Consider the following 57,671-nt stretch of genomic DNA (forward strand, 5'->3'; position numbering starts at 1 on the left):
TGCATAGCTTTAATTAAATTCAACCCTAATGAGTGTATTAGTAAACAAAGATTCAAAAATAATAGTACAAGGATTCACAGGTAGCGAAGGAACATTTCACGCTGAACAAATGATCGAATACGGAACCCAAGTTGTTGGTGGAGTTACACCAGGAAAAGGGGGGCAAGAACATCTAGGTAAGCCTGTTTTTAACACTGTAAAAGACGCTGTCGAAAAAACTGGTGCTGATGTTTCTATTATTTTTGTTCCACCAGCATTTGCTGCAGATGCGATTATGGAAGCTGCCGATGCAGGAATCAAAGTAATTATAACGATCACCGAAGGAATTCCAGTGGCAGATATGATCAAAGCATCAAGCTATATTAAAAATAGAGATTGTCGCTTAATCGGTCCTAACTGTCCAGGGGTTATCACTCCAGGAGAAGCGAAAGTTGGTATTATGCCAGGTTTTGTATTCAAGAAAGGAAAAGTTGGTATCGTCTCAAAATCTGGTACCCTTACCTACGAGGCTGCTGATCAGGTTGTAAAACAAGGACTGGGAATTACTACTGCTATTGGCATAGGTGGGGATCCTATCATAGGAACCACTACAAAGGAAGCGGTAGAATTGTTGATGAACGATCCAGAGACAGAATGCATCGTTATGATTGGTGAAATCGGTGGACAATTAGAGGCTGATGCTGCAAGATGGGTAAAAGAAAATGGAAACAAAAAACCAGTTGTTGGATTTATCGCTGGTGAAACTGCTCCTAAAGGAAGAACCATGGGTCACGCTGGTGCCATTGTAGGTGGTGCTGATGATACAGCTGAGGCTAAAAAACGCATTATGCAAGAGTGTGGTATCCATGTCGTAAATTCTCCTGCTGAAATTGGAAAAAAAGTTGCTGAAGTAGTCGGCGCATAAGGCCACGGCCCAACAATATAAGATCTTATCCATCTTCTTTTATAAAGAGGATGGATTTTTTATGTTTACTAAAAGAATTTATTTCAAATGAATTTTGTAACATGAAAATTCGAATTGCTATATTTGGATAATTAAAAACAAACGATGTAAAGATCATTAATGAAATTTACAAATCGTTATTGAAATGTAATACAAGACATGAAATTATTAGACGGTAAAACAGCCATTGTAACTGGAGCCAGTAGAGGTATCGGTAGAGGCATTGCTAAGGAATTTGCGAAACAAGGTGCGAACGTTGCCTTTACATATAGTTCCTCTGAAGGCCCTGCAAATGCATTAGAAAAAGAATTAATTGCCTTAGGCGTTAAAGCTAAAGCGTATAAAAGTGATGCTGCAGATTTTTCTGCTGCTCAAGAATTAGCGGATCAAGTTCTAAAAGAATTTGGAAGTATCGACATCTTGGTTAACAATGCTGGAATTACCAAAGATAACTTGCTTATGAGAATGAGCGAGCAAGATTTCGACAAGGTTATTGAAGTAAACCTTAAATCAATCTTTAACATGATAAAAGCAGTTCAACGAACCATGTTAAAGCAGCGCAGCGGATCTATAATAAACATGAGTTCGGTTGTAGGTGTTAAAGGAAATGCTGGCCAAACAAACTATGCCGCATCAAAAGCTGGAATAATTGGTTTTTCAAAATCAGTAGCCTTAGAGCTAGGCTCTAGAAATATTCGCAGCAATGTCGTCGCTCCTGGTTTTATTGAAACCGAAATGACTGGAGCTCTGGATGAGAAAGTTGTACAAGCATGGCGGGATGCTATTCCTTTAAAAAGAGGTGGAACTCCTGAGGATATAGCCAATGCTTGTGTGTTCTTAGCTTCCGATATGTCTTCTTATGTAACTGGGCAAGTATTACAGGTAGACGGTGGAATGCTTACCTAAGAGAATTTTATAATAATCACAAAAGTTATAGTAAGAGCCGGTAGTTAATGTATTAATTTCCGGCTTTTGCAAACTAGCCATTTTGTTCTTTCAATGTAGATGATTTATTATGCTTGAAATCAGCCTTTCGGTTTCCATTATAACTTCTTTAGTGATAGCTTTTGGCATCACTGTTTTTCAATACTTAAAATTTAAAGGCAAAGCTGTAATTTATCTATGGATGGCGCTTTTTCGATTTTTGGGTCTTTTCTGTGTAATTATGCTTGTTATTAGTCCTGAAATTAAGCGCAATGAAACTTTTATTGATAAGCCTAGATTAACCATATTAGTAGATAATTCTAGTTCTATTTCCCATTTAGGCTATGATTCTATTTCCAGAATGGTGCTCGAGGAACTTGCTCAGGATAAATCCATTCAAGAACAGTTTGATGTAGAAACCCTTATTTTTGACAAGCAAATTATTGCTCATGATAGCCTGAGGTATAATGGTAAACAGACCAATATATACAAGGCCTTACAACTCTCCCTAGAACCCAATTACCACAATCCCAATGCCATCGTTTTGCTCAGTGATGGGAACCAAACCATTGGTAGGGATTTTATCTATGCGCTCGACAAAGACTCTTTAACAGCGGTCTATCCAGTGGTCATGGGAGATTCCACCACTGCTTTGGATCTTAGTATTGGGCGCTTGAACACTAACAAATACGTTTATCGAAACAACAAATTTCCAATAGAAGTGTTTGTGAATTATCAAGCTGATGAGCCGCTGCAATCCAGTGTATCGATTTATCAAAATAATCGACTCCTAGAAAGCCAAGCTGTGAAATTTATTAAGGGGGAATCAGTACAATTATTGAATTTTGAAATTCAGGCTATTACCCCTGGACTAAATAGCTATAGCGTAACAGTACAGTCTGATCCAAGAGAACGAAACACCCTGAATAATTCAAAATCATTTGCTGTAGAGGTCATTGACCAAAAATCAACTATTGCCATTATTAGCACGGTAGTGCATCCAGATTTAGGGGCCCTTAAAAAGAGCATTGAGTCTAATGAATATAGAACCGTCAAACTACTAAACCCCATAAAAGATCCTATAAATTTGGAGGAGTTTGAAATGTTCATACTCTATCAGCCAAATGAAAAATTTCAATCGCTCATTAAGCAATTAAAACAAGATAGACGGAATTATTGGTTAATCACAGGAGAAGATACTCAATGGCCATTTTTAAACCAACAAGAACTTGGCTTCCTTAAACACTCACAGGGTCAAACAGAGGAAATAATGCCACTTGACAACCCTGCTTTCAATCTGTTCGGGACAAGAGAGTTGACCTTTGATCATATGCCACCCCTTACCAAGCAAATGGGAACCTTGAATCTAATTGACCCTGCCGAGGTTCTATTGCATCAAAAGGTTGCTGGGGTAGAAACACTAGAACCGATGCTAATGGTTTTTGATAATTCAAACTATAAACGCGCCATATTAGTTGGAGAAGGTATATGGCGGTGGCGGTCCTCATCCTTCGTTGATACCGGAAGCTACACCCTCTTTGACAATTTTATTGGGAATTTAGTGCAATACCTCTCCAATACAAAGGCTCGAAAACGTCTAGAACTTACCCACCAACCATACTATTACCAACATTCAAAGAGTACCATAAGGGCGTACTATTACGATAAGAATTATCGCCCACAATCAACTGAGTCATTAAACATTGTCTTAAAAGACAGGAATTCTGACCAAAGCATTGAAATTCCATTTTTAAATAAAGGTGGATTTTATGAAGTTAGCTTGGTTGACTTAGAACCTTCTATTTATGATTATACGGTAAGGGTCTCTTCAGTGGGTCTCTCCGAGAGTGGCCACATTCAAATCCTCCCATTTGAGGTTGAAAAACATTTTGTAAACCCAGATATTAAAAAGCTTACACAACTGGCAGAAAAATACAGTGGAACACTTTATTTTCCTGATCAAATCCAGGAGCTAAAATCCGACTTATCCTCTTCGAAATTGTTTTTACCTATACAAAAAATAACACAAAATATTGTACCTTTGATCCATTGGAAATGGCTGCTAGCCCTGGCTGTTTTGTTCTTGTCTGGGGAGTGGTTTCTTCGCAAGTATAACGGGCTTATCTAATTTAAATCACATTAATTTTTATGGAAAAATTACCTAAATTCGGAATACCTATTGTAATTATTGGAATAGCTTTAATTATTTTTATCGCAAAATCTACCGTAACTATTGCCTCAGGTGAAGCAGGCGTGTTATTTGAAACTTTAGGAGACGGTGTGGTGACCGATGAGCCCCCTTTATCAGAAGGCTTTCATTTAGTTGCACCTTGGAATAAAATATTCATTTATGAGGTTCGCCAACAAGAGATTTCTGAAAAAATGCAGGTACTATCTGAAAATGGTCTAGAAATACGACTTGATGCTTCGGTTTGGTTTCAACCAGATTATGAAAATCTAGGACTTTTACACCAACAAAAAGGCATTAATTACGTTTCTAGAATCTTACAGCCAGCCATTCGTTCGGCAACAAGAAGTGTCGTTGGTCGTTACACTCCAGAGCAATTGTATTCTTCTAAGAGGGACGTTATTCAAGAAGAGATCTTTGAGGAGACCAAAGAGATTCTAGACAAGCAATATGTCAAATTAAACGAAGTATTAGTCAGAGATATCACACTTCCACCTACCATAAAAGATGCTATTGAGCGTAAACTAGGTCAGGAACAAGAATCTCTTGAATACAAATTTAGACTTGAAAAAGCACAGAAAGAGGCAGAGCGTCAAAGAATTGAAGCCCAAGGTAAGGCAGATGCTAACAAGATTCTAAGCGCTTCCTTAACAGATAAAATATTAAGAGATAAAGGGATTGAGGCTACCATTAAATTATCTGAATCCCCTAATTCCAAAATAATTATCATCGGTAGTGGAGAAGACGGTTTACCAGTAATTTTAGGGAATCAGTAGATAATTAGTTTTCTTTAGACTTCTTGGCCTCTTGGGAAAGAAGTTTCTCCGCCTTTTGTTTCCACTGATCGCGTTCGATTCTCCCGGGAAAAAATTCAATAAGCTCTGTGATTGCCTTTATATCGCTTTCACGGAGCTTACTTAATTGTGAAAGGGAATAAATTCCTATACTGTTTAATTTCTTTTCAATAAAAGGGCCAATGCCTTCAATCTTCTTTAAATCATCTTTGGTATTTTGGTCACCGTAACCTAAGTGATCGAAATCTAAGTGCACTGGAGCCTGTACCACAGTTTTACTCTTTATAGTAGAGGCTGCATTGTCTTTTAAAGAGATACCACTTCTACCACGCGTTTGAATTGCTTTAATGGTATTGTCTTCCTTAAATGAGATAGGGTTATTATTAATATGACTAGAGAGTCGTAGCTTTTCAAGTTGGCAGCGGTCTAGTTCTGCTTTGTACTTGTTATTTTTTAAATTGCGCCCAAGGGCGATTCCAAGAATAAAACCTACCATGGTTAGCACAATGATCAATAGGAATAGATCATTTGGATTTGAGGGTAAAATAGATTCTATCATTACAGCGTAAATGAATTTGGTTTAGGGGTTTACAAGTAATTAGTTTAGTTTGACACGAAGTTATAAAATTTAAAACCTAGTTTCAACCTTTTAGAATTAAAAAACGGAATCCCTTCTATGATTATCGATAACTATCATATAAAAAGGCTGCAGGAAAGGGATAGTTGATATTAAAAAATCCCGATGGTAACCTATATTAGAGTACACATCGGGATTTCAATTATAAAGCTGTTAGGCGATATTGTTTAGAAAAGTTTATTTGTTTGTTAACTAGCGCTCTTTAAATCGTCTTTCATATCCAAATAGAAATCATTGTAATCTGGGTGTAATTGCACGCGTATTACGCTGCTAAACCCAGTGGTTATAATGGATCTTAAACGATTTGGAGCTACCTCAAAATCATTCTCAAACGCGGCGGTGACAGCGATCACCCTAGGCCCTCCAATTTCAGGTTCTAATCCAGCGTCACCAACCACTGATAATGAAAGTTGATTGTATTTATTGGCTACAATGGCAATTTTATTTAAAAAGTCTTTTGCAGTTTCTTGGAGCGTTAAGTTCTTGTCTTTATCCCCGTACAAAAAACTTTGTTCCATTTGTATCGTAATCGCTCCCTTTGACATACCAATTTGAGCATTTTCTCCTAAGGTGCGTTTAAGATCCGTAATAACTAAAATGGCAATAGAATCCTGAGCGCTAAATACATCGCGAATACCTTTGATCTGTGCCTCTCGTTGTTGCAAAGCCTCCAAAGTTTTACCGATTGTACTTGATTGTTGATTGGAGGCTTCTAAGAACTTATTCATATTGGCCATCAAACCATCATTGGTGGTTTGAAGTTGTTCAAGTTGGGTCTCTAGGCTACTTACCTTTCGTTGAGCCTGCCCTAAATCCGCCTGCGTCTGTTCTAATACCTTTAGTTTATTGTTCAAAGCACTAATTTGTTCTCTTAATTCCTTTTTGCTCTGAGCAAATGTTGTAGAGATCGAAAATGCGAGTACTAAAAGTAAGGATGTGGTTAAAGTTCTCATTTTAATAAATTCAATTCGTTCATTTTAATTTGAAGGCACAAGATATTATTTTTTCAGTATATGGCATCTATGAATCTAAAAGATTCCGTTAATTTTTTAATAACTAACACAATGGAGAGTAGAAGTATTCCAGCCTGCGCAATTTCCTTAAGTAATCCTTTATCAGATCACCGTATCCTAGGAAAGAAAGGTCCTAATCGCTGTCGGTACTTTCTTTGAAAATATAAAAAGTAGTTGTATAACTTGTAATTTACCTGGTAGCCGTAATCGATAGATGGATCATAATTTATACGCATTTCATAAAGAGAAGGATCATACACCAGTGGATTTGCAACGCGCTGATTCCAATTGTTTACATAGACGCGATTACGAGACTCCATAAATTGTTGGCTGTAGTACCCCTCTGGCATCGCAATACTGTGTAACCAACTATAATATCCAGGGTCTATTATGATAATCTCATATGCTGTTTCGTGATCACCTATAACCACAGTGTCACTCTCCGCACTGCGACCGGAAAATGCCCTTTCTTCCATAGCGGAAATATTTAGCTCATCCGCCGTGAAATCAGTTCCTTTCCCAGAGTTCGATTTTATCGAGGAGCAGGACCAAATAAATAATAACACTATATATATGGTCAAAAAAGATCTCATCATTTCACATTTCATACTTGAATGCTTGACATTTGGCTCCCTTAAAATACAAAAAGTCGGATTAATAATCCAACTTTATGCTATAACAAGTATTATTTGAGACTGCTTTTTATTTAAACAGCCCTCCTAGGAGTCCACCGATACCACCTTTTTTCTTATTAGCACCAATGACCATTCCTGCGACATCGTCCAAAACACTTCCATCGCCATCCGAATCAATTAAAGATGCAATCAGACTTTGGTTTTCCTTAGGTTGACCACCTAACATACTTCCTAAAAGGCTGTTGAGTCCACCTTGGTCATTCACACTATTTTGTCTAGTTTCCTTTCCTAAGTAACCCAATATGAGTGGTGCTGCAATTTTTAAAATTTGACTCACCGTTCCCGCATCTAACCCTGATTTGCTACTGAGTGTATTCTCCACACTGCTTTGTTTTCCACCAAGAAGGTGACCAAGGATCCCAGCGCCATCACTTAAAGCATCTTGATCAACACCACCTCCAAAAAATCCACCAAGGTTATCTAGTATGCTCCCATCGTGTTTGCTATTAATTGCGTTTAAAAGACCTTGTGCTCCCTGTGGAGAAGAAGCATTTTTTTTCATTGCACCTGTTAAAAGTGGTAGTGCCATTCCTAATACGTTTGCCGTACTACTTTCAGATGCCCCTGTTTGATTGCTTATCCCGCCGATAATTTGACGACCTAAATCACTGTTCAATAATGATGCTAATCCTGCCATGTCTTTATTAATTTAAATTAGTACCCAACAAGGTACAAAAAAAGTCCCTCTGTTAGGAGAGACTTTAAAAAAAGTGAATTTTTATTTTATTTTAATAAGGCTTCAATTTGATCAGCCAGCTCAACTCCAATTCTATCCTGTGCCTCTGCTGTAGCTGCTCCAATATGTGGAGTCAACGAAACTTTGGAATGCATCAACACCTTAATAGCCGGCGTAGGTTCATTTTCGAATACATCAATACCAGCAAAGGATAATTTTCCGCTATCAAGTGCCTCTATTAATGCAGCCTCATCAATTACACCTCCACGAGCTGCATTCACAACTGCAACACCATCTTTCATTAGTTCAAACTCCTTTTTACCCAACACATATTCCTTTTGAGCCGGAACGTGAAGTGAAATAAAGTCAGCTTGCTTTAGAACTTCTTCTTTAGAAATTGTTTCAATCTGAAAATCCACACTTTGACCATCAAAGAAAGAAAGCTTAATAGCAACCTTCTCAATAAATGGGTCATAAGCGATCACCTTCATTCCAACTGCAAGACCAATCTTAGCAGTCTCTTGTCCGATTCGGCCAATTCCGATAATACCTAATGTTTTACCTCTTAACTCAACACCACCTGCATAGGCTTTTTTAAGTTTAGCAAAATTAGTCTCACCCTCTAAAGGCATATTGCGATTTGCATCATAAAGAAAACGAACACCACCATAGAGGTGAGCGAAAACCAATTCAGCAACCGAAGCTGAAGAAGCCGCTGGGGTGTTAATCACATGCAGTCCTTTTTCTTTAGCATAATCAACATCGATGTTATCCATTCCAACACCACCACGTCCTATAAGTTTAAGGGAAGGGCAGGCATCGATAAGATCTTTACGTACCTTGGTTGCACTTCTAACTAAAAGTCCAACGATATGGTTTTCATTGATGTAACTCTCTAATTGTTCTTGGGCAACCTTAGTTGTAATGACTTCAAATCCCTTACTTTCCAGTGCATCTACTCCGCTTTGAGATATACCGTCATTTGCTAATATTTTCATTTCTAATTTTATTTTGATTTTAATTCCTGTGTTCTTTTAAACTTTTAGGCCTTTCTTTCCAGTTCTTGCATAACATCTACCAATGCTTGCACACTTTCCAGTGGTAATGCATTATACATGGAAGCTCTGTAACCACCAACACTTCTATGACCATTAATTCCGTTAAGTCCAGCTTCTTTAGCAAGTGCGTCAAAGGAGTCCTTATGTGCTTGATCTACTAAATTAAAAGTAGCATTCATAGCTGATCTATCTTCCTTAGCTGCAAAACCTTTGAAAAGTGGGTTGCGATCAATCTCATTATAAAGAAGTTCTGCCTTAGCTAGGTTTTTCTTTTCGATCGCGGCAACACCTCCCAGATCTTTAAGCCATTGAAGCGTTAGCATGGAAACATACACCGCAAATACTGGTGGGGTATTAAACATACTATCTTTTTCAGCATGAACACGATAGTCCATCATAGATGGAATTGCACGGTCTGTTTTGCCTAGTACAGATTCCTTTACAGCAACTAGGGTAGTCCCCGCTGGCCCCATATTCTTTTGAGCTCCCGCATAAATGATATCAAATTTTGAAAAATCCATTTGACGTGAGAATATATCGGAGCTCATATCACAAACTAAAGGACAATTTGCTTCTGGAAACTCCTTTACTTGAGTTCCAAAAATGGTATTGTTAGTAGTAAAGTGGATGTAATCCAAATCTGAAGGAACATCATACCCTTTAGGGATGTAATTAAAATTACCGTCCTTGGAAGAGGCTAATTCTACAACCTCTCCTAACAATTTTGCTTCCTTGATGGCCTTTGATGCCCATGTTCCTGTATTTAGATATCCAGCCTTATTTTTCATTAGGTTGAAAGGAACATTGATAAATTGCATGCTTGCACCACCTTGGAGGAACAAAATCTTATATCCTTTTCCTTCTAGTCCTAGGTGTTCCAAGGCCAATTGCTGGGCTTGCTCCATTACGGCAATAAAGTCTTTGCTACGGTGAGAAATCTCTATTAAGGAAAGGTCTAAATTATTAAAGTTTAAAATGGCCTCAGAAGCTTTTTGAAATACCTCTTGAGGCAGAATGCATGGTCCTGCGCTAAAATTATGCTTTTTCATAAAAATAGTTAGTTGTGATTTTTAAGGATACAAAGTTGCTAATTTCTCCCTTAAAAACTGTTATCAAAAGCATAATAATTTTGTTAGAATGCTAACAGATATTGTGGAGTTGTTATAATGTGGCAAATTCTGATGAACTAAAGTGATTTTTTAGTTATAACGCCAATAAAAAGTTTAAGGTATCCACATGATCTGCATAATCCCACAGTTCAGGTTCTTGGGTTTTTCCAAAAGGAATTTCGTTGTCAAACCATCCTTTTGAAACAACACATTGTAATTGATCGCCGTCGGCGATTAATTTCTGTTTCAATGAATCCTGATCCGTATAACGCTCATAAAACAATGTAGCAATCGGAGATCCATACCCTGTGTCTTCTTTGAGCATTAAAAATCCATTCTCCAACATTTCATATAAGCTCATCAAATAAACTGCCTTATTATAATCGTAATTATTGGCATATTTATTTTCATTGATTATTTCCCGGTAAGGATAAATGGCCTTAAAGAAAGCCTCAAAATCATACTCTTGAGGTACAAATAATTTAGAAACACTCCTACAGCCAAGACCGTAATATGTAAAGATATCTTTTCCGAGTAAATAAAGTTCTTCAAGGGATTCTTTACCCGTTAAAATAGCTACCGAATTTCTGTTTTTTCGTATAATGTTTGGTTTATTTTTAAAGTAGTATTCAAAATAACGAGCCGTATTGGTGCTTCCAGTGGCAATTACAGCATCATAGGGCGGTAACTTTTCTTTATAAAAACTTATCTTTCCTTTAAAACACGGCTCAAGATGTTCCAAGTAATTGGCAACAAAGGGGAGTAGGTGCATATCATTAGAGGATTGTCTAACCGCAATTTTATGTCCACTAATCAGTACGCATAAAAAGTCATGAAACCCAACTAAAGGAATATTCCCTGCCATTATAACGGCGACCAATTTTGGTTGTATTTTATCAAAATTATAATTGGACAACCATTTTTCTATATTGGGTAAGGTCAGTGCATCTGCCCAATTGGATAACGCTAAAAAAAGATTTTCTCGGGTAAACCACGCATTGTGCTGCTCGGCTAAATTCAACTTATCCATTAAGGCGTTTATGTAAACTTGTTCATTACTATTGACTGCATTATTTTCTTGTACGGTTTGTCTAAACAAGTTGCCGAGTTTAACAAAAGCAGCTATTCTATTGTGAATCTCACCCATTATATTTGTTTAAGATATAGTTTGTCTTTATTTTTGACTTGCAAATTTACACATAAGCTACTGATTGCATATTTATAATCATTATAATTTTGGTTTTAGAAAGAAAGTTTTCTGTGGTTCACTTTAATTTTTGAAACAACTATGTGTATTTTTGCGCAAAAAATTATATTAATACTAGAAAAAGAAAAACATGGCTATTATCATTACAGATGAGTGTATAAATTGCGGGGCCTGTGAACCGGAATGCCCAAATAATGCAATTTACGAAGGCGCCGATGACTGGCGTTATAGTGATGGCACTTCACTTACAGGAGATGTGGTTTTGCCTAATGGAAAGCAAGTAGACGCCGATGAGTCTCAAGAACCAGTGAGCGATGAATATTACTTTATTGTTGCTGATAAATGTACAGAGTGCATGGGATTCCATGAAGAGCCTCAGTGTGCGGCAGTTTGTCCAGTGGATTGCTGTGTTCCTGACGAAAACAATGTGGAAACAGAAGAAGAGTTGTTAGGGAAACAACGCTTTATGCACCCAGAATAGAAAACAAATCTTAAGGATTAGAAGACTCCTTACTAATTGTATAATTTTAAAGGGAAGCCACAAGCTTCCCTTTAATTTTTCATGTGATCATATTTTTAATAATATGTATCCTATCAGGATCTACTTTTTAGCGCTGTAGACTCTTTTGATAAGTTCATTGGTGCTTTTGTCATAATATTCAACAACAAAATCTCCCTTCTCATCAAAATATCCAATACCGTTACCGTTTTCAGTCTCTACAATGAAATTTTTATTGGAAGAAACATAGGTAGTGGCGTTTAGACCTGCATCCTCCTTAGAGGCAATGGTAAAGCCATCTGATTGTGGTGTAAAGTCACATTCTGACCCATTACATACAAAGGTTGCCTTTTTGTCGAGCATTACTTTAGAATCGCCTTCAACTACCATTTGATGTGTGGTCACTTTTGTTGGAGAATCAACCCTGCTCTGGTTAATTTTATTTTGATCCTCCTGGCTAAGTTCAACTTTTTGTTCTTTTCTTACAAGCATGCTTTCACTAACCTTCTCCGCACCCTTGTTATCTACTGTTGTTTTTGTTTTAGTAATTGTTTCTTCCAAAACATCTTTATTTTGAGCAAACATAAAAGTCATACTCAAAACCAATACGGATGATAAAACTAATTTTTTCATAAATTCCCATTTTTGGTTATCTATAATACATACGAAAATAATTTTCATTTTGATGTTAATGGTCTCATAAGGTGCATTAACGGACTGTTAAAATACCCAAGAGCCAAATCCCTTTAAATCCCTATTGCTATATGCAATACCATCGAATCATTTGATTATATTTGCACTCAAAAAAAAATAATCAATATCGAATGAAAGCAGGAATTGTAGGGTTACCAAATGTAGGGAAGTCAACATTGTTCAATTGTTTGTCTAATGCCAAGGCACAGAGCGCTAATTTCCCTTTTTGTACTATTGAACCAAACCTAGGGGTGGTGAATGTTCCAGATGAACGTTTAGAAAAATTAGAGTCCCTTGTGAATCCCGAACGGGTGCTACCAGCTACTGTTGAAATCGTCGATATTGCTGGGCTGGTCAAAGGGGCAAGTAAAGGGGAAGGTCTAGGAAATCAGTTTTTAGGTAATATTAGAGAGTGTAATGCGATTATCCATGTTTTGAGATGTTTCGACAATGACAATATTGTTCACGTGGACGGTAGTGTTGACCCAATTAGGGATAAAGAAACCATCGATATTGAGTTGCAGTTGAAGGATCTTGAGACCGTGGACAAACGTCTAGAAAAGGTCAATCGTGCAGCTAAAACAGGGGACAAAGACGCTCAAAAGGAACAAAGTTTATTGCAGCGTTTTAAAACTTCTTTGGAGAGTGGAATTTCCGCCAGAGCGGTAGCGGTAGATGAAGAGGAGGCTGAATTCATGAAAGGATATCAATTGTTGACTGCCAAACCAATTTTATATGTTTGTAATGTAGATGAAGCTTCTGCCAAGGCTGGGAATGCTTATGTTGATAAGGTCATTGAATTTACCAAAGACGAAAATGCAGAGGTCATAGTACTAGCCGTAGCAACGGAGGCTGATATTGCAGAATTAGAGGATTATGAGGAACGTCAATTGTTTTTGGAAGATATTGGCCTTAAAGAGCCAGGAGTTTCTATTTTAATTCGTGCAGCGTATAAACTTCTCAACCTTCAGACCTATTTTACCGCTGGAGTTAAAGAAGTTCGTGCATGGACCATTGATGTAGGTGCTACAGCGCCTCAAGCAGCAGGTGTGATCCACTCTGATTTCGAAAAAGGATTTATACGAGCAGAAGTTATTGGATACGATGATTATGTTCACTATGGTAGCGAAGCCAAAGTAAAGGAAGCGGGAAAAATGAGGGTAGAAGGTAAAGAATACATTGTTAAAGATGGTGATATTATGCATTTTAGATTTAATGTGTAGGTAAATCCACCATTCACCAATAATAATTAAATGGTATCTTGACCAAAGGTTTAGGATACCATTTTTTAAATCTATAGCTAAGAAGGAGGGACTTATTGAATTTTCACCCCTTGGGATATATTAATCTACAAAAAATCAGGTTCTTAACAATTTGGGATTTTAGTATGTTAATTACTTTAGTTTAAAGGGGTTTCATTTTAGCGGTTGAAGCCTTATATTAGCGTCAAATCCCATCTCTAAATAAATATGTTAGAAACTACTAAGTATACAGAAGATAATATTAGGTCCTTAGATTGGAAGGAACACATCCGTATGCGTCCTGGTATGTATATCGGGAAATTAGGTGATGGTTCCTCTGCCGATGATGGTATTTATATCCTAATAAAAGAGGTGCTCGACAACTGTATTGATGAGTTTGTAATGGGAGCTGGAAAGACCATTGAAGTATCTGTACAGGGGAGCAAAGTCATTGTAAGGGATTACGGACGTGGAATACCCTTAGGAAAAGTAGTGGACGTGGTCTCCAAAATGAATACTGGCGGAAAATACGACACTAGAGCATTTAAAAAATCGGTTGGATTAAACGGGGTAGGTACAAAGGCCGTTAACGCATTATCTTCCTACTTTAGAGTTGAATCAAACCGTGATAACCAGTCCAAATCTGCTGAATTCGAACAAGGGAATTTAGTTCAGGAAGAAACAATAGAGCAGAGTAGTAGAAGAAGAGGGACCAAGGTTACCTTTATTCCTGATGAGGGAATTTTTAAAAACTTCAAATTCCGAAACGAGTACATTGAGAAGATGATACGTAATTACGTATATCTCAATCCGGGTTTGGCAATTATATTCAATGGAGAGAAATTCTATTCAGAGAATGGATTAAAGGATTTACTGGAAGATAGCACGAATAAGGAAGACATGCTATATCCGATTATTCACCTAAAAGGAGAGGATATTGAAATTGCCATAACACATAGCAAAACTCAATATAGTGAGGAGTATCATTCCTTTGTCAATGGTCAGAACACCACTCAAGGTGGAACGCATTTGGCTGCCTTTAGAGAAGCAATTGTAAAAACCGTAAGGGATTTCTATGGTAAAAACTATGAGGCCTCCGATGTAAGGAAATCAATTATTGGGGCCATTTCAATCAAAGTCATGGAACCCGTTTTTGAGAGTCAGACCAAAACAAAACTTGGATCAACCGATATGGGAGGCGAATTACCTACGGTAAGAACTTATATCAATGACTTCTTAGGCACCCAACTCGATAACTTCTTACACAAAAATCCTGAGGTTGCCGAACTTATGCAACGTAAAATTTTACAGGCAGAGCGCGAGCGTAAGGAGCTATCAGGAATTCGTAAACTTGCAAAAGAAAGGGCTAAAAAAGCGAGCCTTCATAATAAAAAACTACGGGATTGTAGAGTGCATCTTGGAGACATGAAAAATGATCGAAGATTAGAAACCACTTTATTTATAACCGAGGGAGATTCTGCATCGGGTTCCATTACCAAATCTAGAGATGTCAATACTCAAGCTGTATTTAGTTTAAGAGGAAAACCTCTAAACTCCTATGGGATGACAAAAAAGATTGTGTATGAAAATGAAGAATTCAACTTATTGCAGTCCGCTTTAAATATTGAAGAATCATTAAGCGATTTGCGCTATAATAATATTGTCATCGCAACTGATGCCGATGTTGATGGTATGCACATACGCTTATTACTAATTACATTTTTTCTGCAGTTTTTTCCAGAGCTCATCAAAGAAGGTCACTTGTATATTTTACAAACTCCACTCTTTAGAGTTCGTAATAAAAAGCAAACCTTCTATTGTTATAGTGAAGAAGAAAAAATAGACGCAATAAGGAAATTAAACGGAAAACCCGAAATAACGCGATTCAAAGGATTGGGTGAGATTTCTCCTGATGAATTCTCCAATTTCATTGGAGAGGATATCCGGTTAGATCCCGTGATGCTTGATAAGGCTATTTCCATCGAAAGTCTATTGGAGTTTTACATGGGAAAAAACACACCAGATCGTCAAAAATTCATCATTAACAACCTTAGAGTTGAACTTGATGTTGTAGAAGAAAAATAATTTAAAATCAATGGTTTAACTATAAATTTTTCTATCCGAACTGTAGTTAAATCACATTTATATTAATTTGCTAACCTGACATCGCCATTTATGGAAGAAATTACAGATATGAATCCAGAAGATAACAGCCAACAAGAAACCATCACCAGGGTTGGAGGCATGTATAAAGATTGGTTTTTGGATTATGCTTCATATGTGATTTTAGAAAGAGCTGTACCTGCTATCGAGGATGGTTTTAAACCAGTACAACGTCGAATCATGCATTCTTTAAAGGAATTAGACGATGGGCGTTACAATAAAGTAGCTAATATCGTGGGACACACCATGCAGTATCACCCACATGGAGATGCAAGTATTGGGGACGCGATGGTGCAAATTGGTCAGAAGGATTTATTGATTGACACCCAAGGTAACTGGGGGAACATTCTCACAGGGGATAGTGCAGCGGCACCTCGTTACATCGAGGCACGTTTATCTAAATTTGCTTTGGATGTTGTTTTTAGTCCAAAAATAACGGATTGGCAACTCAGCTATGATGGACGAAAGAAAGAGCCCATCAATTTACCCGTAAAATTCCCATTATTACTTGCTCAAGGTGCTGAGGGTATTGCTGTTGGACTTTCCACAAAAATATTGCCACATAATTTCATTGAACTCATTGAGGCCTCTATAAAACACCTAAGAGGGAAAAGTTTTACCATTTATCCCGATTTTCCTACAGCGGGAATTATGGATGTTAGCAATTATAATGATGGCAAAAGAGGAGGAAGAATTCGGGTTCGAGCTAAAATTTCTCAATACGATAAGAACACTTTAATTATTAGCGAAATTCCATTTGGAACCAATACATCTAGTTTGATTGATTCCATTTTAAAGGCCAATGAAAAAGGGAAAATAAAAATTAAAAAGATTGAGGACAACACCGCTGCAAATGTGGAAATATTAGTGCATCTACCCTCAGGACTATCTCCAGATAAGACCATAGATGCCCTCTATGCATTTACCTCTTGTGAATCATCCATCTCACCACTGGCTTGTATTATCGAGGATAACAAACCACTATTTATAGGGGTTAATGAAATGCTCAAACGCTCCACCGATAATACGGTAGATCTTCTCAAACAAGAATTGGAAATTCAGCTTAATGAACTAGAGGAACAGTGGCATTTTGCATCCCTTGAGCGGATATTTATTGAGAATAGAATTTATCGTGATATCGAAGAGGAAGAAACCTGGGAAGGAGTTATTAATGCCATTGACCAGGGATTAAAACCATATATCAAACACTTAAAAAGAGCTGTCACTGAAGAAGATATTACCCGACTAACTGAAATCAGGATTAAGAGGATATCTAAATTTGATATTGATAAGGCGCAGGAGAAAATTGAAGCTTTAGAAGATGAGATAGCTCAAGTAAAACATCATCTAGAACACCTTATTGATTATGCAATAGACTACTTCAACACACTTAAGAAAAAGTATGGAGAGGGTAGAGAACGAAAAACGGAAATAAGGATCTTTGACGATATTGAAGCCGCTAAGGTAGTCATTAGAAATACCAAATTATATGTCAATCGCAAAGAAGGATTTATCGGAACTTCCCTTAAGAAGGACACCTATGTATGTGACTGTAGCGATATAGATGATATTATTGTCTTTACTGCCACTGGTAAAATGATGGTCACTAAGGTAGATACCAAAACCTTTATCGGTAAAGACATCATCCATGTAGCTGTATTTAAAAAGAAAGACAAGAGGACTATTTACAATCTCATATATAAAGATGGTACAGGAGGATCCACCTATATTAAACGATTCTATGTCTCTAGCGTGACTCGGGATAAGGAATATGACCTTACCAACGGTAAACCTGGCTCTGTTGTTCACTATTTTTCTGCCAATCCAAATGGTGAAGCGGAAATCGTAACCATATTCTTAAGACAGGTAGGAAGCGTTAAGAAACTCAAGTGGGATATTGATTTCGCTGATATTCTTATCAAAGGCAGAAACTCAAAAGGAAATATTGTAACCAAATACGCTGTTAAAAGAATTGAGCTTAAAGAAAAAGGAGTCTCTACCCTTAAACCGCGCAAGATTTGGTTCGACGACACGGTTCGTAGATTAAATGTTGATGAGAGAGGAACCCTACTAGGCGCATTTAAAGGAGAAGACAAACTCCTTGTGATTACCCAAGATGGGATCGTTCGAACAATCACCCCAGAGTTAACTACTCATTTTGAAGACAATATGATTGTTCTTGAGAAGTGGAATCCCAAAAAACCTATTTCTGCCATTTATTACAATGGGGAGAAGAAACTCTATTATGTCAAAAGATTTATCATAGAACAGCCAGATAAAGAAGAGTCATTTATCTCAGACCATCAAGACTCCTTCCTCGAGTTGGTAACTACGCATTGGTTACCCAGAGTTGAAATTGAATTTGTAAAAGAAAGAGGAAAGGATCGCAAACCAAGCCAAGAATTGGCCTTAGAAGAATTCATTGCCGTGAAAGGAATCAATGCGATAGGTAATCAGTTAACTAAGGGGAAGGTAAAACAAGTTAATCTACTAGAACCTTATCCTTATGAGGAACCCGAAGAAGTAAAACCGGAGGACATGGAAGTTAATGACGAGCAGGAGATCTCACACCCTTCTGATATGAAATCGGATCCTACATTATTTGACTAAAATCATCTTTTGATAAAATCAACCGTAGGCCTGTTAGATGTGCTTTTGCAACAAGCCTACCTATCTATTTATTAAAAAATCGAACATCTACCCATCCAAATATTAGATTAATAGCCACAATAACAACGGTGGTGAAGGCAAGTTCACCATATAGCTCATAAGCGGCTAAACAGCCAGCGGCAGCACTGCACCAAATGGTAGCAGCAGTAGTAAGTCCTTTAATTTTATCTTTACGTTGCACGATAACACCAGCGCCTAAAAAGCCGACACCAACGACTATTTGACCCAATACCCGACTAATATCAACGCCAACTCTATTTTCAAACTCTAAGGAAAGCATGATAAAGACGGAAGCACCAATGGCTACGATGGTATTGGTCTTTAAACCTGCGCTTTTTCCTTTGTATTGTCGCTCCAAACCAATTAATAAGCCCGCCAAGCATGCTGCCAAAATTTTATACATAAAATCTTGGATGTGCATTTCAAATATAGCATTTATAGTATCCATTTTTTCGAAAACTTAGGAGCTAATTATAAAAGAAAAAACTCATGGCCCATAAAATTACTCAATTTTTGTTACGGTTCCTTTGTATTTATTGGCAGAATCACCAACAAGTGAGAATTCATAAGTATAGGTATCTCCTTTGGTATATAAAATTTTCATATGTACCGCCTTGGCATCATTTAAAGACGAAGGATTGATCTTCTCCACAATAAACTCACAATCATTAATCCAACGGATGCTACTAGAATCGACTTTATTCTCGTAATAGTCGACTTCAAGTGTGTCGTTTCTAAAGAATGTACTCGTTTTTTCCTCGCCATCCAAGGTGTAAGTGTACTCAAAAGTCCCCGTTTTAAAATCCTTACAATTGCGTTCTACATTGTAGCAAGACGCCATAAATAAACTAAACAAAACAAGCAACAAAATTTTTCTTAGATGTATCATTCCCTATTGTTTTTAAATTCCTCAAAGGTACCATCTTTATAAAAGATTACAATGCGGGAAATGGGCTTTTTTTGCCCAGATACCGTAGTATTTGCCACCTCGGTGGACGTATTCTTTAAGTAGGATGACTGCTCCTGTTGGCCAAGTTCCATAACCATTTGAGAGGAAGGTTTAACGTCTTTAGGAGGAAAATCTCCCTTACCATTTAAAAGCCAGTAGAGTTCAACATCTGGATACTGCTGCAATATTTTTAGAACGAAATCTAAACTAGGGTTGTTACGACCTGAGAGTAAATGAGAGATCGATGAGCGTTGTACGCCGATGGAATCGGCAAATGCAGAGGCGGATAAGCCATAATATTCTAAAACTTTTTCAAGCCGTTTAATAAATTCATCTTTGTTTACCATTGTAAACTTGTGTTGTGAAAGTTAATGTTTCACAAATGTATACAGTAATAACGACAAATCAAAACAGATGCAATAAGCTTATTTTATCATAAAGTAAAGCTTTACTTTACATTTGTATTGTTTTGATTCTAAACTATTTACTATTTACCTATAGAATTCATCTATTACGCATACACTCTTGTAAACTTTAATGTTTACAGTTGGCAAGACGCAGAGGGTTATAGCTTTCACATTTGTAACTTTTATTATTTTACATTTGTAAATGAATTTCCTTTTACATTTGTAAATTCAAAAATAGCCATGAATTATCTAGACACTTTTTTCGGTTCCTATGAGCAGTATAAAGACCCTTCACTAAGTGGTCGATATATCCATTTAAAACACATCGAACCTTTAGTTAATCGCTATAAAAAAAATTTCCAAGTGAAGATTCTAGGAGAATCTGTTGAAGGGAATCCTATCTATAGCCTAACCCTAGGAAATGGTTCGAAAAAGATTCTAATGTGGTCACAAATGCATGGAAATGAATCTACCACTACCAAGGCTGTATTTGATCTTTTAAATTACATCGCAGCCAAGAAGGATATTAGAGAATTTATCACCTCGAATTGTACACTATGTATTCTACCAATGGTAAACCCAGATGGTGCGCTCGCATACACTAGGGTTAATAGCAATTCCATTGACCTGAACCGCGATGCACAAGAACAAACTCAACCTGAGAGCATTATCTTAAGAGAGGCCTTCAACTCCTTTAAGCCTAATTTTTGTTTTAATCTTCATGATCAAAGAACGATATTTAGTGCTGGAAAAGCTGCTTTACCAGCGACGGTTTCTTTTTTAACCCCAGCAGAGGACAAGGAACGCTCCATCACTACCGAGCGCAAACGAAGCATGGAAATCATTGGTCATATGAATCAATTCCTCCAAAGGCATATTCCAGGTCAAGTTGGTCGTTATGATGATGGATACAATATTAATTGTGTCGGCGATACTTTCCAATCACAACAAGTTCCCACCATCTTATTTGAGTCCGGGCATTTTCCATTAGATTATCAGAGAGAGCAAACTCGAAAATATATCGCTTGCTCAATGTTATGTGCCATCATTTATATTGCAGATCATACTATTACAGGAAATCAATATAAAATGTATTTTGACATTCCAGAGAATGAGAAACTTTTTTATGATGTGATTCTTCGCAACTTTCCTATAAAAGAGGATGGCACCGTTCAACACCTAGACATTGCTATATTATTTAAGGAGTCGCTCAAGGAAGGGGAACTTAAGTTTATCCCAAATGTAGAGCGCATTGAAAAGGATTTGAAATTTTATGCTCATAAGGAATTCGATATGAATACTCTAGATAGCCCTAGTGTTGAGAAATATGAAATTAATGAAGCCTTTTTAACTAAATTATTAAGAAATATTTAATAATAATTTTAATTAATTATTTAATTACTTGTTCTTTGATGGTGGTAAATTCAGTTTTTTTTATTTTTTTTGCATATCCTTTAAAGATAATAAAAAAACTATGGCAAAATTTAAATTAGACGAAGTTGATCACCAGATTCTGGATATGTTGATTGAAAATACTCGAACTCCTTTTACGGATATTGCGAAAAGATTACTAATTTCTGCTGGTACCGTACATGTTAGAGTGAAAAAGATGGAGGATGCGGGTATTATAAAAGGATCATCATTAACACTAGACTATGTAAAACTAGGGTATTCCTTTATTGCATACGTTGGTATTTTTTTAGAAAAAACGCATCAAACAAAATTTGTCCTCGAGCGCTTGAATCAAATTCCTTACATTACTGTAGCTCATATCACTACTGGAAAATTTAATATTTTCTGTAAAATAAGAGCAAAAGACACCAAGCATGCCAAGGATATAATTTTCAAAATTGATGACATCGATGGAGTATCTCGGACAGAGACAATGATCTCTCTCGAGGAGAGCATTAATGACAAGCGAAGATTGATGCACACCATATTTAACGATTTATAGGATTTATGTTTAAATCGGTTTTTATACCCTCTCAATTGAAAGAATTGAGAGGGTTTTTCGTATTTTTACGTCAAACAGAAATAAATTTATGCTAAGAAAACCGAAAATTGATCGCTTTAATGAAAATGTGCTGTCGCGATATCAAATATACAACAGCATATTTATCACACTACCATTTGACGAGATTAGTAATACAGGGGTTCTACTTCCATTATTTTCAGAATTATGTGAAAATGGATATGAAGAAAATCACAACCCGAGTCAAATTGTGGAGCGTTTTTTTAAAAAATATTATGACAAACCATCTGAAAAGGATAGAGTCGATCTTCTTTTTAGATTTATCCAGTATATCGAAAGACAGGTCGTGTTGTTTGATGCCATAGAAGACGCTACCTTTCCAGTAGTGAACAACATGGACGGGATCGGTACACTCCGAAACATGAGAGAAGAGGCTGAGGCTAAAAACAAAGTTGCGGAATTAAAAGCCTGTTTGGAGGAATTTAAAATCCGTCCAGTACTCACTGCACACCCGACACAATTCTACCCAAGCTCTGTACTTGTCATCATTACAGATCTCGCTGAGGCTATTCGAAAGAACGATTTAAACTTAATCAAAAAGCTACTTGCTCAATTAGGAAAGACACCTTTCTTTAAAAAGGAAAAACCATCGCCTTTTGATGAGGCTGTTAGCTTAATCTGGTATCTTGAACATGTGTTTTATCATTCTGCTAGTCAGATCTATAATTATATTCAGGACAATATTTACATCGATAATGACCTTGATAATCAGGTTATCAACCTTGGTTTTTGGCCAGGTGGAGACCGTGATGGCAATCCGTTTGTTACCACCGATATTACCTTAAAAGTAGCTGATAGATTGCGAACTACAATACTTCGAAACTACTATAGAGATGTTCGAAGACTTCGTCGTCGTATTAGTTTTAAATATGTAGATAAACTCATTGTTGATTTGGAGAACAACCTCTATGAAAATATTTTCCTAGAAAGCTCCCGATCTACCGCTAGCGTAGATTACACTATGGAAACCTTGCTGGAGATCCGTGAAATTTTAATCGAGAAACATCAATCGCTGTTTGTAGAGGAAGTAAATAGCTTAATCAATAAAGTTAAACTCTTTGGTTTTCATTTTGCTGCCCTGGATATCAGACAGGATTCCAGAGTTCATCACAATGTACTCTCCACTATTGTAGAGGAGTCCTTAGCTATGGGATGGGATATTTTCCCTAAGGATTATCTCAAATTATCTGATGAGCAACAGATTGAGGCCCTAAGCAAGGTAGTTGGAAAAGTAAATCCAAGTTTAATTAAAGACCAAATGAGTCGATTAACTTTGGAGTCAATCTATGCGATGAAGACCATTCAGAAAAACAACGGTGAGCTTGGTTGTAACCGTTATATCATTAGTAATAATGGAAGTGTCCTCAACGTAATGCAGGCCTTTGCTATGATCAGGATGTGTGATTGGGAAACCCCCACCGTAGATATTATTCCTCTTTTTGAAACTGTAGATGATTTAGAGATCGCTCATAAGGTTATGGAAACGCTTTATTCTAATAAAGCCTATGCAGCACACCTTAAACGAAGAGGAAATAAACAAACCATTATGTTAGGGTTCTCCGATGGTACCAAGGATGGTGGATACCTGATGGCGAACTGGAGTATCTATAAAGCTAAAGAGACACTCACAGCAATGTCAAGACAATACGGTGTCAAGGTTATATTCTTTGATGGACGTGGTGGACCACCAGCTAGAGGAGGGGGAAAAACGCACCAATTCTACGCTTCACTTGGACCAACCATTGAAAACCAAGAAGTGCAATTGACCATTCAAGGACAAACCATTAGTTCAAATTTTGGTACCTTAGATTCTTGTCAATACAATATGGAACAGCTTATTACTTCTGGGATCGTTAATAATGTATTCAACGATGAAGACGACCGATTGAGTGATGAAGATCGCGATACCATGAATCGTCTTGCTACCATTAGTTATCAGGCCTATATTGACTTTAAAAACCATCCAAAGTTCCTGCCGTATTTAGAAAACATGAGTACGCTAAAGTATTATGCTAAAACGAATATTGGTAGCCGTCCGTCTAAAAGAGGAGGCTCAGACGAATTGGTGTTTTCAGCCCTTAGAGCCATACCATTTGTGGGGAGCTGGAGTCAATTAAAACAGAACGTTCCAGGATTCTATGGAGTGGGAATTGCCATTGATACTTTTGTAAAAAACAATGAGTTTGACAAGGTTGCGTCCTTATATAAAAACTCTACTTTTTTTAGAACCTTACTAGAGAATAGTATGATGAGTCTTTCGAAGTCCTATTTCAAACTCACCGCCTATATGCAGGACGATGAAGAATATGGTGAGTTCTGGAAATTAATTCACCAGGAGTATGAGCGTAGTAAAGCCATGATCCTGAAAGTGACAGGTTATAAAGAACTCATGCAAGACACTCTTTCTATGAAGGCCTCTATTGAAGTTCGAGAAAAAATCGTATTACCTTTGTTAACTATCCAACAATATGCGTTAAAAGAGATTCAACAGTTAAAAAAACAAGGTAAAGATGCTGATGCTAAACGCTTGGAGATATTTGAACGCATGGTAACACGATCCTTATTTGGAAATATTAACGCGAGTCGAAACTCTGCATAACACGATTTCAATAACCTAGCTATATATAAAAAAAGCCGTTAAGATGTCCTTTTAAAGACACTTCACGGCTTTTCTTCATATGGATCATCTGAACTTCTAATAGCTTTTAGTGTATTTAAATAATCAAAATTGTGTTGGTAAATTCCAAGTTCATACTAGGATAAAGAACAAGAAGCTCGATTTTCCTACCAATTTAGATGGTATATCAAATTTTCCTTGGAAAGCATCTCGAATGTGAAATTATTGATGTGAATGATTTGTCTGGGCGTATAAAAATACGGTGTAGCTGCACAATGAGTGTTTTAGCAGATATTTATCCCTATATCGCCAATTCCCCAGTGGTGTTGACAAAGCAAAGATTAGTTTCTTAAACTCCAGTTACTTTTAAAGGCACCTGATTATAAAAATCCGATGCCATGCTGCTTAATTTATGACTCTTAACTGGTCAGAAATCAACTTAAAAATTAGGACTGAGATTGTATTTTTTATAAAATGCGTCAATAATTTCCACCACTTGATCTTCATCATCCACAACATGTAACAAATCAAGATCGTTTGGACCAATGTTGTTGTTTGCCTCAAGTAAGGTAGTGCGGATCCAATCGATCAATCCGCCCCAAAACTTGGTACCAACAAGTATTATCGGAAATTTTGCAATTTTTTTAGTTTGGATCAATGTAATAGCCTCGAAGAGTTCATCTAAGGTACCAAATCCTCCAGGCATCACAACAAACCCTTGAGAATACTTTACAAACATCACTTTCCTAACAAAAAAGTAATCAAAATTCAGGTTTTTATCCCCGTCGATATAAGGATTGTCATGCTGTTCAAATGGAAGGTCGATGTTAAGTCCCACCGAAGTACCACCACCTAGGTGCGCTCCTTTATTTCCAGCCTCCATAATGCCAGGCCCTCCACCAGTAATAATACCATAGCCTGATTCAACTATCTTTCTAGAGATGCGTTCGGTAAGATCATAATACTTCGTATTTGGTTTGGTTCTTGCAGAGCCAAATATAGATACACATGGACCAATACGACTAAGATGTTCATAACCACTTACAAATTCACTCATGATTTTAAAAATAGCCCAAGAATCATTGGTCTTTATTTCATTCCAGCTTCTGGTGTGTTGTTCCTTTCTCATTCTATATCTTTTAGTTGTATATTTTCTTTCTTTTTAGTTGATTATTTTTCCTATTTAGCTTTAAGCTCGTCTCGAAGGTATTTAGCGGTGTAACTTTCGGTATTTTTAATGATTTCCTCGGGCGTCCCGCTGGCCATTATTCGTCCTCCAGATTTACCACCTTCTGGCCCAATATCAATAATATGATCTACCATTTTAATGACATCCAGGTTATGCTCAATGATCAGCACGGTGTTGCCCTTATCAGTTAGTTTATTCAATACTCCCATAAGAACCCGAATATCTTCGAAATGTAAACCAGTTGTTGGCTCATCTAAAATATAGAATGTATTACCAGTATCTCTTTTGGACAATTCGGTGGCTAATTTAACCCGTTGTGCTTCACCACCGGAGAGGGTAGTGGATTGCTGTCCAAGGGTAATGTAACCAAGACCTACGTCTTGTAAGGTAGCAAGTTTTCGGTGAATTTTAGGAATGTTTTCAAAAAATTCTACTGATTCATTGATGGTCATCTCTAAAATATCTGATATAGATTTACCTTTATATCTGATTTCCAATGTTTCTCGGTTGAAGCGCTTCCCTTGACAGGTTTCACATGCAACTGTAACATCTGGCAAAAAATTCATTTCGATAACCCGCATACCTGCTCCTTGACAGGTTTCGCATCGTCCTCCCTTTACATTAAAACTAAACCTTCCTGGTTTATACCCTCTAATCATGGATTCTGGGGTTTGGGTAAACAGGCTTCGAATTTCACTAAACACACCAGTATATGTAGCAGGATTGGATCTAGGGGTTCGTCCAATGGGGGATTGGTTGATGTCAATAACCTTATCGATATTCTTCAGCCCTTTAATTTTGGTATATGGCATTGGTTTTTTAACCGCATTAAAAAAATGTGCATTTAGTATAGGGTAGAGGGTTTCATTAATCAGAGTGGACTTACCACTACCGGAAACTCCCGTGACACCAATCATCTTTCCTAATGGAAATTCTACTGTAATATTTTTCAGGTTATTCCCAGTACAACCAGATAAAGTGATTGTTTTCCCGTTCCCTTTTCGACGTTTTTTAGGAACTTCTATTTCCTTTACACCAGAGATATAATCTGCTGTTAGGGTATTAAAATTTGAAAGGTCCTTAGGGGATCCTTGAGAGATAATCTCTCCTCCATGCCGCCCTGCCTTGGGGCCAATGTCAATAACGTGATCCGCCTTTAGGATCATATCTTTATCGTGTTCTACCACAATGACTGAATTCCCGATATCTCTTAGAGATTCTAAAGACCGTATAAGTCGGTTGTTGTCCCGTTGATGTAATCCAATGCTGGGTTCGTCGAGGATATAAAGCACCCCAACAAGTTGAGAGCCAATTTGTGTAGCAAGACGTATTCGCTGCGCCTCTCCACCGGAGAGCGTTTTTGAACTTCGGTTTAATGCAAGGTACGTCAGGCCAACATCTAGTAAAAATTGGATTCGTGTACTGATTTCTTTTAAAATCTCCTCTGCTATTTTGAATTGTTTTTCTGTGAGCGAATCTTTAAGGTCCACAAAAAACTGAGCTAAATCACCTAAATCCATCGCTGAAAGCTCAGCGATATTCTTTTGGTTAATTTTAAAATGAAGAGAGGATTCCTTTAATCGACTCCCACCACAGTGCTCACAAGCCACCTTATCCATGTATTCCTTAGCCCATCTTTGTATGCTATTGGAATTACTCTCCTTGTACTGATTGGTGATAAAATGGACAATGCCTTCAAATTCTATTTTATAATCCCTTGTAATACCCAAGGTTTTGGAGGAGACTTGAAATTTTTCATTACCGCCATTTAAGATAATATCCATAGCCTGAGCCGGAATATCCTTAACCGCATCTGTTAGTTTAAAATCAAAACGTTGTGCGATGGTCTCGAGTTGCTTAAAGATCCAAGTGTTCTTATAGGGGCCAATGGGTAGAATTGCACCTGATTTAATGCTCTTAGTGTCATCCGCAATGACTTTCTTTAAATTAACCTGATACACGCTCCCTAGGCCAGAACAGTGTGGGCACATACCTTTAGGAGAGTTAAAGGAAAAAGTATTGGGTTCTGGATTAGGGTAGGAGATCCCAGTTGTTGGACACATGAGGTTTCGACTGAAAAAGCGAAGTTCTCCACTGTCCTGATCTAAAATCATTAACACATCCTCTCCATGGTACATCGCGGTTTGGATGGACTCAGTTAAACGTTTGATAGTCTGTTCTGTACGCTCCACAACTAAACGATCGATCACAATTTCGATATCGTGAGTCTTGTAACGATCCACTTTCATTCCCTTCTCCAAGTCTAGTAGTTCACCGTCAACGCGTACCTTGGCAAACCCCTGTTTTGAAATATGCTCAAAAAGTTCACGGTAATGCCCTTTACGACTTCGAATTACAGGGGAGAGTATATTAATCCGTTTGCCTTGAAATTCTGCTAGGATTAATTCCTGGATCTGTGCATCGCTATAGCTCACCATTTTCTCTCCGGTGGCATAGCTATAGGCATCGGAGGCTCTGGCATAAAGAAGCCTTAAGAAATCATATATTTCGGTGATGGTCCCAACGGTAGATCTTGGAGATTTTGAAGTGGTCTTTTGCTCAATAGCAATCACTGGTGACAGACCGTCAATCTTATCAACATCGGGACGTTCCAAACCTCCCAAAAATTGCCGTGCATAGGCAGAAAAAGTTTCAATATATCTTCTTTGACCTTCGGCATAAATGGTATCAAAGGCAAGCGATGATTTACCACTTCCTGATAGGCCTGTGATCACTACTAATTTTTCCCGGGGTATTGTAACATCTATATTTTTAAGGTTATGAACTCTAGCACCCTTTACCTGAATATTATCTTCATGATTTGTCATATAATACGCAAAACAACAAAATTACAATATTCAACTGTAATTAAGAAGCTACAAGAATCTTGATACTTATTAAATTATAAAAGTTACTCCTAATTTTTTCATAAAACCAAATACAATCTTGCTCACTTTTTTTGTTGATAGTTGCTTTTAAAATAAATTTGCATAACCTGTTATATAATCATCAATTCTTTAAGAAATGGCTGAAATTTTCAAACGCATTGGCACTATGGCGATAGTGAGTAGATTACGCTTATTAAGTCAACAACTTACCGATGACGCAAGTAAGCTTTACCAGGTGTATGACATCGATGGATTTTCATCTAAATGGTTCCCAGTCTATTTCATCCTCCATCAAGATGGGAAGCAAACGATCACACAAATTGCACAAAGTATAGGTCATTCTCAACCTTCTGTAACGAAAATTATAAAAGAAATGGCCGCAGCTGGCCTAGTTAAAGAGCATCTTAAATCAAAAGACAAACGCAAAAATGTCGTCGGGCTTACAGTTAAAGGAATGAATATCTCAGAACAGATCATAAATGAACTCTCTAGGGATGCTAACACTGCTATAGATCAAATGATTGCACAGTCACAGAACAACCTATGGGATGCCATCGAAGAATGGGAACAGTTATTAAAGCAAAAATCCTTATTAAAAAGAATCCAAGAACAGAAAAAACAGCGAGAAACTAAGCACATTCAAATTGTTCCGTACCAAGGCGCGTATAAGTCCATTTTCAAGAATCTAAATCAACAGTGGGTTTCAACCTATTTTGAGATGGAAGAAACCGACTATAAATACCTGGATCATCCAGAGGAAAATATTATAGAAAAAGGAGGTCAAATTCTGGTGGCTCTTTATAAGGATCAGCCAATGGGTGTTTGCGCGCTAGCTAAAATGGAAGATCCAGAATATGATTTTGAATTAATCAAGATGGCCGTTTCCCCTGAAGCTCAAGGTAAAAACATAGGCTATTTATTAGGCAAAGAAGCCATTAGACTTGCCAAAGAATTAGGTGCTACAAAATTATATTTGGAAAGTAATCACGTTTTAAAACCTGCGGTAAACCTTTATCACAAACTAGGATTTGTAAATATTTCTACTCGTTGGAGCCCTTATAAGAGAGCAGATGTTCAAATGGAACTAGTATTATAAATAGTGCCTAATTCCCTTTATGCAACCTATTCTAAATCCCTTATAGCAAGTGGTTTATACGATCTTTTGAAAAAATTTAAGCCATTTCGATTTTCCCTTATAAGGAGGGTAGCGAAGGGATATATCAAGCCAAGTACTTCTTCGGACAATGGCTTTTTGGTGAGAAAAGGTTTTAAAGGTATAAGCACCATGATAAGCTCCCATTCCACTATGTCCCACACCGCCAAAAGGAAGGTTTTTGTCTGCGTAATGTATCATGGTATCATTGATTACTCCACCACCAAATGAAAAACTTTGTAAAACCCTGTCGGTAAATATTTTGTCACTACTAAATACATATAACGCCAGGGGTTTTTCAAACCGACTAATAATTTGATGTACCTGTTCGAAGGATTGAAATCCAATTATAGGAAGGATGGGTCCGAAAATCTCTTGCTGCATTAGTGGGCTATCTATATGAGGTTCATCTACTAGCGTTGGCACAAAAAATTGACCATCAACTTTCCCTCCAAATAGCACCTCCTGTCCATTTAAAAGCGTTAACAGTCGCTCTTTATGATCTGGATTTATAATATCGGTATAATCGCTTGTGGACTTGCCTAACTTGGGAAAGGCTTTCGTGATTTCTTCTTTAAGTGCATGAACCAATTGATCTTTCACTTTGTAATGGACCAGTAGGTAGTCCGGTGCAATACAACTTTGTCCAGCATTTAAAAACTTTCCCCAGACGATTCGTTTTGCTAAGTGCTTAAATTTAGCCGTCGAATCTACAATACAAGGGCTTTTTCCGCCGAGTTCTAGAGTGACAGGGGTCAGATGTTCTGCTGCCTTTTTATATACATATTTCCCCACCTGAGTACTGCCAGTAAAAAAAATATAATCCCATCGAAATTCCAAAAGACTTTGAGCTGTTTGCTTGTCTCCAATGACCACAGCCACATAATCTTGGTCAAAAATATCCTGGATAATTTCTGTGATGATACTAGTGGTATTAGGGCTCATCTCAGAGGGCTTGAGCACCACTGTATTCCCCGCTGCTATGGCACCTATTAATGGCATTATGGTGAGTGCAAAGGGGTAATTCCAGGGTGAAATAATCAAGACTCTTCCATAGGGTTCTTGGTATATTTTAGAAGTGGAGGGGAAATTTAAAATACTTGAAGCAACCCTTTTAGGTTGCGTCCATTTATCGATGTGTTTTAGCGTGTTATTAATTTCTCCAATTACTATATTAAGCTCCGTTGCCAATGCCTCGAAGGCAGGCTTTTTTAAATCCTTGTGGATCGCTTTAAGGATAACTCCTTCACGGTTTATAATAGTACTTCTAAGCGCTTTGAGTAATTGTTTTCTAGTGGAAATAGCCATTGTACCGCCACTTTTAAAAAATACATCCTGACCTTTAATCAATTTTGATATATCTGTTCGCATTGTTAAAATGGGTCAAAAGTTTTTTAAATTTAGAAAATATATCTAAATTGCCTCTATGAAAAAGCTAATAATTCTTATTCGTCCAATTCAAAACGTGGTGATTATTCACTGAGCGTGAGGAGGGAATTTATAGCATTTTAATTTGTGACCTTCCATAAGTGCGGAAGGTTTTTTATTTATATGAAGAACATTTTAAACATAGTCATTCGAATTATGAACTCAAGGTCGAGTTGATACAGTTTCGAGTGCTCAAAATTATAGGGTCTGTATCAGTTGTGATGCAGGCCTTTTTTTTTACCGAACTTCTAGGTGTTAAATCGCCAAAAGAAGAAAGTTTTTAGAATAATTCAAAGAATAAATTAGGTTTGAGTGTCCTAATTTAATCTATTTAAAAAGTTGTAATTGAGCAAGTTAACTATTTTATAATGCAATTGGATTTAAAGTCTCACCAATAATATGGCATTTTTTACAAATGCATTAGTATAATTTTGAATATAATTAAATAATACTCGAAAATTTAACAAATAAAGTGAATTTAAAAAAGTTTAGTCAACAGGTAACACAGGATCCAACGCTACCAGCTGCACAAGCGATGCTACACGCCTTGGGTCTAACGGATGAAGATTTACAAAAGCCCTTTATCGGTATTGCTAGTACCGGTTACGAAGGGAATCCATGTAATATGCATTTAAATGATTTGGCAACCCATATTAAGAAGGGGACGGCAAATGCTGGCATGGTCGGATTGATCTTCAACACCATAGGAGTAAGTGACGGAATTTCTAACGGTACGCCAGGAATGCGGTATTCGCTTCCATCAAGGGATATTATTGCAGATTCTGTTGAAACGGTCGTGGAAGCAATGTCGTATGATGGTCTTGTCACTGTTGTAGGCTGTGATAAAAATATGCCTGGAGCACTAATGGCTATGTTAAGGCTTAATCGTCCTTCCATTTTAGTCTATGGAGGCACGATTGCTTCTGGATGTCATAATGGAAAAAAATTAGATATTATATCTGCTTTTGAGGCTTATGGTCAAAAAGTTGCAGGAACAATCGATGATAGTGAATTTAACCAAGTGATTCACAAGGCTTGTCCAGGACCTGGTGCTTGTGGTGGTATGTACACCGCCAATACCATGGCTTCAGCCATTGAGGCACTAGGAATGTCACTTCCTTTTAATTCTTCTACCCCTGCAGTAAGTAGTGGAAGTTTAAAAGAGCAAGAATGTGAAAAAGCTGGAGAGGCATTGCGGTATTTATTAGAAAATGATATTAAGCCTTCTGATATTGTCAGTAGAAAGTCACTGGAGAATGCTTTTAGATTAGTCACCGTGCTAGGAGGGTCTACCAATGCGGTGCTTCACTTCTTAGCTATTGCGAAAGCAGCTCAAGTAGAGTTTACCTTAGAGGACTTTAAACGCATCAGTGATAACACACCTTTGTTGGCAGACTTAAAACCAAGTGGTAAATATTCCATGGAAGATCTGCACGGAGTTGGAGGAATCCCTGGAGTGTTAAAATATATGTTAGACAATGATATGCTCCATGGTGATTGTTTAACAGTTACTGGAAAGACACTAGCAGAGAACCTTAAAGATGTACCTAATTTAATTCAAGGGCAAGATATTATTCACACCCTAGAGAATCCTATAAAAGAAACAGGGCACATTAGAATCCTATTTGGAAACCTTGCTACCGAAGGTGCTGTAGCGAAGATCACTGGTAAAGAAGGCTTGGCATTCAAAGGCCCAGCTAAAGTATACGACAGTGAGATCGAAGTAAATAAAAGCATTAAAAACGGTGAGGTCAAAAAAGGAGACGTGGTTATTATCCGTTATGAAGGCCCTAAAGGAGCCCCTGGAATGCCTGAAATGCTTAAGCCAACATCTTCGATTATGGGAGCAGGACTAGGAAAAGATGTTGCCCTAATTACAGATGGTCGTTTCTCCGGAGGATCCCACGGATTTGTGGTAGGACATGTGTCCCCAGAGGCACAAGTAGGTGGAAATATTGCCCTTGTAGAAAACGGCGATATTATTTCTATCGATGCGGTGAACAATACCATTGACATTGAAATTTCTGATGAAGAATTAGCCAAACGTCGTGCGGCGTGGATAGCACCGGAATTAAAAATAAAAAGAGGATCCCTCTACAAATATGCTCAATCAGTATCCTCTGCCTCCAAAGGGTGTGTTACTGATGAATTTTAACTTAACATCAATTTGCTAATTACGGAATTACCGTAGCTAAAAGTTATTACTTATGGAAGTAAAAACATTAAAAAAAGAAGATAGCAAAACCGGAAAAAAAATAAGGATTTCGGGTGCTGAAGCAGTAATTCACTGCTTATTGGCGGAAGGCATTGATACTGTTTATGGTTACCCAGGAGGAGCCATTATGCCCATTTACGATGAACTATATAAGTTTAGAGGTAAACTTCATCATGTGTTAACCAGACACGAACAGGGAGCAACTCATGCTGCACAGGGCTATGCCAGAGTTTCAGGAAAGGTTGGTGTAGCGATGGCTACCTCTGGGCCTGGTGCAACAAATTTAATTACTGGTATCGCAGATGCTCAGATTGATTCTACACCTATGGTGTGTATTACCGGACAAGTTGCTCGTCATTTACTGGGATCTGACGCGTTTCAAGAGACAGATATTGTGGGAATTTCTACACCAGTAACCAAATGGAATTATCAGATCACTCAAGCTTCCGAAATTCCTGAGATCATAGCAAAGGCATTCTTTATTGCACGTTCTGGAAGACCAGGACCTGTACTTATTGATATTACTAAAAATGCACAATTCGAAGAATTCGATTTTGATTACCGGAAATGTACAGCTATTCGAAGCTACAATCCTTTTCCTAAAATCGATCAATCGAAGTTAAGTGAGGCTGCCCAGATTATCAATGGTGCTAAAAAACCCATGATTGTTTGGGGACAAGGAATTATCCTTGGAAAAGCAGAACAAGAACTTAAAGCATTTATAGAAAAATCAGGTATTCCTGCCGCTTGGACAATCTTAGGAGCTTCGGCAATATCCTCCAGCCATCCTCTTAACGTGGGTATGGTCGGAATGCACGGAAACTATGCACCCAACATTTTAACCAATGAATGTGATGTCTTAATTGCATTAGGGATGCGGTTTGACGATAGGGTTACGGGGGATTTAAATACCTATGCCAAACAAGCCAAAATTATTCATTTTGAAATAGATCCTTCTGAGATTAACAAAAACGTTCAGGCCGATGTTGCAGTACTTGGGGATGTAAAGGAAAGCCTTGCCGCCATTTTACCGCAAATCGATCAAAAATCTCATCAAGGCTGGCATGATGTATTTAAAGAAAAATACGCCATAGAGTTCGAAAAGGTTATCAAGGGTGATATTCAACCAGAGAAACCAGGTCTTACAATGGGTGAGGTGATTGAACAAATAAACATAGCTTCCAATCACCAAGCTGTGATAGTAAGTGATGTTGGTCAACACCAAATGATTGCATGTCGATATGCAAAATTTGAAAAATCCAAAAGCAATATTACCTCTGGTGGATTAGGAACCATGGGATTTGCATTGCCAGCAGCTATTGGGGCAAAAATGGGTGCTCCTGAAAGACAAGTTGTAGCCATCATTGGGGATGGAGGTTATCAAATGACTATACAAGAATTAGGTACCATTTTCCAGACCAATGTACCGGTTAAAATCGTGGTTTTAAATAATGACTTCCTTGGGATGGTTCGTCAGTGGCAACAGCTATTCTTCGACAAGCGTTATGCTTCTACTGAAATGACAAACCCTGACTTTATCACCATAGCCAAGGGCTATCATATTGAGGCAAAAAAGATAACCAAACGTGAGGATCTTAAAGAGGCAGTAGAGCAGATGATCGCTTCCGAGAATGCATTCTTTTTAGAGGTAAGTGTAGAGAAGGAAGACAATGTATTTCCAATGATTCCTTCAGGTGCTTCAGTTTCAGATATTCGTTTAAGCTAAAAGAATAAAAAAATGGAAAAAAAGAATTTTACGATTTCAGTTTACTCTGAGAACAACGTAGGATTGTTGAATAGAATTTCAGGTATTTTCTTAAAGAGACACATTAACATTGAAAGCTTAAATGTTTCTAAATCAGAAATCGAAGAAGTTTCTAAATTCACAATAGTGGTAAATACCACTGAAGATTGGGCACGAAAAATCGTAGGACAAATAGAAAAACAAATAGAGGTTATAAAAGCCTACTATCACACCGATGAAGAGACGATATTTCAAGAAACTGCCTTGTTCAAGATTGCTTCAAATCTTCTATTTGAAGAGCGTCAAATTCAAAATATCATAAAGGATAATCATTCTACTATAGTAACGGTTTCCCCAGAATTCTTCGTAATCTCAAAATCGGGAAGAAGAGAAGAAATCGAGACCATGTATGAGCAATTAAGGCCTTATGGTATCATGCAATTTGTTCGTTCAGGGCGTATTGCGGTAACTAAAACAACGATGCAAATTTCATCAATTTTAAAAGAATTTCAAGTTTAAATTCAATTAATAAACCTAAAAATTTAATACAAAAAAAATGGCAAATTATTTTAATACACTATCACTTAGACAGCAATTAGAACAACTAGGGGTTTGTGAATTTATGGATATCTCTGAATTTGCGGATGGTGTAGAGAAACTAAAAGGAAAAAAAGTTGTTATTGTAGGTTGTGGAGCTCAAGGACTTAACCAGGGGTTAAATATGAGAGATTCAGGTCTTGATATTTCTTATGCCCTTAGAGAAAGCGCTATAAAAGAAAAACGTCAATCCTATATCAATGCAACCGAGAACGGGTTTAAAGTTGGAACCTATGAGGAATTAATACCAACTGCTGACCTAGTATGTAACCTAACTCCAGATAAACAACACTCCAATGTAATAAATACCATTGTACCACTTATGAAAAAAGGGGCTACATTATCGTATTCACACGGATTCAACATCGTTGAAGAAGGAATGCAGATAAGAAAGGATATCACTGTTATTATGGTGGCTCCTAAGTGCCCAGGATCAGAGGTTCGTGAAGAGTATAAAAGAGGATTTGGAGTTCCAACGCTTATTGCGGTTCACCCAGAGAATGACCCTGAATCAAAAGGGTTGGATCAGGCAAAAGCCTATGCAGCGGCAACAGGAGGTCACCGTGCAGGGGTGTTGCGTTCTTCATTTGTTGCCGAGGTCAAATCGGATCTTATGGGGGAACAGACTATCCTTTGTGGGCTGTTACAAACTGGATCAATCCTTTGTTTTGACAAAATGGTTGAGAAAGGTATTGAACCTGGATACGCTTCTAAATTAATTCAGTACGGATGGGAAACAATCACTGAGGCCTTGAAATATGGTGGAATCACTAATATGATGGACCGGTTGTCGAATCCTGCAAAGATTGAAGCCTTCAAACTTTCTGAAGAATTAAAGGACATTATGAGACCCTTGTTTCAAAAGCATATGGATGACATCATGAGTGGTCATTTCTCCAAAACAATGATGGAGGACTGGGCTAACGATGATAAAAATCTACTTACTTGGCGGGCTGAAACAGGAGAAACTGCTTTTGAAAAAACACCTGCTGGATCAGATGCTATTACTGAACAAGAATATTTTGACAATGCAGTACTAATGGTTGCCTTTGTCAAAAGCGGTGTTGAATTGGCATTTGAAACTATGGTAGAGGCAGGTATTATTGAAGAATCAGCATATTATGAATCTTTACACGAAACGCCACTTATTGCCAATACGATAGCCAGAAAGAAACTCTTTGAAATGAATCGAGTGATTTCAGATACTGCGGAATACGGTTGTTATTTATTCGATCATGCGTGTAAACCACTTCTTAAAGACTTTATGAAGAAAATTGACACCAATGTTATCGGAAAACCATTTTCTCAAAGCAATGGTGTAGACAACAAAGAACTCATTGAGGTCAACGATCAAATACGAAATCATCCAGTTGAAGAAGTAGGAGCCTGGTTACGTACCTCTATGACTGCAATGAAAAAAATCGTTTAAACAAAATAGTTCTTACTTGTCCTTTACGAAAGATCCGTAAAGAAAAATTGCAAAATATTATTTTTATGCAAACACAAACGGTATACATACCTAAATTAGAACACATAAAAGAAGCTGCTGCAACTCTAAAAGGGGTTGCAGCAGTTACTCCTTTAAACTTAAGTCATCGTTATTCAAAACAATACGGTGCAAAAATCATGCTTAAGCGTGAAGATTTACAAATGGTACGTTCCTATAAAATAAGGGGGGCATACAATAAAATGAGTTCATTAACGCAACAGCAAAGAGATAACGGTATTGTATGCGCATCTGCTGGAAATCATTCCCAGGGCGTCGCCTACAGCTGTAAAGCCCTAAAGATTAAAGGAACCATTTTTATGCCTGCTCCAACTCCTAAACAAAAGATAGAGCAGGTAGCCATGTTTGGGGAGGACTATATTGATATTGTCTTACACGGCGATACCTTTGATGATGCTAATAAAGCCGCAATGGCTCAATGTAAAGAACTGGGCAAAACCTTTGTTCACCCCTTTGACGACCCCAAGGTTATTGAGGGGCAAGGTACCGTAGGACTTGAAATATTAGAATCTACCGATCTTCCAATAGATTATCTTTTTGTTCCCATAGGAGGAGGTGGGCTCGCCTCAGGGGTCATTGGTGTTTTTAATCAACTTTCTCCACAAACTAAAATTATCGGTGTTGAGCCTCAGGGTGCCGCATCGATGTCCACTTCTCTGGCCAATAATAAGAATACGGAGTTAGGTAAAATCGATAAATTTGTCGATGGTGCCGCTGTTCAAAGGGTAGGTGATATGACCTTTGCTATTTGTCAACAACATTTGAGTCAAATGGCCCGTGTAGCAGAAGGAAGAGTTTGTCAAGAAATCCTAGACCTCTATAACAAGGACGCCATTGTTGTTGAGCCAGCAGGTGCATTAACCTTGGCCGTATTAGATCAGTTTAAGGACCAAATTAAAGGTAAGAATGTGGTCTGTGTCATTAGTGGAAGTAATAATGATATCACCCGTACTGCTGAAATTAAAGAACGTGCTTTACTCTACGCTAATTTAAAGCATTACTTTATTATTAGATTCCCACAAAGGGCAGGAGCGTTAAAGGAATTTGTCGCCGAGATCTTAGGACCTAATGATGATATTACTCATTTTCAGTACACAAAAAAGAATGCTAAAGAAAATGCCCCTGCAGTAGTGGGCATCGAGCTCAAATCCGAACAAGATTTAGAACCTCTTATCGCTCGAATGAAAAAAAGAAACTTTTTCGGGGAGTATTTAAACAACAAACCAGATTTGTTTCAGTATCTTGTATAAATTGCAAATTTGTGATTTAAAGTGCTTTTTATTATTAATAATTGAATCTTAAGGTCGTATTTCCGAACTTTAGGGCTAAATTATCTATTTCATTAAATTTAAAAGAAAAAATTTACAAAAAAAGAAACTATGGAAACCAAAACCAAAACATTTCAAACAATCCCCGACCAATTTCAGGTCAAAGAACCCATAGAGCATAGAACCTACTTATCAAACGGAGTCCTTAAACCTTGGAAAGGAAAAACAACACCTGTTTATTCCACCATATCATCCACTAAAGAATACCAACCAACCCTTTTAGGAAGTATACCTTATATGGGCGAGGAGGAAGCTAACGAAGTGTTAGAATCCGCCGCAAATGCCTATGACAAGGGCAAGGGTATTTGGCCAACGATGAAGGTTTCGCAACGCGTAGCTTGCATGGAAAAATTTGCAAAGCAAATGATTACTAAGCGTGATGAAGTTGTAAAATTACTCATGTGGGAAATCGGTAAAAACTTAGCAGATTCCCAAAAAGAATTTGACAGAACTGTTGAATATATCTATGATACTATTGAGGATTACAAACAATTGGATCGCGATTCCGCAAACTTTAAAAAGCGTGATGGCATCTACGCTCATATTCGTAGAGGCCCCCTTGGAATTGTGCTTTGCCTAGGGCCATATAACTATCCCTTAAATGAAACTTTTGCCTTGTTAATCCCTGCTATTATGATGGGTAATACGGTAATTTTTAAACCAGCTAAGCACGGGGTATTACTTCTTACGCCATTGTTAGAAGCTTTTAGATCTAGCTTTCCAAAAGGTGTAGTAAACATCGTCTTTGGTAGAGGTAGGGAAGTAGCTGCTCCAATTATGAGATCTGGTAGAGTCGATGTATTAGCCCTTATCGGAAATAGTAAATCTGCTGTGGCACTTCAGGACCAACACCCTCACAAAAACAGATTAAGACTTGTACTAGGTCTAGAGGCAAAAAATCCAGGAATAATCCTACCTGATGCAGATTTGGATTTAGCCATTAACGAATGCATTGCAGGAACTTTATCCTTTAATGGCCAACGTTGTACGGCTTTGAAAGTTCTCTATGTGCACCAGGATGTATTGGAGGAGTTCAATACCCGCTTTGCAAAACGAGTGGACGAATTAAAGTTCGCAAACCCATGGGAAGAAGGTGCGATTTTAACGCCGCTTCCAGAACCAGATAAGCCCGCTTATATTCAAGGACTTATCGATGATGCCACCTCTAAAGGTGCTAAGGTAATTAATGAAAAAGGAGGTCAAACGACGGATAATTATATATTTCCTGCCGTTTTGTATCCTGTCACAAAGGAAATGCGCGTTTTTCAAGAAGAACAATTCGGTCCTGTTATTCCAATAGTTCCGTTCCATGATATTGATGAACCGATCAACGATATGGCAGATTCTAATTACGGACAACAGGTGAGTTTGTTTGGAACTGATATCAGTACCCTGGCGCCACTAATTGATAATCTTGTTAACTTGGTGTGCCGTGTAAACCTAAACAGCTCCTGTCAAAGAGGTCCAGACATGTATCCATTTACGGGTAGAAAAGATTCTGCTGTGGGTACTTTAAGTGTACATGATGCCTTGAGATCATTTTCCATCAGAACCTTTGTTGCTTCAAAGGACAATGCGCACAACAACAGAATCCTAAACGACTTGCTTGGAAGCAAGGCCTCTAATTTTGTAAGTACCGATTATATCTTGTAATTGACATTTTACAAACGCTTTGGTCTGCATTAAAGTACAGGCCGAAGCGTTCCAAAAACAGAAAGGCTGTTAAATGTGCACCAATCGATAGAGTGCACATTTAACAGCCTTTATTTAAATCTATTATATTATACGCGGCTTATTTTAATTTAAGCATAGGAGTTTAAAAGATCGATCAAATCCTTCTTACTTAGCAGACCTGATTGCCGCCAAAGATGAGATCCGTTTTTAAAGATCATAAAGGTAGGCACTCCCCGAATCTGAAACCTAGCTGCCAATTCTTTATTTTGATCTACGTTAATTTTTATAATATGGATACGATCACCCATGTGATCTTTCACTTCTTTTAGTATGGGTGCCATGGTTTGACAAGGTCCACACCAATCTGCATGAAAATCAATAAGTACAGGTTTATTAACACTGATAATATCTTTGAAATTACTTTGCATGAATTTTACTTTTAAATTTTTGAAAAAAAACACCACAGTGATCACAAATTTACCATGAGCTAGTGAAGTTGGTATTTTAGGAATTTTAAAACGTTCTAAAGAGATCCCTAGACCTTAAGCGGTGCGTAGATATTTTCTTTCCATCCAGAAGGTGCCAAAAGGTACTATAGAACAAAACAACATGATCCCTAAAGTGGTGTAAGTCCATCCATGCTTTCTTTGAAGTACAACAGCCATAAGAACATACAACACAAATAGAATACCGTGAAGCATTCCAATTACCTGATTTGGCTCTGGCATTTCTACCATATATTTCAAGGGCATGGTCACACCAAAAAGCAATAAATAAGAAATTCCTTCAAGGATACTGACTATTCTAAAATTCTTGATATTCATGTGAACAATTTTAATGCAAAAATAGTGTTCTACAGGGATTTTGCTCACTTAAAAATTGTTAAAGTGATGTTAGTTTAATTAAAAAACGCCTGACCATAGGACCAGACGCTTTTTGATTAAAGTGTGTGCTAATTAAATTTACTCATTCGAGGCCATAAGGGCAAAGAACTTGTTGATGTTGGGAAGAAGTACAATACGTGTTCTACGATTTTTACTTCTATTCTCTTTAGTGTCATTTCCAACAAGAGGTTGGAATTCCCCACGTCCGGATGCAATCATTTTCTCGGGAGCAACATTAAACTCATTCTGAAGCTTTCTCACCACTGAAGTAGCTCTTAAAACACTAAGATCCCAGTTATCCTGAACTTTATCATTGTGAATACTTCTAGCGTCCGTATGACCTTCAACCATTACTTCAATACTGGGCTCCGAATTAATGACATCTGCTAATTTTTGTAAAATGTCATCGGCCTTGTTGTTTACTCTATAACTAGCCGTATTGAATAACAATTTATCAGAAATGGAGATCATTACCACAGTCTCATCAATGTTAATTGCAATGTCCTCATCTTCATTCAAATCTGTATTGCTCATTGATTTCTGAAGATTATGTGTAATGGCTAGGTTCATAGAATCCTTTAGCGTACTTGCTTGGCTAACTAGACTAGGGTCAACGTTGGCAAGCGTTTTTCTCATTTCTGCCTTCGCATTCTCAGAAATAACAGCAGCATCACCAACGGTGACCATTTTACTATTATTCTCATCGGTTAAGCTGCTTATTTTATTATTGTATTCATCTACTCTTTCTTGAATAGCAGCAAATTTACCTTCCAACTCCTCATTCTTAACTTGAGTCTTCTGTAGTTGGCTCTTTAATTCACCGTTTTGATTTTCTAATGCTACATATTTCTTCTTAGAAACACACGAAGCTAAAAGTGCAACGGTTAATAAAGTTAAAGCTGTTTTTTTCATAATCGTCTATTATAAGTTTTCTGTAATATGTACGCTTAATTTCTTAAAATAGATTATTATCATATGTTAAAAAAAGAGATTTCAGGCATACAAAGGAGTAGTTAATTTATAATGTATCAGCTTAAATTACTGATTATCAATAATTATTTGAAAGTACTATAGCGCACTACTTTTTTGTCCTTTTTAATCATTTTCCCTTGTCTTAGACAAACATTACATTATCTCAACTCGGCTGTTTTTAAAAGCTTTTAGCCCCCATTATGCAATTCCATTGCACATCTATTTGAGATATTTTTGCCTTGTTGAGAGTTTAATACCCGAGATTATGGAAAATCAAAATCAATATAGCGCTGATTGTACTTGCTGTGAGACTTCGTCAGAGTCCCAAGAGCAGCCGAATAATTTAAAGAGTACCACCGCTAATTTTAAATTATACCTTCCGGACGTGTTTAGTTTTGTCCTCTTAGTAGTTGGTCTAGGATTGGATTATTCAGAAACCAGTTTTTTTACTGGTTGGTTACCAATAATATGGTATGTAGCGGCCTATCTTCCCGTGGGATTTCCAGTTATTAAACAAGGGATTTTACTGCTGTTAAAAGGAAATTACTTTTCAGAATTTACACTGATGGCTGTGGCAACCATTGGCGCCTTTGCCATTGGGGAATATCCAGAAGGGGTCGCTGTTATGCTGTTTTATTCCATAGGGGAGTTATTTCAAGGTGCAGCGGTACGAAAGGCTAAGGGCAATATCAGATCCCTTTTAGATCAGCGATCCTCGATGACAATGGTACACGATGGTACTAAATTTGTTCCTATGAAACCTGAAGAGGTTAACGTAGGATCTAGCATTCAAGTTAAGGTAGGAGAGAAGCTTTCCCTAGATGGTATTTTAAAATCGGAGTCCGCTAGTATGAATACCTCGGCCATCACAGGGGAAAGTGTACCCAAGACTATTAGAAAAGGAGACAAAGTTTATGCCGGGTATATCAACACCGAGCGTGTAATAGAAATGGAGTCCTCCAAAAAATATCAAGATAGTTCGATCGCTCGAATATTAGAAATGGTGGAACAAGCCAGTGCTAGAAAATCTAAAACAGAATTGTTTATACGTAGATTTGCCAAGGTTTATACCCCTATTGTATTTTTCGCCGCTATCGCCATAACACTGTTGCCATCCCTTTTTCAGGATAATTATGTGTTCGAAGATTGGTTGTACAGAGGTCTGATCTTCTTGGTACTTTCTTGCCCTTGTGCTCTTGTAGTGTCTATACCTTTAGGATATTTTGGAGGACTTGGAGCTGCTTCTAGAAATGGACTCTTATTTAAAGGGGCTTCTTTTCTAGATGCCATCACAAAGGTCAACACTTTGGCTATGGATAAAACGGGAACATTAACCAAAGGGAATTTTAAAATTAAGTCTATAGAAAGCCCAGTTATGGGGGAATCCCAATTCTTAAACCATATAAAAAGTATAGAGCGTCAGTCCTCGCATCCAATTGCCAAGGCAATCCTGAGTTACCCGAGTGATGAATGGACCAGCCAGGTAAGTGATGTAAAAGAAGTACCAGGTCAGGGTTTAATCGGGATTGTAAATGGACAAGAAACCTTGGTCGGGAATCTAGAACTTATGATCACACACCAGGTAAAGATCCCGGAAAAGACGAAAAACATTGTCGAAACAGTTGTTTTCATGGCCATAGATGGCACCTATTCGGGTCATGTCGTTATCGCAGATCAGCTAAAGGATGATGCAAAAAAAGCGATTGACAAAATAAAAGCAACAGGAATAACTAATTTGATGATTCTCTCTGGGGACAAGCACAGCATCACCTCAGCACTCGGAAATACTTTAGGGATTTCCAATGTAAAAGGAGGGTTGTTTCCAGAGGATAAGCTAAAAGAGATAAGTAAATTAAAAGAAGATCCTGGACACATTGTTGCTTTTGTTGGAGATGGTATCAATGACGCTCCTGTATTAGCGATGAGTGATGTTGGTATCGCCATGGGAGGGTTGGGCAGTGATGTCGCAATTGAAACCGCGGATATCGTGATACAAACAGACCAAATTCACAAAATTGCAACTGCAATACAAATAGGTAAATCTACTCGAAGGATTGTATGGCAAAATATTGCTTTAGCCTTTGGTGTTAAGCTCATAGTGCTTCTAATGGGAGCATGGGGAGTAGCTAGTATGTGGGAGGCTGTGTTTGCAGACGTTGGAGTAGCATTTTTAGCTATTTTAAATGCTGTTCGATTGCAGCGAATGCAGTGGAATTAAGCTCGAGAACTTGGCCTGGTTGCATGGAATCTACGTGGATATCGCCAATGCGCACTCTTATGAGTCGCAAGGTTGGATATCCAACGGCAGCAGTCATTTTTCTGATCTGCCGGAATTTTCCCTCAGTAATGGTGATGCTAATCCAAGTAGTAGGACCATGGCGCTGATCTCGTATTTTCTTTTCTCTTTCTGGTAAATTTGGAGTCTCTATGCAGGTGACCTCACAGGGTTGTGTACGGTACTTTTCCCCATTTAAACCAATTAAAACTCCGGTGCGAAGATCCGTTATGGCTTTTTCTGTAATTTGACCATCTAACAGAGCGTAGTATTGTTTTTCTATTCCACTACGATTAATTTGATCACTAAGCTTACCATCGGTTGTCAGTAGTAAAAGACCTTCTGATTTTTCGTCAAGGCGGCCTATGGGCATCAGACTGGACTCAAAATCGTACAATTCTCTTAAGAATCGTTTTTGTCGCAACTGTCGTGAATCATTACTGGTCAGTTGACTTATATAGCCATAAGGCTTAAAAATTTTAAAATGTTTATGTAAATAACGCATTGTGGCAAAAGTATTAAAATTAAAAGCGATCCAACATAATAAATTGGGGTATTCACTTTTAAAGAAATAGAAAAACTGCTTAATTTGTAGTTATTAACTTATAACTAAAATAATCATGAAGCTTCAAAAGAAACTATACATCTTAATATTATTATTAGCTGCTCTGTTTTTTGAAAATAATACTTACGCACAGTCCTTCACTGAAACAAGCCCTGAAAAAGTTGGTTTTTCCAGTGAAAGGCTTGAATACTTAACTAAAACTTTTGAAGGATTTGTTGAGAATGATGCACTTCCAGGTTCAGTCATTTTAGTGGCTAGAAAAGGAGAAATAGCCTATTATAAGGCTTTTGGTAAAAGGGATATTGAACAAAATGACCCTATGGAAAGAACAGATATATTCCGTATTGCTTCTCAAACAAAGGCTATTGTTAGTGTAGGCATTATGATCTTACAAGAAAGAGGACTACTTACCATCTCTGAACCAGTCGGGAAATATATCCCTGAATTTAATAAAACTACCGTGGCTGTACCAGATGAGAATGGTGGATATACTATTGAGCAAGCTCATCGTGCGATTACTATTAGAGATTTATTGACTCATACTGCAGGTGTTGGATACGGAAATGGAGTAGCTGCTGATAAATGGAAAGAGGCTGGGATACAAGGCTGGTATTTTGCTGATAGAGAAGAACCTATTTTACAAACCGTAAAAAGAATGGCTAAGCTTCCTTTTGATGCCCAACCAGGAGAGAAGTTCGTCTATGGTTATTCCACTGATATTCTAGGTGCTTTAATCGAAGTGGTTTCAGGACAGAGTCTTGATGCCTTTTTAAGTGAAAACGTATTCCAACCCTTGGGAATGAATGACACCCATTTTTACCTTCCAAAAGAGAAGAATGATAGACTTTCAGTAGTGTATTCTGCTACAGATACAGGCATCGAAAAAGCACCAAATCCTGGGGCAATGGTAGGACAAGGAGCATATATAAAAGGCCCTCGTGTAAGTTATTCTGGAGGGGCTGGTCTTTTAAGTACCGCATTTGATTATGGGCGTTTTCTTCAAATGATGTTGAACGAAGGAGAATTAGATGGCACAAGAATCCTGTCACGTAAATCAGTGGAACTCATGACTGTAGATCACATTTCTAATATTAAATTTCCTTGGGATAATGGAACTGGCTTTGGTTTAGGCTTTTCCGTTGTTAAAAATTTAGGTGATCGTGGAACAATGGGTTCTGTAGGTGAATATGGATGGGGAGGGGCGTACCACTCAAGTTATTGGGTGGATCCTTCTGAAGAATTGGTGGTAGTTTACTTAACGCAAGTCATTCCAACTAAAATATCAGAAGACCATCAGAAATTACCTGTATTAATCTATCAAGCCATCATAGATTAATAACAGGTAATCGCAACTCAAAGGACGGCGGTAATGGCCTTGCTGGAACACTTTAAAGGGTTACCGCCTATGGTTCCAATGTACATCAACGGATCGACAGGGTAGAACTGTTGATACCACAGTGCCACTTTATGGATCTTGTGCAAGGAGGCATGGTAAAACAGTTGAAAAGGATCAATCAAAGGACAAGGAACTTCAACCATCTTCTGGCTTTTGTAATATTGAACTAGTTCGGTCAGTTCAATATCGGGAAAGTCCTATAACCCGCTGGCCACAAATATGTAAATTTAGATTTGGAATGGGTTTATTAACTAATGCATTTTGCAACCTATTTTTACCGTTAAAAACATGCAGCAAACATCAGACCAACATCAGTGGAAATCCGAGCGGGAAAGGGAATATGCTAAATTAGGGGCCGAGAGTTTCAGAGTTGCCAATATTGTTTCAAATTTTTGTGTTATTGTAGATTACAAATCCTTAGTAATAGGCTCTAACACCTGAATTAAATGCAAAAAAAATACTAAAATTTTTTATTTAATTTCAGTAATTCATTCAAACTTAGTACCTTTTACCAAAACAACATTATGGCTACATTTAAACTAACTATTAACGGGGAGTCACACCAAATCGATGTGGATCCTTCCACGCCCATGCTTTGGGTACTTAGAGATCACTTCAAACTTGTTGGAACAAAATTTGGATGTGGAATTGCTCAATGTGGAGCATGTACGATTCATGTATCTGATGTCGCTGTGCGTTCGTGCCAGTTACCAGTCTCCGCAGTAGGAGAACAAAAAATCACCACTATTGAAGGTTTATCGGAAAACGGAGACCATCCAGTGCAAAAAGCCTGGCTCGAACAAGACGTCCCTCAATGTGGTTACTGCCAAGCTGGACAAATAATGTCAGCAGCAGCACTTTTGAAAGCAAATCCCAATCCAAGTGATGAGGAGATTGATCAGGCCATGAATGGCAATATTTGTCGTTGTGGTACTTATATTAGAATAAAAAAAGCGATAAAGACGGCTTCGTCTTCATTGTAAACCAGCTTTACTACTTAATCTCAAAAACAGGAACAGTGACTTTAATAAAAACATCATACGGTAGAAGATCATTTCTTAAAACCTCAGCATTAGCAGGTGGAGGACTCGTTGTAGGCTTTAGTTGGCTGGCATCTTGCAACCCAACAAATAAAGAAGTTGCTAAAATGCCAAAAGAATGGTTTGAAATAAATGGATATCTGAAGATAGGGGACAATGGCCTAGCTACAATAATGTCTCCAAATCCAGAAATAGGACAAAATGTAAAAACATCCATGCCCATGATTGTGGCGGAAGAGCTCGATATCGATTGGGACAACGTTTTAGTGGAGCAAGCTCCTTTGAATACAGCAATCTTTACTCGTCAATTAGCAGGGGGAAGTGAATCAATTAAATTCGGTTGGGATGGACTTCGCATGGCAGGGGCAACTGCTAGAGAAATGCTAAAACAAGCCGCTGCCCAACAATGGGAAGTTCCCGTTAGCGAGGTAACTACGGATAAAGGTATTATTAGCCATAAAGCAACAAATAGAACGATTGGTTATGGAGAGGTGGCTTCGGTGGCCGCAACAATAACGCCACCAAAGGAAGTTGAACTGAAAAACTATGATGAATTTAAAATTATTGGAACCTCAAAGAGAAACGTTGATGGATTAAAACTGGTAACCGGAAAACCCCTATTTGGAATTGATCAAGATCAAGAAGGTATGCTAATTGCGATGATCGTTCCTCCTCCAGCCTTTGGTTTAAAACTTAAATCTTATGACGATTCCAAGGCGCGAACAATGCCTGGAATAAAAGACATTTTCACCATCAACACCTATGAAAATGTGAAGGGAAAAAGTATGTTTGATGTCGATGCCTTTCCAGAATTAATAGCGGTTGTAGGAAACACTACCTGGGAGGTAATGCAGGCTAAAAAAGCCATCATAGCACAGTGGGAACCTTTTGAAGAATACCAAGAGAACTTTCGTGGTTTTTCAGGAAAAAACATTATTTCACAAACAATTCCGGCAGGAAAGGAAAATAGTGAAGATCATTATAAAATTATGGAGGCCATGTCCCTGAAGGCTTCGAAGATTGTACGAAAAGATGGTGATCCAGATGCAGCCTTTAAAGGAGCTGCTAAGATTATAGAGCGTAGTTATACAGCCCCTTTTTTATCCCACAGCACTTTGGAACCTATGAATTTCTTTGCCGATGTTACTGAGGATAAAGCACTCCTAAGTGGTCCAGTGCAAACTCCAGAATATATGGAAAAATCTGCAGCAGAAAGGTTAGGACTTCCATTGGATAAAGTGGAACTAAAAATGACCCGACAGGGAGGTGGCTTTGGACGACGACTTTATGGCCATTTTGTAGTGGAAGCTGGTATAATTTCTCAAAAAACAAAATCCCCCATTAAGCTTATTTACACTCGTGAAGATGACATGACATTTGGAACATATCGTCCCGCTTATCACGCAAGGTATAGAGCCGCGCTTGATAAGGATAATAACCTTATCGGATTTCATGTAAGGGCAGGGGGAATTCCAGAAAGCCCATTGTTTGCCAATAGATTCCCAGCTGGAGCGGTGGATAATTATCTGGCTGAAACTTGGGATGTTCCTTCTAATATTACCGTTGGTGCATTTAGAGCTCCACGCTCAAACTTTATCGCGGGAGTCGAGCAGGCATTCTTAGATGAAGTAGCTGAAGAAGCAGGAAAAGACCCAATTGACTTTAGACTAGAATTATTTGAAAGAGCAAGCAATAACCCTGTAGGAGAAAATAATGATTATGATCCTAAGCGTTATGCCGGAGTTCTAGAACTCGTTCGTGAAAAATCAGGTTGGGGTAAAGAATCAACCGATAAAGTCTATAGAGGGGTCTCCGCATATTACTGTCATAATTCGTATGTAGCTAATATTTTGGATATGGCCATTGAAAATGATCTGCCTGTGGTTAAAAAAGTATATGCTGCTGTGGATTGTGGAATTGTTGTAAATCCAATTGCAGCGACCAATATGGTAGAAGGAGGAACCATTGATGGAATCGGAAATGCAATGTATGGAGGTTTGGTTTTTAAAGACGGAGCTCCAATTCAAAATAATTTTGATCGCTATCGCCTCATCAGACATAAAGAAAGCCCAAAGGAAATAGAGGTTCACTTTGTTGATAACAATGAACATCCTACAGGGCTAGGCGAACCACCATTTCCACCGGTAATGGGTGCACTTGCTAATGCTTTGTATAAAGCTACAGGCCAACGTCATTACGATCAACCCTTCATTACAAACAAAAAGGTAATCGGATAAAATAGTTGCGAAATTCCATTTTTGGTATTCAAAACATACAAGATAAAATAAGTATCAAGCAGCCATATGCTTTGGTACTTTTTTTTACGGATTTAATCTGTAACTTTAACAAAATAATGCTAAAATGTTTTTTGTGAAAATTTAACACAGGAACTTTACTGCTTTAATATGCGTAGAATCAAATTTTTGTTATCTTGTTTTTTTTTAGACTAACATCTAAAAATACCCTATTAATTATTCCAAAAACAAACAAAACGTAAATAACATAGATTACAACGAATGAAAATCACTTACAGATTATTTTTATCATCCCTTGTGCTATATTCTTTAAATAGCTACTCCCAAGAACAAAAACCAGAGAATTACACCCAGAAGATCGCTGGAAGTGAATTAACAATAGATATGGTAGGAATTCCAGCAGGAGAATTTCTAATGGGCAGCCCCGTAACGGAAAAGCAAAGATCGGAAGATGAAGGTCCACAACACAAAGTTAAACTCGATGCTTTTTGGATGTCATCTCATGAGATTACATGGGAATTATACGATCTATACCTACAACGTTCTGTAGATGATGTAAATGATCCAAATAAATCCAAAGATATTGATCATGACATTGACGCGGTTGCCGGTGCAACCATTCCATATGTAGACATGAGTCTTGGAATGGGAAAGGGAGCGGGCCTCCCTATTGGAAACGTAACACCTTTAGCCGCCTCAAAGTTTTGTGAATGGTTGTCTGCAAAAACGGGCCATTTCTATAGACTTCCAACGGAAGCAGAGTGGGAATATGCTGCTAGAGCTGGATCCCAAACCGCCTATCATTTTGGAGATGACCCTTCTGAACTAGGGGAGTATGCTTGGTATATGGATAACAGTGATGATCACTACCATAAAATAGGACAGAAGAAACCTAACCCATGGGGATTGTACGATATGTATGGAAATGTAGCAGAATGGACATTAGATCAATACGTTCCTGATGCTTATAGTAAGCGTAAGAAAGTTGCGAAAAACCCTCATGAAGTAGCGACTGAACCATACCCTTGGTCTCTCAGAGGGGGATCTTACTATGATCCGGCAGAATATTTGAGAAGTGCTTCTCGCTATGGTTCAACAGAAAATTGGAGAATGAGAGATCCTCAATTTCCAAAAAGTTTATGGTGGAACACGGATGCTCCTTTTGTTGGATTTAGAATAGTAAGAGATCCAACCCCTCCGTCAAAAGCTGACTATGAAAAATACTGGGGAGTAAGCAAGCCTTCCAAATGAGACCTAGAACATTTTTAGATAGCAAAATGAATTATTAACCTAAAATAGCTTATATCGTTTAGCGATTAAAAATACTATACTAATTATTTAATTATGAGAAAATCAGATAAAAAACCATTACTTGATATCAGTGGTTCTAGAAGGAATTTCGTAAAAAGCACAGCACTGTTTTCCGCAGGGATGATGCTTCCAGCCACTGAGATGAACGCGATGTTTAATGTTTTGAATGACAAAACCTTAAAAATTGCCTTAGTAGGTTGTGGAGGTAGAGGTACTGGTGCAGCAAACCAAGCGCTTAAAGCAGATGAGAATGTTCAACTTGTCGCTATGGCTGATGCCTTCGAAGACAGACTAAATGGAAGTCTACAGCACCTTGAAAAGGAATTTGAAGGCACTAAAAAAGTTAAAGTAAAAGAGAAGAATAAATTCATAGGATTTGATGCCTATAAAAAAGCTATTGATCTAGCGGATGTTGTAATCCTTACAACTCCTCCAGGTTTTAGACCATATCATTTTGAATATGCTGTAAATGCCGGAAAACATGTTTTCATGGAGAAGCCACTTGCAGTAGACATCCCAGGAATACGTAAGGTTTTGGAAATGGCAAAAGTTGCCAAAGCGAAAAAATTAAATGTGGTTGTTGGCTTGCAACGCCGTTACCAAAAAAACTACATTGAAATAGAAAAACAAATACGAGAAGGAGCAGTTGGAAAAATCACCTCTGGTCAAGTATATTGGAATAGTAGTGGAGTATGGGTTAACCCTAGAAAACCTGGCCAAACTGAGCTGGATTATCAAATGAGAAACTGGTATTACTTCAACTGGTTATGTGGAGATCATATCTTAGAGCAACACATTCACAATATTGATGTGGCCAACTGGTTTATAGGTGAATATCCAATATCAGCCCAAGGAATGGGTGGACGTCTTGTGAGAACTGGCCCTGAGCATGGAGAGATCTTCGATCATCATTTTGTAGAATTCAAATATCCTAGTGGTGCTATAATCTCTAGTCAATGTAGACATCAACCTGGTACTTGGTCTAAAGTTGGCGAAGATTTCCAAGGAACAAAAGGAATCGTAGACACTAATGACGCAGGTGCGGCAAAAATTGTAGGCTATGACAATGAAGATATTTTCTCCTATCGAGGTAGAAACGATCCAAACCCTTATCAACAAGAACATGATGAACTTTTCAAATCTATTCGTAACAAAGGAGTTATAAGTGATACGGAAAATGGGGCGTATAGTACTATGACTGCGATCATGGGACGAATGGCAACCTATTCTGGACAAGTTATCAACTGGGATGAAGCGCTGAAATCTGATCTTCAAATTATGCCGGCAGAAGTAACTTGGGATACAACACCACCAACATTACCAGGAGAAGATGGTAATTACCCAATTCCCATTCCAGGAAAAACGAAGGTCATGTAGTAATTTAAATAAATAAAGTAATAACTCTTACTTTAAAAGAGGAAAATAAAATAAAAAGAGCTTCAAGTTTTAAATAATTTGAAGCTCTTTTTATCTAATAAATAATAGAGTAGAGGCCAGTAATTTATTTATAAAATCTCATCAATAACCACTTCGCGCATCTAATAAAGTCAAACCCTCTTTGTCCAAAATCAGCGAAGCGCTGGACGAAATTACACCTAATTTTCTTCAGAAATTGCACTTCCTACGGGTCCTCTCAATATTTGGTTGAATGGATAACCAAGCCAAGCCAAGGAAACTGTCGCAGGTACGGTGTTGTGTTTTTTGGAAATTTAATCCAAGGTATTCAAATTTTAAATCCTGAATTACTCTTCGGTGGGTAAAGGCTGATATGTGAAGTTTTTAAAATGTACTTCGCCTTCACCTATAGAGACCAAGCCTATTCGCAGACTCAAAAACCCACTTAGAACATTATGATGAATGGCTGAGACCTCCAAGGAACTTTCAATTTTCTTCCAGTTTTCACCATCTATACTATAAAATTGGTTTACAATATTATTGTTGTTAATAAGCTTTAAATGTACTTTTCTATTCAATACACCCTTTTCAGCCTCAAATTGCCAACCACGTAAATTAGCAAGGATATTAGAATGATCCGCTAATATCCCAGAACCTGATTTCTCATTATAAAACAATACTAAACCACCAATAGCATTTCCCTTAATTTCTAATTCTACAGACACGCTATAGGAATGATCCGAAGGGGAAATTAATAGAGGAGAGCTATCGGCTATAGTACTTCCTTTAGCTTTTATTTTCAAGGTGTTATTTTCTATCTTAAATCGATCCTTGTCAAAATCTGCGTAGAAATGCCATTTAGGATCAAGGATCGAAGAATCAAATGTATCACTGAGCTGATAATTACTTTTGGAGACTTTTGAAGTCGGCCTTTTAATTGGTTTAGAAATAACAATGGAATCAGGCATTTTAAACCATCCATCTGATGTCCACTCTAGTGGTGCAAGTAGCGTTTGTCTTCCCAAATTATAATGATCCTTTTCATAGCCGTGAAATACCATCCAAGGTTCACCAGAGGCAGTCTTAAAAACGGTGGCATGTCCAACCGAAGCCCACTGATCTTCAGGATTTTCAGTTCTAATAATTGGATTGTAAGGAGAGTTTTCCCAAGGTCCTAATGGTGATTTAGAACGGGCAGAGATTACCATATGTCCAGTAGGAGGACCTGCAGTACCTCCTTGAGCTACGGTAAGATAATAATACTCTCCATGCTTAAAAAGTTTAGGACCTTCCATACAGAAACATTCAATAGTCCAATCCAAAGGAATAGACCAACCATCATAAGCATGTATTTCTTCACCATCGGTGGCTAATCCGTCATCGGTCAAAGGTACATATCCGCCGTTTGGGAAGTATAAATAGCGATTACCATCTTGATCTACTACATGACCAGGATCAATATTTCCAATTTTAAGATCTATAGGATCGCTCCATGGACCTTCCATTTTATCAGAAAATATCACGTAGTTTGTATTATTAGAAGGGAAGTAGATATAATATTTATCCTTGTATTTAATAAGGTCAGGAGCCCAAACTGAGCCTACAGGTTTTTGTAAAGCATTCGTTAGTATGGACCAATTAATTAAATCCTCTGAATGCCATACTGTAAGTCCGGGATGATAATCAAATGAAGAATGAATCATGTAATAATCCTCACCATCCACTAAAATACTAGGATCAGGAAAATCTCCAGAAAATATTGGATTTTGATAATGAGTCAATGGAATGTTTAAATTAGGGCGTTGTTTTTGGGCATTTGACCAAAAGAAACATGCCAATAAAATAAAAAATAATGCATTTTTTTTCATGATTGAGTTTGTTAGTTCATCCAAATATACAGATTAACCACAACTTATAGTCATTTTAAATATAAGTTTAAAATTAATTATTATGTTACCAACTACCAGTTATAAAATTCGTTAGATTATAAACTTGCTATAAATTGGTTAAGTTCGGGGGTAATAAGGTCATACTTTTCTTTATTCTTTAAATCTGTTAGAGGGTCAACTTCATAGGGCAAATAACAACCAAATGTTGCCCACAAATTAAAATATGGATTAGGAGAGAGCCTGTAGGTTCTTCCCGATCTCTTTAGGCAGCATGAATTGGACCATATTTCCTATTTCACAAAAAATCATTTAAAATCTGGAAATTGATTCTTTTCGATGAAAATTACAATTTAAAAACTAGATAGTTTTAACCGAAGAGTTCTATAGCCATGTTAAACTCATTATAATTGAAAATGAGAATAAACACTCTCTTTCTTTTAAATTTCAATATATTTATTGTCCTAACGATACCTGAAAAATGAGTTCATTTGAAATAGACCTTTCTACAAATAAGGGTATATGCATTAATCTTGAATGTATATATTGTCGCGGAAAATTTTCAACAGAGCTTGATACTAATTTTACGGAGGTGCAATCTCCTTATTCTAATGAAGATAGATTGTACTGTACTGAATGTGAGAAACCATATGAATGTTCAATAAAAGTCAATCTGAATAAATTTGAAATAATTTTTAAAGATAATTTAAAAGGATCTATTAGTTATTCAGGAAATGTAAACCAAGACGAATACAATGAATCCACACCATATCAATCTAAGCAATTTTATCACATCCAAATAGATCGGCTTAAAAAAATACTCAATGTAGAAATTGAGCAGTATATTACTGACCAGGCATTAAATAGGTTGGTATTTTCTGGTGTAATTACCGCTCTTGAAACTTATCTAAATGAAATTTTCATATCGATTGTGTTTGAATCCGAGTATACCTTAGAAAAATTTGTTAGTGAATATGAACCATACAAAAAAGAACAAATTTCCCTAAATAAAATCTTCTCTAAATATAACTCATTGGGGGCTCGTGTTAGAGAGGATTTGAATTACCTTATTTACCATAACATTGGAAAACTGATTGCTGTTTTTGACATATTTAATTTTGATCTTCAAAAATTTCCAAGAATTAAAGATATATCAATCGCAATCCAAAAACGACATGATTTGGTTCACCGTAGTGGTTTAGATAAAGACAATAATTTTCAAGAGATCTCAAAAGCAGAGGTAAGAGCATTAATTTCAAACACAAGCCAATTGGTAGGTTATATCGATAAAAAAATTAAAGAAAGATGTTATTTGCCAGAAGAATTTCTATTTTAGAATCACTCTTCGCCGGGGAGTACTATGTAAGGGTTTTCTCCATGAAATAGAAGATTTAGTTACTCTTTCATGAGTGTATATTTTTCCTTCTTTTAAATTTTGTAAAGCATCATTTATAGCCTGTTTTTGCTTTTCACTTAGAAAATCAGATTCTTTTTCAGAAAAGTCCATTTTAAAATTTATTAAGATTGTTTGGAATACATTTAATCCATTTGCCCAGACAAACTGCCATGGTAAAGTTAAAAATAACTTTCAAGCTTTAGTTTAAAAGATCATGAAAATATGCTTTTAAGGAAAACCGTAAGGTTTTTGGGAAATCTGCAATGTATCTTTGAATTCATATGGAAACAGTTCTAGTTAATTAAATTAAGGAACTGCAATTAAAGTGTTTTTTGTTATATTGGATAGCTTTTCTGCTCTTTTAAATTTATACTATGATAGATAAAACTACTCAAGAAATTATTGTTTTCGATTATATTCCGGCGGTAAGCTATGCTTTATACCAGAATCACGTACCCGTAATAAAATTATTATCTGTTAAAAATAATACAGACAAAGAGTGGGCTAATCTAAACGTTAAAATAACTCCTGAAGATGATTTTGCCAAACCGATCGAGTTTTTTGCTGAACAGATACCTCCCGACACTTTATATCAACCTGAGACCATTAATTTAAAACTGAATCCGTCATTTATATATACATTAACAGAAAAGCTTTCTTCCCTATTACGTCTCACAGTTCTGGCCGATGGTAAGGAAATTTATAGTGAAACCTACGAAATTGATATTCTCGCATATGATCAATGGCTTGGAAGTAGTGTACTTCCTGAAATGATCTCTGCCTTTGTAATGCCCAATCTACCCGAGCTGTCCCCACTACTGAAAGCGATCTCTGTGACCATGCGACAATGGACAGAGAATTCCGCTTTGGACGACTATCAAAGCCAGGATCCGGACCGGGTGAAAAAATTGATGGCGGCCTTGTACAAAACCATAGCCGAAAAAAATATAACCTATTGTACTGTCCCGGCAAGTTTTGGGGGGATCGGACAACGAGTGCGGATGGTTGATATGGTGTTGAAAACAAAGATGGCAAATTGCCTTGAAATGTCTCTTTTATACGCATCCGCCCTGGAAGCCATGGGGATCCATCCCATCCTGGTTGTTATTGAAGGACATGCTTTTGTCGGAGCATGGCTCATAGACGACACATTCCCCGATGCCGTCAATGACGATCCAAGTTTGCTTACCAAAAGGATGGTTAGGGGGATCAATGAAATTATACTCATAGAAGCAACGGCCATGAATGAAGGCAATGTCCCTTCTTTTGACGAGGCGATTGAACTTGCAGGCAATCATTTCAATGATTTAGATAAGTTTCTTTACTTTATAGATGTACACAGGAGCCGTTTTAGTGGTATTCTACCTGTCCCGTTACGTAGGAAAAAGGGAGAGGATTGGGAAATCATAACCTTCGACCATCCCTCTGAAAATCCCGTCGATTTAAGAAGTCCGGTGGCTCTTGAGAGTGTTGTGAAATTACAGCATGTAAAAAAAATAGACTATGGCAAACAGCAGCTGTGGGAAAGAAAGTTGCTAGACCTTAGTTTACGCAATAACCTGTTAAACCTCCGAACCACCAGGTCATCTTTACAGTTCATACCCGTTCCGCCCAATGAATTGGAAGATGCCATGGCCGACGGAGAAGAATTTCAAATCCTGGCAAAGCCCAAAGATTGGGAAAACCCGCTGAGAAATACAGGGGTATATCAGGCACTCCACCATAAGGACCCCATACTGCAATTGGTTAAAAAAGAACTAAAACAACATCGCTTACGGGTATACCTTACCGAAGAAGAACTTCATAAAGGATTGTTGCACCTCTACAGGAATGCCAGGCACGCACTCGAAGAAAATGGTGCCAATACTTTATACCTGGCTATTGGTTTGCTGCGATGGTACGAAACACCCTCCAGCCAGAAACCCAGGTTTGCCCCCATAATGCTCATGCCGGTCGAAATTATCCGAAAATCGGTAAAAAAAGGATTCATTATTCGTAGCAGAGAGGAAGAAACAGTATTGAATGTCACACTCCTGGAGAAGTTGCGCCAGGATTACG

Annotated in this window: 47 protein-coding genes (1 of these 47 running past the window's edge); 27 read left to right on the top strand and 20 right to left on the bottom strand. The window is 37.5% G+C overall.

Features of this window, described 5'->3' with window-relative positions; all coding sequences use genetic code 11:
• Positions 1–28: 28 nt before the first annotated feature.
• From sucD to VKY50_RS03550, 4 genes are all read left to right on the top strand, one after another.
• Entirely contained in the window at positions 29–904 is an 876-nt protein-coding gene (gene sucD / locus VKY50_RS03535) for a succinate--CoA ligase subunit alpha (RefSeq protein WP_324298917.1), read from the top strand.
• A 198-nt stretch (positions 905–1,102) separates the two neighbouring features.
• Entirely contained in the window at positions 1,103–1,849 is a 747-nt protein-coding gene (gene fabG, locus VKY50_RS03540) for a 3-oxoacyl-[acyl-carrier-protein] reductase (RefSeq protein WP_324298919.1), read from the top strand.
• A gap of 109 nt (positions 1,850–1,958) precedes the next feature.
• Positions 1,959–3,995 (top strand): vWA domain-containing protein, encoded by a 2,037-nt coding sequence (locus VKY50_RS03545; RefSeq protein WP_324298920.1) that lies wholly within the window; start codon positions 1,959–1,961, stop codon positions 3,993–3,995.
• A gap of 20 nt (positions 3,996–4,015) precedes the next feature.
• Positions 4,016–4,831, top strand: coding sequence for a prohibitin family protein (locus VKY50_RS03550; RefSeq protein ID WP_324298922.1), 816 nt, complete (start codon positions 4,016–4,018; stop codon positions 4,829–4,831).
• A gap of 4 nt (positions 4,832–4,835) precedes the next feature.
• Here VKY50_RS03550 and VKY50_RS03555 read toward each other — a convergent pair whose 3' ends face one another.
• The 7 genes from VKY50_RS03555 to VKY50_RS03585 form a co-directional block, all read right to left on the bottom strand.
• Positions 4,836–5,408, bottom strand: a complete 573-nt coding sequence (locus VKY50_RS03555; protein ID WP_324298924.1) for a hypothetical protein — start codon at positions 5,406–5,408, stop codon at positions 4,836–4,838.
• Positions 5,409–5,674: 266 nt separating this feature from the next.
• The gene (locus VKY50_RS03560; RefSeq protein ID WP_324298926.1) at positions 5,675–6,439 is read right to left on the bottom strand and encodes a hypothetical protein; all 765 of its coding nucleotides are present in this window, start codon (positions 6,437–6,439) and stop codon (positions 5,675–5,677) included.
• Between the two features lie 167 nt (positions 6,440–6,606).
• Positions 6,607–7,092 carry a DUF6146 family protein gene (locus tag VKY50_RS03565; RefSeq protein ID WP_324299065.1) on the bottom strand — a complete coding sequence of 162 codons (486 nt, stop codon included), beginning with the start codon at positions 7,090–7,092 and terminating at the stop codon, positions 6,607–6,609.
• A gap of 109 nt (positions 7,093–7,201) precedes the next feature.
• Positions 7,202–7,831 (bottom strand): DUF937 domain-containing protein, encoded by a 630-nt coding sequence (locus VKY50_RS03570; RefSeq protein WP_324298928.1) that lies wholly within the window; start codon positions 7,829–7,831, stop codon positions 7,202–7,204.
• 86 nt (positions 7,832–7,917) lie between these two features.
• Positions 7,918–8,868, bottom strand: coding sequence for a D-2-hydroxyacid dehydrogenase (locus VKY50_RS03575; protein WP_324298930.1), 951 nt, complete (start codon positions 8,866–8,868; stop codon positions 7,918–7,920).
• A 44-nt stretch (positions 8,869–8,912) separates the two neighbouring features.
• Positions 8,913–9,977 carry a 3-phosphoserine/phosphohydroxythreonine transaminase gene (serC, locus tag VKY50_RS03580; protein WP_324298932.1) on the bottom strand — a complete coding sequence of 355 codons (1,065 nt, stop codon included), beginning with the start codon at positions 9,975–9,977 and terminating at the stop codon, positions 8,913–8,915.
• Between the two features lie 154 nt (positions 9,978–10,131).
• The gene (locus VKY50_RS03585; RefSeq protein WP_324298934.1) at positions 10,132–11,184 is read right to left on the bottom strand and encodes an acyl-CoA reductase; all 1,053 of its coding nucleotides are present in this window, start codon (positions 11,182–11,184) and stop codon (positions 10,132–10,134) included.
• Positions 11,185–11,374: 190 nt separating this feature from the next.
• Between VKY50_RS03585 and VKY50_RS03590 the strand changes: the two genes are divergently transcribed.
• A complete protein-coding gene (locus tag VKY50_RS03590; protein WP_324298936.1) occupies positions 11,375–11,725 on the top strand; it encodes a 4Fe-4S binding protein in 351 nt (116 codons plus the stop codon).
• 120 nt (positions 11,726–11,845) lie between these two features.
• On the opposite strand, the gene VKY50_RS03595 is transcribed toward VKY50_RS03590, so the two are convergent.
• Complete coding sequence (locus VKY50_RS03595) at positions 11,846–12,376, bottom strand: hypothetical protein (protein WP_324298938.1); 531 nt, start codon at positions 12,374–12,376, stop codon at positions 11,846–11,848.
• Positions 12,377–12,567: 191 nt separating this feature from the next.
• On the opposite strand from VKY50_RS03595, the gene ychF reads away from it, so the two are divergent.
• From ychF to VKY50_RS03610, 3 genes are all read left to right on the top strand, one after another.
• On the top strand, positions 12,568–13,659 hold the full coding sequence (gene ychF / locus VKY50_RS03600) for a redox-regulated ATPase YchF (RefSeq protein ID WP_324298940.1): 1,092 nt from the start codon (positions 12,568–12,570) through the stop codon (positions 13,657–13,659).
• A 246-nt stretch (positions 13,660–13,905) separates the two neighbouring features.
• Positions 13,906–15,762, top strand: a complete 1,857-nt coding sequence (locus VKY50_RS03605) for a DNA topoisomerase IV subunit B (protein ID WP_324298942.1) — start codon at positions 13,906–13,908, stop codon at positions 15,760–15,762.
• 90 nt (positions 15,763–15,852) lie between these two features.
• Positions 15,853–18,450: a DNA gyrase/topoisomerase IV subunit A gene (locus VKY50_RS03610; protein ID WP_324298944.1), complete on the top strand. Its 2,598-nt coding sequence runs from the start codon at positions 15,853–15,855 to the stop codon at positions 18,448–18,450.
• A gap of 64 nt (positions 18,451–18,514) precedes the next feature.
• On the opposite strand, the gene VKY50_RS03615 is transcribed toward VKY50_RS03610, so the two are convergent.
• The 3 genes from VKY50_RS03615 to VKY50_RS03625 are packed head-to-tail and all read right to left on the bottom strand — an operon-like array spanning position 18,515 to position 19,806.
• Positions 18,515–18,958 carry an MgtC/SapB family protein gene (locus VKY50_RS03615; protein WP_324298946.1) on the bottom strand — a complete coding sequence of 148 codons (444 nt, stop codon included), beginning with the start codon at positions 18,956–18,958 and terminating at the stop codon, positions 18,515–18,517.
• Positions 18,959–19,012: 54 nt separating this feature from the next.
• The gene (locus tag VKY50_RS03620; RefSeq protein ID WP_324298948.1) at positions 19,013–19,399 is read right to left on the bottom strand and encodes a hypothetical protein; all 387 of its coding nucleotides are present in this window, start codon (positions 19,397–19,399) and stop codon (positions 19,013–19,015) included.
• Positions 19,396–19,806, bottom strand: coding sequence for a helix-turn-helix domain-containing protein (locus tag VKY50_RS03625; RefSeq protein ID WP_324298950.1), 411 nt, complete (start codon positions 19,804–19,806; stop codon positions 19,396–19,398). The genes VKY50_RS03620 and VKY50_RS03625 overlap by 4 nt, the downstream gene beginning before the upstream one ends.
• A gap of 300 nt (positions 19,807–20,106) precedes the next feature.
• Between VKY50_RS03625 and VKY50_RS03630 the strand changes: the two genes are divergently transcribed.
• The 3 genes from VKY50_RS03630 to VKY50_RS03640 all read left to right on the top strand — a co-directional run bounded on the left by VKY50_RS03630 (position 20,107) and on the right by VKY50_RS03640 (position 24,497).
• Positions 20,107–21,240, top strand: a complete 1,134-nt coding sequence (locus VKY50_RS03630) for a M14 family metallopeptidase (RefSeq protein WP_324298952.1) — start codon at positions 20,107–20,109, stop codon at positions 21,238–21,240.
• 100 nt (positions 21,241–21,340) lie between these two features.
• Positions 21,341–21,820, top strand: a complete 480-nt coding sequence (locus VKY50_RS03635) for an Lrp/AsnC family transcriptional regulator (protein ID WP_324298953.1) — start codon at positions 21,341–21,343, stop codon at positions 21,818–21,820.
• Positions 21,821–21,908: 88 nt separating this feature from the next.
• Positions 21,909–24,497, top strand: coding sequence for a phosphoenolpyruvate carboxylase (locus VKY50_RS03640; RefSeq protein ID WP_324298955.1), 2,589 nt, complete (start codon positions 21,909–21,911; stop codon positions 24,495–24,497).
• A 457-nt stretch (positions 24,498–24,954) separates the two neighbouring features.
• Here the strand turns inward: VKY50_RS03640 and VKY50_RS03645 are convergent, their stop codons facing one another.
• Both VKY50_RS03645 and uvrA read right to left on the bottom strand, forming a co-directional pair.
• Positions 24,955–25,644, bottom strand: a complete 690-nt coding sequence (locus tag VKY50_RS03645) for an LOG family protein (protein ID WP_324298957.1) — start codon at positions 25,642–25,644, stop codon at positions 24,955–24,957.
• A 50-nt stretch (positions 25,645–25,694) separates the two neighbouring features.
• On the bottom strand, positions 25,695–28,532 hold the full coding sequence (uvrA, locus tag VKY50_RS03650; RefSeq protein WP_324298959.1) for an excinuclease ABC subunit UvrA: 2,838 nt from the start codon (positions 28,530–28,532) through the stop codon (positions 25,695–25,697).
• Between the two features lie 196 nt (positions 28,533–28,728).
• Here uvrA and VKY50_RS03655 point away from each other — a divergent pair, with 196 nt between their 5' ends.
• On the top strand, positions 28,729–29,688 hold the full coding sequence (locus VKY50_RS03655; RefSeq protein ID WP_324298961.1) for a bifunctional helix-turn-helix transcriptional regulator/GNAT family N-acetyltransferase: 960 nt from the start codon (positions 28,729–28,731) through the stop codon (positions 29,686–29,688).
• 54 nt (positions 29,689–29,742) lie between these two features.
• Here VKY50_RS03655 and VKY50_RS03660 read toward each other — a convergent pair whose 3' ends face one another.
• Positions 29,743–31,116, bottom strand: coding sequence for an aldehyde dehydrogenase (locus VKY50_RS03660; protein WP_324298963.1), 1,374 nt, complete (start codon positions 31,114–31,116; stop codon positions 29,743–29,745).
• A 529-nt stretch (positions 31,117–31,645) separates the two neighbouring features.
• Here VKY50_RS03660 and ilvD point away from each other — a divergent pair.
• The 6 genes from ilvD to VKY50_RS03690 all read left to right on the top strand — a co-directional run bounded on the left by ilvD (position 31,646) and on the right by VKY50_RS03690 (position 40,217).
• The gene (ilvD, locus tag VKY50_RS03665) at positions 31,646–33,328 is read left to right on the top strand and encodes a dihydroxy-acid dehydratase (protein ID WP_324298965.1); all 1,683 of its coding nucleotides are present in this window, start codon (positions 31,646–31,648) and stop codon (positions 33,326–33,328) included.
• A 52-nt stretch (positions 33,329–33,380) separates the two neighbouring features.
• The gene (gene ilvB / locus VKY50_RS03670; RefSeq protein WP_324298967.1) at positions 33,381–35,114 is read left to right on the top strand and encodes a biosynthetic-type acetolactate synthase large subunit; all 1,734 of its coding nucleotides are present in this window, start codon (positions 33,381–33,383) and stop codon (positions 35,112–35,114) included.
• Positions 35,115–35,126: 12 nt separating this feature from the next.
• The gene (ilvN, locus tag VKY50_RS03675; protein ID WP_324298969.1) at positions 35,127–35,651 is read left to right on the top strand and encodes an acetolactate synthase small subunit; all 525 of its coding nucleotides are present in this window, start codon (positions 35,127–35,129) and stop codon (positions 35,649–35,651) included.
• Positions 35,652–35,688: 37 nt separating this feature from the next.
• The gene (ilvC, locus tag VKY50_RS03680; protein ID WP_324298971.1) at positions 35,689–37,158 is read left to right on the top strand and encodes a ketol-acid reductoisomerase; all 1,470 of its coding nucleotides are present in this window, start codon (positions 35,689–35,691) and stop codon (positions 37,156–37,158) included.
• 65 nt (positions 37,159–37,223) lie between these two features.
• Positions 37,224–38,486, top strand: coding sequence for a threonine ammonia-lyase IlvA (gene ilvA / locus VKY50_RS03685; protein WP_324298973.1), 1,263 nt, complete (start codon positions 37,224–37,226; stop codon positions 38,484–38,486).
• Positions 38,487–38,615: 129 nt separating this feature from the next.
• Positions 38,616–40,217: an NADP-dependent glyceraldehyde-3-phosphate dehydrogenase gene (locus VKY50_RS03690; protein ID WP_324298975.1), complete on the top strand. Its 1,602-nt coding sequence runs from the start codon at positions 38,616–38,618 to the stop codon at positions 40,215–40,217.
• Between the two features lie 149 nt (positions 40,218–40,366).
• Here VKY50_RS03690 and trxA read toward each other — a convergent pair whose 3' ends face one another.
• The 3 genes from trxA to VKY50_RS03705 form a co-directional block, all read right to left on the bottom strand.
• Positions 40,367–40,666 carry a thioredoxin gene (gene trxA, locus VKY50_RS03695; protein WP_324298977.1) on the bottom strand — a complete coding sequence of 100 codons (300 nt, stop codon included), beginning with the start codon at positions 40,664–40,666 and terminating at the stop codon, positions 40,367–40,369.
• A gap of 114 nt (positions 40,667–40,780) precedes the next feature.
• Positions 40,781–41,062 (bottom strand): DUF3817 domain-containing protein, encoded by a 282-nt coding sequence (locus VKY50_RS03700; protein WP_324298979.1) that lies wholly within the window; start codon positions 41,060–41,062, stop codon positions 40,781–40,783.
• A 138-nt stretch (positions 41,063–41,200) separates the two neighbouring features.
• Positions 41,201–42,034 (bottom strand): OmpA/MotB family protein, encoded by an 834-nt coding sequence (locus VKY50_RS03705; protein ID WP_324298981.1) that lies wholly within the window; start codon positions 42,032–42,034, stop codon positions 41,201–41,203.
• Between the two features lie 325 nt (positions 42,035–42,359).
• Between VKY50_RS03705 and VKY50_RS03710 the strand changes: the two genes are divergently transcribed.
• Positions 42,360–44,312, top strand: a complete 1,953-nt coding sequence (locus VKY50_RS03710; RefSeq protein WP_324298983.1) for a heavy metal translocating P-type ATPase — start codon at positions 42,360–42,362, stop codon at positions 44,310–44,312.
• Here the strand turns inward: VKY50_RS03710 and VKY50_RS03715 are convergent.
• The gene (locus VKY50_RS03715; protein WP_324298985.1) at positions 44,269–44,874 is read right to left on the bottom strand and encodes a pseudouridine synthase; all 606 of its coding nucleotides are present in this window, start codon (positions 44,872–44,874) and stop codon (positions 44,269–44,271) included. The genes VKY50_RS03710 and VKY50_RS03715 overlap by 44 nt on opposite strands.
• A 115-nt stretch (positions 44,875–44,989) precedes the next feature.
• Here VKY50_RS03715 and VKY50_RS03720 point away from each other — a divergent pair, with 115 nt between their 5' ends.
• The gene (locus tag VKY50_RS03720) at positions 44,990–46,270 is read left to right on the top strand and encodes a serine hydrolase domain-containing protein (RefSeq protein ID WP_324298988.1); all 1,281 of its coding nucleotides are present in this window, start codon (positions 44,990–44,992) and stop codon (positions 46,268–46,270) included.
• Positions 46,271–46,287: 17 nt separating this feature from the next.
• On the opposite strand, the gene VKY50_RS03725 is transcribed toward VKY50_RS03720, so the two are convergent.
• A complete protein-coding gene (locus tag VKY50_RS03725; RefSeq protein ID WP_324298990.1) occupies positions 46,288–46,473 on the bottom strand; it encodes a hypothetical protein in 186 nt (61 codons plus the stop codon).
• 145 nt (positions 46,474–46,618) lie between these two features.
• Between VKY50_RS03725 and VKY50_RS03730 the strand changes: the two genes are divergently transcribed.
• The 5 genes from VKY50_RS03730 (at position 46,619) to VKY50_RS03750 (ending at position 52,313) form a co-directional block, all read left to right on the top strand.
• Positions 46,619–46,771 (top strand): hypothetical protein, encoded by a 153-nt coding sequence (locus VKY50_RS03730; protein ID WP_324298992.1) that lies wholly within the window; start codon positions 46,619–46,621, stop codon positions 46,769–46,771.
• 83 nt (positions 46,772–46,854) lie between these two features.
• Positions 46,855–47,313, top strand: a complete 459-nt coding sequence (locus VKY50_RS03735) for a (2Fe-2S)-binding protein (protein WP_324298994.1) — start codon at positions 46,855–46,857, stop codon at positions 47,311–47,313.
• A 35-nt stretch (positions 47,314–47,348) separates the two neighbouring features.
• The gene (locus tag VKY50_RS03740; protein ID WP_324298996.1) at positions 47,349–49,607 is read left to right on the top strand and encodes a xanthine dehydrogenase family protein molybdopterin-binding subunit; all 2,259 of its coding nucleotides are present in this window, start codon (positions 47,349–47,351) and stop codon (positions 49,605–49,607) included.
• 279 nt (positions 49,608–49,886) lie between these two features.
• Positions 49,887–50,876 (top strand): formylglycine-generating enzyme family protein, encoded by a 990-nt coding sequence (locus VKY50_RS03745; protein ID WP_324298998.1) that lies wholly within the window; start codon positions 49,887–49,889, stop codon positions 50,874–50,876.
• A 93-nt stretch (positions 50,877–50,969) separates the two neighbouring features.
• Positions 50,970–52,313: a Gfo/Idh/MocA family protein gene (locus VKY50_RS03750; protein WP_324299000.1), complete on the top strand. Its 1,344-nt coding sequence runs from the start codon at positions 50,970–50,972 to the stop codon at positions 52,311–52,313.
• Between the two features lie 365 nt (positions 52,314–52,678).
• Here the strand turns inward: VKY50_RS03750 and VKY50_RS03755 are convergent, their stop codons facing one another.
• A complete protein-coding gene (locus VKY50_RS03755) occupies positions 52,679–54,199 on the bottom strand; it encodes a family 43 glycosylhydrolase (RefSeq protein ID WP_324299002.1) in 1,521 nt (506 codons plus the stop codon).
• Between the two features lie 499 nt (positions 54,200–54,698).
• Here VKY50_RS03755 and VKY50_RS03760 point away from each other — a divergent pair, with 499 nt between their 5' ends.
• Both VKY50_RS03760 and VKY50_RS03765 read left to right on the top strand, forming a co-directional pair.
• Positions 54,699–55,553 (top strand): hypothetical protein, encoded by an 855-nt coding sequence (locus VKY50_RS03760; RefSeq protein WP_324299004.1) that lies wholly within the window; start codon positions 54,699–54,701, stop codon positions 55,551–55,553.
• 848 nt (positions 55,554–56,401) lie between these two features.
• Positions 56,402–57,671, top strand: the beginning of a protein-coding gene (locus tag VKY50_RS03765) for a DUF3320 domain-containing protein (protein ID WP_324299006.1). The gene runs 4,214 nt beyond the window's last position; only the first 1,270 of its 5,484 coding nucleotides appear in the window; it begins with the start codon at positions 56,402–56,404; the stop codon falls past the right edge of the window.

It is taken from the genome of Galbibacter sp., assembly GCF_035306585.1.
GTDB lineage: Bacteria > Bacteroidota > Bacteroidia > Flavobacteriales > Flavobacteriaceae > Galbibacter.

Bases quoted from the DNA above. Each gene is read 5' to 3' on its own strand.
- sucD (WP_324298917.1), top strand. From the start codon at position 29: ATGAGTGTATTAGTAAACAAAGATTCAAAAATAATAGTACAAGGATTC.
- fabG (WP_324298919.1), top strand. From the start codon at position 1,103: ATGAAATTATTAGACGGTAAAACAGCCATTGTAACTGGAGCCAGTAGA.
- VKY50_RS03545 (WP_324298920.1), top strand. From the start codon at position 1,959: ATGCTTGAAATCAGCCTTTCGGTTTCCATTATAACTTCTTTAGTGATA.
- VKY50_RS03550 (WP_324298922.1), top strand. From the start codon at position 4,016: ATGGAAAAATTACCTAAATTCGGAATACCTATTGTAATTATTGGAATA.
- VKY50_RS03555 (WP_324298924.1), bottom strand. From the start codon at position 5,408: ATGATAGAATCTATTTTACCCTCAAATCCAAATGATCTATTCCTATTG.
- VKY50_RS03560 (WP_324298926.1), bottom strand. From the start codon at position 6,439: ATGAGAACTTTAACCACATCCTTACTTTTAGTACTCGCATTTTCGATC.
- VKY50_RS03565 (WP_324299065.1), bottom strand. From the start codon at position 7,092: ATGAGATCTTTTTTGACCATATATATAGTGTTATTATTTATTTGGTCC.
- VKY50_RS03570 (WP_324298928.1), bottom strand. From the start codon at position 7,831: ATGGCAGGATTAGCATCATTATTGAACAGTGATTTAGGTCGTCAAATT.
- VKY50_RS03575 (WP_324298930.1), bottom strand. From the start codon at position 8,868: ATGAAAATATTAGCAAATGACGGTATATCTCAAAGCGGAGTAGATGCA.
- serC (WP_324298932.1), bottom strand. From the start codon at position 9,977: ATGAAAAAGCATAATTTTAGCGCAGGACCATGCATTCTGCCTCAAGAG.
- VKY50_RS03585 (WP_324298934.1), bottom strand. From the start codon at position 11,184: ATGGGTGAGATTCACAATAGAATAGCTGCTTTTGTTAAACTCGGCAAC.
- VKY50_RS03590 (WP_324298936.1), top strand. From the start codon at position 11,375: ATGGCTATTATCATTACAGATGAGTGTATAAATTGCGGGGCCTGTGAA.
- VKY50_RS03595 (WP_324298938.1), bottom strand. From the start codon at position 12,376: ATGAAAAAATTAGTTTTATCATCCGTATTGGTTTTGAGTATGACTTTT.
- ychF (WP_324298940.1), top strand. From the start codon at position 12,568: ATGAAAGCAGGAATTGTAGGGTTACCAAATGTAGGGAAGTCAACATTG.
- VKY50_RS03605 (WP_324298942.1), top strand. From the start codon at position 13,906: ATGTTAGAAACTACTAAGTATACAGAAGATAATATTAGGTCCTTAGAT.
- VKY50_RS03610 (WP_324298944.1), top strand. From the start codon at position 15,853: ATGGAAGAAATTACAGATATGAATCCAGAAGATAACAGCCAACAAGAA.
- VKY50_RS03615 (WP_324298946.1), bottom strand. From the start codon at position 18,958: ATGGATACTATAAATGCTATATTTGAAATGCACATCCAAGATTTTATG.
- VKY50_RS03620 (WP_324298948.1), bottom strand. From the start codon at position 19,399: ATGATACATCTAAGAAAAATTTTGTTGCTTGTTTTGTTTAGTTTATTT.
- VKY50_RS03625 (WP_324298950.1), bottom strand. From the start codon at position 19,806: ATGGTAAACAAAGATGAATTTATTAAACGGCTTGAAAAAGTTTTAGAA.
- VKY50_RS03630 (WP_324298952.1), top strand. From the start codon at position 20,107: ATGAATTATCTAGACACTTTTTTCGGTTCCTATGAGCAGTATAAAGAC.
- VKY50_RS03635 (WP_324298953.1), top strand. From the start codon at position 21,341: ATGGCAAAATTTAAATTAGACGAAGTTGATCACCAGATTCTGGATATG.
- VKY50_RS03640 (WP_324298955.1), top strand. From the start codon at position 21,909: ATGCTAAGAAAACCGAAAATTGATCGCTTTAATGAAAATGTGCTGTCG.
- VKY50_RS03645 (WP_324298957.1), bottom strand. From the start codon at position 25,644: ATGAGAAAGGAACAACACACCAGAAGCTGGAATGAAATAAAGACCAAT.
- uvrA (WP_324298959.1), bottom strand. From the start codon at position 28,532: ATGACAAATCATGAAGATAATATTCAGGTAAAGGGTGCTAGAGTTCAT.
- VKY50_RS03655 (WP_324298961.1), top strand. From the start codon at position 28,729: ATGGCTGAAATTTTCAAACGCATTGGCACTATGGCGATAGTGAGTAGA.
- VKY50_RS03660 (WP_324298963.1), bottom strand. From the start codon at position 31,116: ATGCGAACAGATATATCAAAATTGATTAAAGGTCAGGATGTATTTTTT.
- ilvB (WP_324298967.1), top strand. From the start codon at position 33,381: ATGGAAGTAAAAACATTAAAAAAAGAAGATAGCAAAACCGGAAAAAAA.
- ilvN (WP_324298969.1), top strand. From the start codon at position 35,127: ATGGAAAAAAAGAATTTTACGATTTCAGTTTACTCTGAGAACAACGTA.
- ilvC (WP_324298971.1), top strand. From the start codon at position 35,689: ATGGCAAATTATTTTAATACACTATCACTTAGACAGCAATTAGAACAA.
- ilvA (WP_324298973.1), top strand. From the start codon at position 37,224: ATGCAAACACAAACGGTATACATACCTAAATTAGAACACATAAAAGAA.
- VKY50_RS03690 (WP_324298975.1), top strand. From the start codon at position 38,616: ATGGAAACCAAAACCAAAACATTTCAAACAATCCCCGACCAATTTCAG.
- trxA (WP_324298977.1), bottom strand. From the start codon at position 40,666: ATGCAAAGTAATTTCAAAGATATTATCAGTGTTAATAAACCTGTACTT.
- VKY50_RS03700 (WP_324298979.1), bottom strand. From the start codon at position 41,062: ATGAATATCAAGAATTTTAGAATAGTCAGTATCCTTGAAGGAATTTCT.
- VKY50_RS03705 (WP_324298981.1), bottom strand. From the start codon at position 42,034: ATGAAAAAAACAGCTTTAACTTTATTAACCGTTGCACTTTTAGCTTCG.
- VKY50_RS03710 (WP_324298983.1), top strand. From the start codon at position 42,360: ATGGAAAATCAAAATCAATATAGCGCTGATTGTACTTGCTGTGAGACT.
- VKY50_RS03715 (WP_324298985.1), bottom strand. From the start codon at position 44,874: ATGCGTTATTTACATAAACATTTTAAAATTTTTAAGCCTTATGGCTAT.
- VKY50_RS03720 (WP_324298988.1), top strand. From the start codon at position 44,990: ATGAAGCTTCAAAAGAAACTATACATCTTAATATTATTATTAGCTGCT.
- VKY50_RS03725 (WP_324298990.1), bottom strand. From the start codon at position 46,473: ATGGTTGAAGTTCCTTGTCCTTTGATTGATCCTTTTCAACTGTTTTAC.
- VKY50_RS03730 (WP_324298992.1), top strand. From the start codon at position 46,619: ATGCAGCAAACATCAGACCAACATCAGTGGAAATCCGAGCGGGAAAGG.
- VKY50_RS03735 (WP_324298994.1), top strand. From the start codon at position 46,855: ATGGCTACATTTAAACTAACTATTAACGGGGAGTCACACCAAATCGAT.
- VKY50_RS03745 (WP_324298998.1), top strand. From the start codon at position 49,887: ATGAAAATCACTTACAGATTATTTTTATCATCCCTTGTGCTATATTCT.
- VKY50_RS03750 (WP_324299000.1), top strand. From the start codon at position 50,970: ATGAGAAAATCAGATAAAAAACCATTACTTGATATCAGTGGTTCTAGA.
- VKY50_RS03755 (WP_324299002.1), bottom strand. From the start codon at position 54,199: ATGAAAAAAAATGCATTATTTTTTATTTTATTGGCATGTTTCTTTTGG.
- VKY50_RS03760 (WP_324299004.1), top strand. From the start codon at position 54,699: ATGAGTTCATTTGAAATAGACCTTTCTACAAATAAGGGTATATGCATT.